The organism is Acidithiobacillus sp. 'AMD consortium' (assembly GCF_008926505.1).
GTDB lineage: Bacteria > Pseudomonadota > Gammaproteobacteria > Acidithiobacillales > Acidithiobacillaceae > Acidithiobacillus > Acidithiobacillus ferridurans.
In genome coordinates, this window is the sequence record NZ_CP044411.1 from 2,744,947 (window position 1) to 2,795,000 (window position 50,054).

At 60.1% G+C, this 50,054-nt stretch carries 56 protein-coding genes (1 of these 56 running past the window's edge); 23 read left to right on the forward strand and 33 right to left on the reverse strand.

The genetic code is table 11. From position 1 onward, the window contains the following. Window positions 1-20: 20 nt before the first annotated feature. From F6A13_RS14270 to F6A13_RS14340, 15 genes are all read right to left on the reverse strand, one after another. A complete protein-coding gene (locus F6A13_RS14270) occupies window positions 21-437 on the reverse strand; it encodes a PTS sugar transporter subunit IIA (protein ID WP_113527481.1) in 417 nt (138 codons plus the stop codon). Next, window positions 434-1,333, reverse strand: coding sequence for an RNase adapter RapZ (gene rapZ / locus F6A13_RS14275; RefSeq protein WP_113527480.1), 900 nt, complete (start codon window positions 1,331-1,333; stop codon window positions 434-436). Before rapZ ends, F6A13_RS14270 begins: the two co-directional genes overlap by 4 nt. Further along, a complete protein-coding gene (gene hprK / locus F6A13_RS14280) occupies window positions 1,333-2,265 on the reverse strand; it encodes an HPr(Ser) kinase/phosphatase (RefSeq protein ID WP_113527479.1) in 933 nt (310 codons plus the stop codon). The genes rapZ and hprK overlap by 1 nt, the downstream gene beginning before the upstream one ends. A gap of 54 nt (window positions 2,266-2,319) precedes the next feature. Next, entirely contained in the window at window positions 2,320-2,766 is a 447-nt protein-coding gene (locus tag F6A13_RS14285) for a PTS sugar transporter subunit IIA (protein ID WP_113527478.1), read from the reverse strand. Between the two features lie 6 nt (window positions 2,767-2,772). Continuing rightward, window positions 2,773-3,114: a ribosome hibernation-promoting factor, HPF/YfiA family gene (gene hpf / locus F6A13_RS14290; RefSeq protein WP_113527477.1), complete on the reverse strand. Its 342-nt coding sequence runs from the start codon at window positions 3,112-3,114 to the stop codon at window positions 2,773-2,775. Window positions 3,115-3,217: 103 nt separating this feature from the next. Beyond that, on the reverse strand, window positions 3,218-4,645 hold the full coding sequence (locus F6A13_RS14295; RefSeq protein ID WP_113527476.1) for an RNA polymerase factor sigma-54: 1,428 nt from the start codon (window positions 4,643-4,645) through the stop codon (window positions 3,218-3,220). Between the two features lie 12 nt (window positions 4,646-4,657). Beyond that, window positions 4,658-5,383, reverse strand: coding sequence for an LPS export ABC transporter ATP-binding protein (gene lptB / locus F6A13_RS14300; RefSeq protein ID WP_113527475.1), 726 nt, complete (start codon window positions 5,381-5,383; stop codon window positions 4,658-4,660). Beyond that, window positions 5,380-5,916: a lipopolysaccharide transport periplasmic protein LptA gene (lptA, locus tag F6A13_RS14305; protein ID WP_225981861.1), complete on the reverse strand. Its 537-nt coding sequence runs from the start codon at window positions 5,914-5,916 to the stop codon at window positions 5,380-5,382. Before lptA ends, lptB begins: the two co-directional genes overlap by 4 nt. After that, on the reverse strand, window positions 5,900-6,469 hold the full coding sequence (gene lptC, locus F6A13_RS14310; protein WP_113527473.1) for an LPS export ABC transporter periplasmic protein LptC: 570 nt from the start codon (window positions 6,467-6,469) through the stop codon (window positions 5,900-5,902). The genes lptA and lptC overlap by 17 nt, the downstream gene beginning before the upstream one ends. Before the next feature lie 25 nt (window positions 6,470-6,494). Next, window positions 6,495-7,049, reverse strand: coding sequence for a KdsC family phosphatase (locus tag F6A13_RS14315; protein WP_172959337.1), 555 nt, complete (start codon window positions 7,047-7,049; stop codon window positions 6,495-6,497). Then, window positions 7,046-8,032, reverse strand: a complete 987-nt coding sequence (locus F6A13_RS14320; RefSeq protein ID WP_113527472.1) for a KpsF/GutQ family sugar-phosphate isomerase — start codon at window positions 8,030-8,032, stop codon at window positions 7,046-7,048. The genes F6A13_RS14315 and F6A13_RS14320 overlap by 4 nt, the downstream gene beginning before the upstream one ends. Window positions 8,033-8,041: 9 nt before the next feature. Beyond that, window positions 8,042-8,320, reverse strand: coding sequence for a hypothetical protein (locus F6A13_RS14325; RefSeq protein ID WP_113527471.1), 279 nt, complete (start codon window positions 8,318-8,320; stop codon window positions 8,042-8,044). A gap of 31 nt (window positions 8,321-8,351) precedes the next feature. After that, window positions 8,352-8,786 (reverse strand): hypothetical protein, encoded by a 435-nt coding sequence (locus F6A13_RS14330; protein ID WP_113527470.1) that lies wholly within the window; start codon window positions 8,784-8,786, stop codon window positions 8,352-8,354. After that, window positions 8,776-9,465: an N-acetylmuramate alpha-1-phosphate uridylyltransferase MurU gene (gene murU / locus F6A13_RS14335; protein WP_126604498.1), complete on the reverse strand. Its 690-nt coding sequence runs from the start codon at window positions 9,463-9,465 to the stop codon at window positions 8,776-8,778. The genes F6A13_RS14330 and murU overlap by 11 nt, the downstream gene beginning before the upstream one ends. Next, the gene (locus F6A13_RS14340; RefSeq protein ID WP_126604499.1) at window positions 9,438-10,466 is read right to left on the reverse strand and encodes an aminoglycoside phosphotransferase family protein; all 1,029 of its coding nucleotides are present in this window, start codon (window positions 10,464-10,466) and stop codon (window positions 9,438-9,440) included. Before F6A13_RS14340 ends, murU begins: the two co-directional genes overlap by 28 nt. Window positions 10,467-10,573: 107 nt before the next feature. Between F6A13_RS14340 and F6A13_RS14345 the strand changes: the two genes are divergently transcribed. The 23 genes from F6A13_RS14345 (at window position 10,574) to F6A13_RS14455 (ending at window position 33,788) form a co-directional block, all read left to right on the forward strand. Then, window positions 10,574-12,679, forward strand: coding sequence for an LPS-assembly protein LptD (locus F6A13_RS14345; RefSeq protein ID WP_225981862.1), 2,106 nt, complete (start codon window positions 10,574-10,576; stop codon window positions 12,677-12,679). Next, window positions 12,679-14,112 carry a peptidylprolyl isomerase gene (locus tag F6A13_RS14350; protein WP_113527466.1) on the forward strand — a complete coding sequence of 478 codons (1,434 nt, stop codon included), beginning with the start codon at window positions 12,679-12,681 and terminating at the stop codon, window positions 14,110-14,112. The genes F6A13_RS14345 and F6A13_RS14350 overlap by 1 nt, the downstream gene beginning before the upstream one ends. Beyond that, a complete protein-coding gene (locus tag F6A13_RS14355; RefSeq protein ID WP_151528395.1) occupies window positions 14,105-14,911 on the forward strand; it encodes an ABC transporter permease in 807 nt (268 codons plus the stop codon). Before F6A13_RS14350 ends, F6A13_RS14355 begins: the two co-directional genes overlap by 8 nt. Before the next feature lie 6 nt (window positions 14,912-14,917). Next, the gene (locus tag F6A13_RS14360; RefSeq protein ID WP_126604500.1) at window positions 14,918-15,253 is read left to right on the forward strand and encodes a BolA family protein; all 336 of its coding nucleotides are present in this window, start codon (window positions 14,918-14,920) and stop codon (window positions 15,251-15,253) included. A gap of 32 nt (window positions 15,254-15,285) precedes the next feature. Beyond that, complete coding sequence (gene grxD / locus F6A13_RS14365) at window positions 15,286-15,618, forward strand: Grx4 family monothiol glutaredoxin (protein ID WP_113527463.1); 333 nt, start codon at window positions 15,286-15,288, stop codon at window positions 15,616-15,618. Between the two features lie 9 nt (window positions 15,619-15,627). Further along, on the forward strand, window positions 15,628-16,899 hold the full coding sequence (murA, locus tag F6A13_RS14370) for a UDP-N-acetylglucosamine 1-carboxyvinyltransferase (protein ID WP_113527462.1): 1,272 nt from the start codon (window positions 15,628-15,630) through the stop codon (window positions 16,897-16,899). Then, window positions 16,896-17,543, forward strand: a complete 648-nt coding sequence (hisG, locus tag F6A13_RS14375) for an ATP phosphoribosyltransferase (RefSeq protein ID WP_113527461.1) — start codon at window positions 16,896-16,898, stop codon at window positions 17,541-17,543. The genes murA and hisG overlap by 4 nt, the downstream gene beginning before the upstream one ends. After that, complete coding sequence (gene hisD / locus F6A13_RS14380) at window positions 17,540-18,841, forward strand: histidinol dehydrogenase (protein WP_126604501.1); 1,302 nt, start codon at window positions 17,540-17,542, stop codon at window positions 18,839-18,841. The genes hisG and hisD overlap by 4 nt, the downstream gene beginning before the upstream one ends. Beyond that, the gene (gene hisC / locus F6A13_RS14385; RefSeq protein ID WP_113527459.1) at window positions 18,838-19,917 is read left to right on the forward strand and encodes a histidinol-phosphate transaminase; all 1,080 of its coding nucleotides are present in this window, start codon (window positions 18,838-18,840) and stop codon (window positions 19,915-19,917) included. The genes hisD and hisC overlap by 4 nt, the downstream gene beginning before the upstream one ends. Continuing rightward, window positions 19,914-20,513 (forward strand): imidazoleglycerol-phosphate dehydratase HisB, encoded by a 600-nt coding sequence (gene hisB, locus F6A13_RS14390; RefSeq protein ID WP_126604502.1) that lies wholly within the window; start codon window positions 19,914-19,916, stop codon window positions 20,511-20,513. Before hisC ends, hisB begins: the two co-directional genes overlap by 4 nt. Beyond that, window positions 20,510-21,181 carry an imidazole glycerol phosphate synthase subunit HisH gene (gene hisH / locus F6A13_RS14395; RefSeq protein ID WP_113527457.1) on the forward strand — a complete coding sequence of 224 codons (672 nt, stop codon included), beginning with the start codon at window positions 20,510-20,512 and terminating at the stop codon, window positions 21,179-21,181. Before hisB ends, hisH begins: the two co-directional genes overlap by 4 nt. 39 nt (window positions 21,182-21,220) lie before the next feature. Then, window positions 21,221-21,949, forward strand: coding sequence for a 1-(5-phosphoribosyl)-5-[(5-phosphoribosylamino)methylideneamino]imidazole-4-carboxamide isomerase (hisA, locus tag F6A13_RS14400; protein ID WP_126604503.1), 729 nt, complete (start codon window positions 21,221-21,223; stop codon window positions 21,947-21,949). Next, window positions 21,900-22,715: an imidazole glycerol phosphate synthase subunit HisF gene (gene hisF, locus F6A13_RS14405; protein ID WP_204507242.1), complete on the forward strand. Its 816-nt coding sequence runs from the start codon at window positions 21,900-21,902 to the stop codon at window positions 22,713-22,715. The genes hisA and hisF overlap by 50 nt, the downstream gene beginning before the upstream one ends. Before the next feature lie 85 nt (window positions 22,716-22,800). Next, window positions 22,801-23,493, forward strand: a complete 693-nt coding sequence (gene hisIE / locus F6A13_RS14410; RefSeq protein WP_113527454.1) for a bifunctional phosphoribosyl-AMP cyclohydrolase/phosphoribosyl-ATP diphosphatase HisIE — start codon at window positions 22,801-22,803, stop codon at window positions 23,491-23,493. 78 nt (window positions 23,494-23,571) lie between these two features. After that, the gene (gene tatA, locus F6A13_RS14415; protein ID WP_126604504.1) at window positions 23,572-23,790 is read left to right on the forward strand and encodes a Sec-independent protein translocase subunit TatA; all 219 of its coding nucleotides are present in this window, start codon (window positions 23,572-23,574) and stop codon (window positions 23,788-23,790) included. A gap of 6 nt (window positions 23,791-23,796) precedes the next feature. Beyond that, on the forward strand, window positions 23,797-24,165 hold the full coding sequence (gene tatB, locus F6A13_RS14420) for a Sec-independent protein translocase protein TatB (RefSeq protein WP_113527453.1): 369 nt from the start codon (window positions 23,797-23,799) through the stop codon (window positions 24,163-24,165). Window positions 24,166-24,307: 142 nt separating this feature from the next. Next, on the forward strand, window positions 24,308-25,144 hold the full coding sequence (gene tatC, locus F6A13_RS14425; protein WP_126604505.1) for a twin-arginine translocase subunit TatC: 837 nt from the start codon (window positions 24,308-24,310) through the stop codon (window positions 25,142-25,144). A gap of 311 nt (window positions 25,145-25,455) precedes the next feature. Further along, window positions 25,456-26,877, forward strand: a complete 1,422-nt coding sequence (locus tag F6A13_RS14430; protein WP_113527451.1) for a form I ribulose bisphosphate carboxylase large subunit — start codon at window positions 25,456-25,458, stop codon at window positions 26,875-26,877. A 30-nt stretch (window positions 26,878-26,907) separates the two neighbouring features. Then, window positions 26,908-27,264, forward strand: coding sequence for a ribulose bisphosphate carboxylase small subunit (locus F6A13_RS14435; protein ID WP_113527450.1), 357 nt, complete (start codon window positions 26,908-26,910; stop codon window positions 27,262-27,264). 155 nt (window positions 27,265-27,419) lie between these two features. Beyond that, window positions 27,420-28,223, forward strand: a complete 804-nt coding sequence (locus tag F6A13_RS14440; protein WP_113527449.1) for a CbbQ/NirQ/NorQ/GpvN family protein — start codon at window positions 27,420-27,422, stop codon at window positions 28,221-28,223. Between the two features lie 51 nt (window positions 28,224-28,274). Beyond that, complete coding sequence (locus F6A13_RS14445; protein ID WP_126604506.1) at window positions 28,275-30,593, forward strand: nitric oxide reductase activation protein NorD; 2,319 nt, start codon at window positions 28,275-28,277, stop codon at window positions 30,591-30,593. A gap of 202 nt (window positions 30,594-30,795) precedes the next feature. Continuing rightward, complete coding sequence (locus F6A13_RS14450; RefSeq protein WP_126604507.1) at window positions 30,796-31,077, forward strand: HU family DNA-binding protein; 282 nt, start codon at window positions 30,796-30,798, stop codon at window positions 31,075-31,077. Continuing rightward, a complete protein-coding gene (locus F6A13_RS14455) occupies window positions 31,044-33,788 on the forward strand; it encodes an EAL domain-containing protein (protein ID WP_225981863.1) in 2,745 nt (914 codons plus the stop codon). Before F6A13_RS14450 ends, F6A13_RS14455 begins: the two co-directional genes overlap by 34 nt. Here the strand turns inward: F6A13_RS14455 and F6A13_RS14460 are convergent. The 18 genes from F6A13_RS14460 to F6A13_RS14545 all read right to left on the reverse strand — a co-directional run. Then, window positions 33,670-34,944, reverse strand: coding sequence for a dihydroorotase (locus F6A13_RS14460; protein ID WP_126604508.1), 1,275 nt, complete (start codon window positions 34,942-34,944; stop codon window positions 33,670-33,672). The two genes, F6A13_RS14455 and F6A13_RS14460, sit on opposite strands and share 119 nt — an antisense overlap. Before the next feature lie 5 nt (window positions 34,945-34,949). Then, entirely contained in the window at window positions 34,950-35,933 is a 984-nt protein-coding gene (locus F6A13_RS14465; protein ID WP_113526409.1) for an aspartate carbamoyltransferase catalytic subunit, read from the reverse strand. After that, the gene (pyrR, locus tag F6A13_RS14470) at window positions 35,930-36,436 is read right to left on the reverse strand and encodes a bifunctional pyr operon transcriptional regulator/uracil phosphoribosyltransferase PyrR (RefSeq protein WP_113526408.1); all 507 of its coding nucleotides are present in this window, start codon (window positions 36,434-36,436) and stop codon (window positions 35,930-35,932) included. The genes F6A13_RS14465 and pyrR overlap by 4 nt, the downstream gene beginning before the upstream one ends. Next, window positions 36,433-36,864, reverse strand: coding sequence for a Holliday junction resolvase RuvX (gene ruvX, locus F6A13_RS14475; RefSeq protein WP_113526407.1), 432 nt, complete (start codon window positions 36,862-36,864; stop codon window positions 36,433-36,435). Before ruvX ends, pyrR begins: the two co-directional genes overlap by 4 nt. Further along, entirely contained in the window at window positions 36,857-37,414 is a 558-nt protein-coding gene (locus F6A13_RS14480; protein WP_113526406.1) for a YqgE/AlgH family protein, read from the reverse strand. Before F6A13_RS14480 ends, ruvX begins: the two co-directional genes overlap by 8 nt. A 69-nt stretch (window positions 37,415-37,483) precedes the next feature. Continuing rightward, the gene (gene gshB / locus F6A13_RS14485) at window positions 37,484-38,422 is read right to left on the reverse strand and encodes a glutathione synthase (protein ID WP_126604509.1); all 939 of its coding nucleotides are present in this window, start codon (window positions 38,420-38,422) and stop codon (window positions 37,484-37,486) included. Then, window positions 38,419-39,729 (reverse strand): glutamate--cysteine ligase, encoded by a 1,311-nt coding sequence (gshA, locus tag F6A13_RS14490; RefSeq protein WP_113526404.1) that lies wholly within the window; start codon window positions 39,727-39,729, stop codon window positions 38,419-38,421. The genes gshB and gshA overlap by 4 nt, the downstream gene beginning before the upstream one ends. An 8-nt stretch (window positions 39,730-39,737) precedes the next feature. After that, window positions 39,738-40,898, reverse strand: coding sequence for a citrate synthase (locus F6A13_RS14495; RefSeq protein WP_113526403.1), 1,161 nt, complete (start codon window positions 40,896-40,898; stop codon window positions 39,738-39,740). Between the two features lie 194 nt (window positions 40,899-41,092). Continuing rightward, window positions 41,093-41,443 (reverse strand): iron-sulfur cluster insertion protein ErpA, encoded by a 351-nt coding sequence (gene erpA / locus F6A13_RS14500; protein WP_172959403.1) that lies wholly within the window; start codon window positions 41,441-41,443, stop codon window positions 41,093-41,095. Window positions 41,444-41,596: 153 nt separating this feature from the next. Continuing rightward, on the reverse strand, window positions 41,597-44,548 hold the full coding sequence (locus F6A13_RS14505; RefSeq protein WP_126604510.1) for an FAD-dependent oxidoreductase: 2,952 nt from the start codon (window positions 44,546-44,548) through the stop codon (window positions 41,597-41,599). A 56-nt stretch (window positions 44,549-44,604) separates the two neighbouring features. Then, entirely contained in the window at window positions 44,605-45,585 is a 981-nt protein-coding gene (locus F6A13_RS14510) for an alpha-ketoacid dehydrogenase subunit beta (RefSeq protein WP_126604511.1), read from the reverse strand. Next, entirely contained in the window at window positions 45,578-46,561 is a 984-nt protein-coding gene (gene pdhA / locus F6A13_RS14515; protein ID WP_113526400.1) for a pyruvate dehydrogenase (acetyl-transferring) E1 component subunit alpha, read from the reverse strand. The genes F6A13_RS14510 and pdhA overlap by 8 nt, the downstream gene beginning before the upstream one ends. 334 nt (window positions 46,562-46,895) lie before the next feature. Next, on the reverse strand, window positions 46,896-47,174 hold the full coding sequence (locus tag F6A13_RS14520; RefSeq protein WP_126604512.1) for a hypothetical protein: 279 nt from the start codon (window positions 47,172-47,174) through the stop codon (window positions 46,896-46,898). A gap of 64 nt (window positions 47,175-47,238) precedes the next feature. Then, on the reverse strand, window positions 47,239-47,586 hold the full coding sequence (locus tag F6A13_RS14525; RefSeq protein WP_113526398.1) for a hypothetical protein: 348 nt from the start codon (window positions 47,584-47,586) through the stop codon (window positions 47,239-47,241). 263 nt (window positions 47,587-47,849) lie between these two features. After that, window positions 47,850-48,884, reverse strand: coding sequence for an N-acetyl-gamma-glutamyl-phosphate reductase (gene argC, locus F6A13_RS14530; protein ID WP_126604513.1), 1,035 nt, complete (start codon window positions 48,882-48,884; stop codon window positions 47,850-47,852). A 76-nt stretch (window positions 48,885-48,960) separates the two neighbouring features. Further along, complete coding sequence (rpsI, locus tag F6A13_RS14535) at window positions 48,961-49,347, reverse strand: 30S ribosomal protein S9 (RefSeq protein ID WP_009567384.1); 387 nt, start codon at window positions 49,345-49,347, stop codon at window positions 48,961-48,963. A gap of 12 nt (window positions 49,348-49,359) precedes the next feature. Continuing rightward, on the reverse strand, window positions 49,360-49,788 hold the full coding sequence (gene rplM, locus F6A13_RS14540; protein ID WP_113526396.1) for a 50S ribosomal protein L13: 429 nt from the start codon (window positions 49,786-49,788) through the stop codon (window positions 49,360-49,362). Between the two features lie 231 nt (window positions 49,789-50,019). After that, a protein-coding gene (locus F6A13_RS14545) for a DUF2892 domain-containing protein (protein WP_113526395.1) crosses the window boundary here: on the reverse strand, window positions 50,020-50,054 show its 3' end. The gene runs 178 nt beyond the window's last position; the window shows 35 of its 213 coding nt (coding positions 179-213); its start codon lies off the right edge, out of view; the stop codon is at window positions 50,020-50,022.

A 50,054-nucleotide genomic window follows, 5' to 3' on the forward strand; every position in this document is an offset into this window, starting at 1 on the left:
CGGTTGCCGCGGATGGACACTCAGCCCTCCGGCAATTCTGGTGTATCCCGGCGCGCGAGGATATCGACGACACCGCAGACCCCACCCTCCAGGGCGCCCTGGCGCGCTGCCGCCAACCCTTCACTGCGCCGCGACAAGGCACGCAGAAGCATGGCGAGATTAAGACCGCTCACCGCCGCCACCCGATCTTCCGGGAGAATGGCTGGAATGAGGTTGGCGGGAGTGGCTCCGTAAAGGTCGTTCAAGATCAGCATGGCATCGCCCTCGGGCATTTTCTCCAGCAAGCTCCACAAGCGCCGCCGACCTTCCTCAGGCGGCTGATCAGACAGGATTTCCAGCACCTCCAGCGCCGGCGGCATGGTACCGAAAATGTGCCGAAGCGCGGTTGCAAAGGCCTCGCCTATACCGGTATGGGTCAGGAGCACGATGGTAATCATGTCAGCGTCTCCGTAATGCCCAGTTCCCGATGCTGGATCAGGACGCGCTGCCCTTCTCCGGCCAGCAGGCGGGCCAATGCCTCCACCATATATACGCTGCGGTGCTGTCCCCCGGTACAACCCAGAGAAACCGTCACATAGTTACGGTGCTCCTGTGCAAAAGGCGCCAGCCACGTCTGCAGGAAAGTGCGCAGGGAGACGAAGGAACGGGCCACTTCGGGAGATTTTTCCAGGAAATCCCGCACCGGTGCGTCACGACCGGTCAGGGCACGGAGTTCGGGATCGTAATGTGGATTGGGCAGCGCGCGCAGATCAAAAACAAAATCGGAATCCAGGGGAAGGCCTTTCTTGAAGGCAAAAGACTGCAACAGCAAAACCAGCCCGCTGTAATGGCGTGACGCCAGACTCCACGCCTGCACCCGCAAACGCAACTGGTGGGTGTTGATCTGGGAGGTATCGAGGCGCTTATCCGCCACATCGGCAAGGGGTTGGACCATCTCGCGTTCACGCCGCAACACCGTGAGCAGCGATTCGCCCAAGGCTGCCGCGAGATCATCGGTGAGAGGATGGCGACGGCGGGTTTCACTGAAACGGCGCAGCAACGTACCCTCATCCGCTTCCAGGAAAAGGATGCGCGGGCACAGAGCGTAACGCTCGCGCAGATCAGCCAATGCTTGTGGCAGAGCCGCGAGAAACTCGCGGTTACGCACGTCGATACTCACCGCTGCGAGCATGGAACTGGCATCCCGCCGCGCCAGTTGGGCTCCGAAATCCACCAGCAAGGTGGCTGGCAGATTATCGACGCAATAATAGCCCTGATCCTCCAGAGCCTGCAGAACCGTGGATTTTCCTGAGCCGGACAGGCCGCTGACGATGATAAAGTCCCGCTCCGCCATCATCCTTCTCCGACATTCTGCAGTACCTGCGCCTCGAAGTCCGCCAGCATATCGCCGCCGGACTCCTTCACGTACTGGCTGCGTGCCGCCGCTTCGACCAGCACCGCCAGATTGCGCACCGCAGAAACCGGCAGGCACAAACGCGGCAACTGAATTCCAAGAATATCCAGGTGATCCACCTTACCCTGCAGACGATCGATGTTCGCCATTTCCGTATCGCTCATATCCCGGATTTCGACAACCAGCCGGATACGTTTGGAGCGCACAATGGCGGCGGCACCGAAGAACTCACGAATATTGACAATGCCCAAACCACGCACTTCCAGGAAATTCTGCAGCGCCGCCGGACAGTGTCCCGTCAGGATATTCGGGGCTTCTCGGATACAAAGCACGCTATCGTCGGCCACCAGGCGATGACCGCGGCTCACCAGTTCCAGCGCCAGCTCGCTCTTGCCAATACCCACCTCGCCCTGCAGAAGCAGTCCGACCCCGAGCACATCGACCAGCACTCCGTGCACCTGCTGGCGGGGCGCCAACTCCTGGTGCAGGTAGTGTTGCACCCGTGCCAGCACCCCCGTGGCGGCCGCCGGCGTCGTCATCACCGCGATATGGTGGGCGTTCAGATCGCTATAAAAATGCCTATCCGGCGTCTGGCCCTCACAGATAATGAGCAGACGCAGCTTGGGGGACAAAAACTGCGCCATGGCCTGGGGATGAGCGCGCAGATAGGCCAGCTCGCAATCTCCGGCGATCTGCACCGGGTACGGTCGGATAAAATTGAAAAACCCGACCAGTGCCGCCCCACCCGCATCGTCTTCCGCCAGCAGATCGCCGCCGAGGTGATCCTCTTCACCCGGTTGACACAGACATTGCCATTGCAGTTCGCCGCGCAGATCCTCAAAGAGCCGACGCAGGCTGATTTTTCGTTCCATATCCCCGCCTTACCTGGCACTCACGGCTGCCCGCAGTCTGATTGGTGGTACCAATTACGCAGGATTGGTCAACAAGCGAAAAAACTCTGCGGAATTCCGGGCCTTCAGCAACCCCTCGCGCACGTCGTCCACGGCGAGGCGGGCGGCCAGCGCGGAAAGTGTCTCCAGATGTGCGGTCGCGGCCGCTTTGGGCACCACCACTGCGATAAAGAGATGTACGATGACCCCGTCCGGCGCCGAGAACGGGATACCCTGCGCCGTGCGCAACGCGGCGATGGCTGTCTGCTGCACGCCCTCTAGACGTGCATGGGGCAAAGCCACGCCGTGCCCGATACCGGTTGAGCCCTGCGCCTCGCGGTTCTGCAGGGCCTCGGCAATCGTTTCGGCCGATAACCCGGTAGACCCTGCCAGGATTCCCGCCAGCATCCGCAGCACATCACCGGCATCAGCCACGGGCGGATCCATGCAAATATTTGCCGGAGCAAGAGGCAGAGTCGTCATGACGGCTCAGTCGGCTTCAACAATGGCCGCCAAACCGGCGGGTTGGTCATTACGTCGATCCTGCAGTTTTTCCTTGTAACTGCGCACCTGCGCCTCCAGCTTGTCGGTCACCAGGTCTATGGCCGTGTACATATCGGCATCATGTACCTCCGCATGGAAGACGTGCCCCGGAGCATTGACCGTAATATCCACGACGTTGCTTAATTTTTCGTGGGGGAGATGCTTCAGCACCACCTGAGCGTCGCTGACGTGATCGAAGTAACGGCCGAGGCGCCCGATCTTTTCATCGGCATAGTTTTTGATGGAATCGGTCAAATCCAGGTGCTGCCCGGTAATGGTAATCTGCATGGCGTTCTCCTATCCAGGTGATGATACGCACCCGCGTCCCACGGTGCGCCCCGGCTTCAGTGTAACGCCAACGGCGCCGGCAAAAAACCCTGGCCCCACGTCCTCACAAACGACGGCGCTGGCTCGCCGGAGGGACATTGGCCGCTTCGCGGTATTTGGCCACCGTTCGCCGCGCGATCTGAATGCCCTGATCGGCCAGCACCCGGGCAATTTCCGCATCGCTGAGGGGGTGTTGTGCGTCTTCCGCCTGCGTCATCTTGATGAGCAACGCGCGAATGGCAGTGGCCGACGCAGAGCCCCCGCTGTCGGTACCAACATGACTGGAAAAAAAATATTTGAACTCGTAGAGGCCGCGGGGTGTGATCATGTATTTCTGGTTGGTGACCCGCGACACCGTAGACTCGTGCATATCCACAGCATCGGCGATGTGACGCAGAACCATGGGCCGCATGGATTCTGGCCCGTTGGCAAAAAAATCCTTCTGTCGTTCGACAATGGCGCGCGCCACCTTCAGGATGGTGTCTTGGCGGCTTTGCAGGCTTTTGATAAACCAGCGCGCTTCATTCAGCTGATCCTGGATGTATTTATGCGCCGCGTCTTTCCCACCCGCCATATCGGCATAGTGACGATTGATGCGTAATTTGGGCATGGCCTCGGGATTCAGATCGGTGCGCAGGCGGCTGCCGGACCAGCGCACGATCACATCGGGGATCACATACTCGGTGCTCTCGGTGCCCACATCTTCACCCGGCTTGGGGTTCAGTGCGGAAATCAGCGCCATCGCCGCGCGCAATGCCGCTTCATCCACGCCCAGCACCGCGCACAAACGCGGGTAATCATGACGGCCCAACGCTTGCAGATGGTCCTTCACAATCCGCTGGGCCAGCAACACGTGCGCGTCTTCTTTTTCCGCCATCTGCTTCAGTTGCAGCAGGAGGCACTCGCTGAGATCGCGCGCGCCGACACCCGGCGGGTCGAAGTCCTGCACACGGAGCAGCACGGCCAGCAGCGCATCCTCCTGCACATTCATATTGACGGCGAGGTCTTCCAGGCTGTCTGCCAGATAACCACGCTCATCAATGGCGTCGATGATCAACTCCGCCATGTTGCGTTCGTCAGCAGTGAAGTGCGTCAGGTCGGCCTGCCAGCGGAGGTAATCCTGCAGGCTCTGGGTGCGGCTGTTGCGCGATTCAAAATCCGGCAGCTCCTCGTCGGAACCATTACCGGAGCCCGGGGTTCCCATGTCGAAGATGTCGTCCCACTGGCTGTCTACCGGCAACTCGTCAGGCAGGACATTCTCAGCCGCCAGATCCAACTGGCGATCTTCGGAAGGAAGTTCAACGGTCTCCGGGATCGACCCGCCACCGCCTTCGTCTCCGGTCTCTTCGTCAAGCAGCGGGTTGCTCTCCAGCATGCCTTGAACCTCTTGCTGCAGATCGACCGTAGACAACTGCAGCAGACGAATCGCCTGTTGCAGTTGCGGCGTCATGGCCAGATGCTGGCCGAGCTTGAGTTCTAAGCCTTGTTTCATAATATCCCAAAATCAGATTTGAAACTGATCTCCCAGGTAAACCTGCCGCACCATGGGATCATCAACGATTTCCTGCGGGCTGCCCGCCGTCAGCACTTTACCATCATGCAGTATATAGGCGCGTTCGCAAATGCCTAACGTCTCGCGCACATTATGATCGGTTATCAGAACCCCGATGCCACGCGCGCGCAGGTCCCGAATCAGGCGTTGAATTTCCAGCACGGAAATAGGATCGATACCAGCAAATGGTTCATCGAGCAAGATAAAACGCGGGCTCATGGCCAGCGCCCGCGCAATTTCCACACGCCGCCGCTCACCACCGGAAAGGCTGTGTCCCTTCGTGTCACGCAATGCATGAAGATGTAACTCACTGAGCAGTTGTTCCTGACGCTCCTGTCGCTCGACGGGGCTCAGGGGCAGGGTTTCCAGCACCGCAAGGACGTTATCGGCGGCGCTCATCTGGCGGAAAACGGAGGGCTCCTGAGGGAGATAACCCAGCCCCATACGGGCGCGTTCATGCATGGGCAGCGTAGAAATATCGCGCTGCTGCAAAAAAATATGACCGCGATCGGGACGCACCAGCCCGACCATCATGTAAAAGGTCGTGGTCTTGCCTGCCCCGTTGGGGCCGAGCAGCCCCACCACTTCGCCAGTGGCCACCTGTACCGAGACATCGCGCACCACGACGCGCCGCCGGTACGACTTGAATAGCGATTGCGCCTGGAGCAGTTCGCTCATGGCCTCCCACCGCCAGCGGAGCGGCCCGCCGCAGCGGGATAAAAGATCGATTGCACACGCTTACCGGGTGCCGCGGTGACGGCGGTTTGCTGAGTCTGCAGGAAATAAGTGACCTGCTGCCCACTGATCTCGTTCTTTTTCTGCCAGAGATGGGCGTTACCCTTGAGCACGATTTCGCCACTGCCAGGCTTGTAGACCAGGGTGTCGCCATAGCCGTGACGCTGTGCTGCGGACATGGTGAAGGTTACCGGGCTCCCCACCGCCGTAGCCTGCTGCACCTTGCCGGCAATCGCGTCGACGGTGAGCTTGTCGGCATGTACGACCACATCGCCCTGGGTCATGACCACGTTCCCGGTATAGACGGCCTGCTGCTGTGGTTTATTTTCTCCATGCAGCGCATCGGCACTGATCTGAATCGGACCCTTGCCCAGTCCCTGCTCCGCAACCGGCGCGGCCAGGGCACTGGCCGAAAGGACTGCGAGCAGAAACGGCCAGCAGCGCTGGAAAGAAAGTCGCTTAAGGAATATACGCACCGCGTACCTCATGCAAGATATCCACCTCTTGGGTTTTTACCGAAGCCCAGAGCCCCACCCCGGTCATCCAGTCCCGCCCCCGCTCCAGGCGGAGCGGCTCCGGCGACGTAATAATGCCTGTCTGCGGATCATAGTACACCCTTTCGGTGAGCAGTCGGGTGTCCGGTTGCAAGGTACCGACCACATTCCCCCATAAGGTAATCCGCTGGCTGTGCCCATCGACCAGACCCTGGTCGGCACGCAGATGCGTCTGCTGTCCGGGTTTGAACCGCTCGACGGCGACCTGGCTCAGCACGGTCTGATCGACGCCCGGCACATGATAGGCCGTCTGGGCAGTGGCCAGCAAATCCAGCTTCCCGGCCGCCGTGTACTGGCGCATCACCACGTCTTCGGCGGCCTGGTCTCCCTTATGGATTTGTCCATGCCAGTCGATCGGCGGCAGAGATATGGGATGCTGCGGCCAGGACCACCACACCAGCGCCGTGAGAACCAGCAGCAGCAAAGAGATGCCCAGCCCCGGGGTATGGAGTCGCGACATCACCTTGCGCGGCATGGCGTGGCCTCCGGCCGCCCGATGATCAAGGCTCAGCTCCGGCAGATCTGGCGAGGATGGCTGGCCAATGCCCTTGCGCCTGCAGAATCAGTTCGCAGAGTTCGCGCACCGCGCCACGTCCACCGCGCTGTGCGCTCTGCCAGTGTACCCGGCAACCGACCTCCGGGTGTGCGTCGGCCGGGGCCGTCGCCAGGCCGACGCGGGTGAGAATGGGCAGATCGATCAGATCGTCCCCCATATAAGCCACTACGGCATCCTCCAGGCCAAGGGCGATTTTCAGTTCGGTGTAGGCCAGGTTTTTATCCGAACAGCCCTGGTAAATCCGCTTGATGCCCAGATCATGAGCGCGGTAGGCGGCCGTCGGAGAGTAGCGTGCCGTTATGACGGCAACCTCGATGTGCCATTCCTGCAAGAGTTTGATGCCGTAGCCATCCCGCACATGAAAGGCCTTGCTTTCCCTGCCGTCGTCGTCAAAAAACAGGCGGCCGTCCGTCAATACGCCATCCACATCGAGCATCAGCAGACGGACCTGTGCGGCGCGTTGCAACAATGCTGCATCTGGCAATATGCAGGTGTTCACACGATACCTGCGCGCAGCAAATCGTGCATATTCAGGGCACCGATCAGCCGTGCCCCACTATCAGTGACTAGCAGCGCGCCGATGCGATGATGCTCCATCAGCGCAAGGGCCTCGGCAGCAAGGGCTTCGGCGGCGATCGTGGCCGGTCGGGCATGAGCCAGCGCGGCCATGGGCTGTTCCCAAAGATTCTGACGCTGGGCAAAGGCACGACGCAAATCGCCATCGGTAAAAATTCCTACCACTCGGTCTTCGGCATCGACCACCGCTGTCATTCCCAGCCCCTTGCTGCTGATTTCCAGGACCGCATCCTGCAACGGTGTCTCCAGCCCCACACGAGGTATTGCGTCACCTCGGTGCATAACGTCCTGAACCCGCAGCAACAGGCGTTTGCCGAGGCTGCCACCAGGGTGGGACAGGGCAAAGTCGTCCGCCGAAAAGCCGCGGGCCTGCAGGATCGCCATGGCCAGGGCATCACCCATGGCCAGGCTTGCCGTGGTCGAGGCCGTCGGTGCCAGATTGAGGGGGCAGGCCTCTCGCGCCACACTGCAGTTGAGATGGACAGCAGCAGTTCGCGCCAGGGTAGACTGCGGATTGCCGGTCATGGCAAGCAGCGGCACCGCAAGGCGCTTGACTACCGGCAGAATGGCGAGGAGTTCGGCAGTCTCTCCGGAATTGGAGAGCGCGAGCAGACAATCCTGACGGGTCAGCATACCCAGATCACCATGGCTGCCTTCGGCGGGATGCAGGAAAAGAGCGGGGCTGCCGGTACTGGCCAGGGTCGCCGCGATTTTTTTGGCGATAATCCCGGACTTGCCCATGCCACTAACGACAATGCGGCCGGAGCAGTTCAGCAGAAGTTCGCATGCCCCCACGAAATCTGCGTCGAGGCGCTCCTCCAGTGCCGCCACTGCCGCGGCTTCCAGGCGCAGCACATCGCGACCGGTCATGAGCAGACTTTCCGGTGTCACGTTCAGGGCAGGCATGAGCAATCGTCAATCCACATGGGGCGGATCCTGGCTCTGGAGGGCTTCATAGACCGCATGGCAGTGAGGATGTGCCGCCATGACCCTGTCCACGTCTGCAAAAGAGCTGCCCTGCAGCAGTTTCCAGCATTTCTGGTTTTCGGCAGCCAACGCAGCAGGATGCCGGGCGTACCAGCCCGTACTGTCCTGGGGAGCGGCAGCGCCACCCACCTGGCCGCGCGCCCACCACAGAAGCAGGGCAAAGAGCGCAAGCGCACCGATAACTACTAACGCGTAAACAATCTTCATAAATATGCTGGCTAACCTGAATGAGGTTGGATCACACTTCTTCCTGATACTGCTGGTTCAATAACCGCACGAGCAGCTCTTCGCGAGCCACCATGTCCGCCATTACTGCAGCGCTCAAGGCCTCCCACACCGTCCGGAAGGCGGCAATATCTGCGCCATTACTGAACTGCCCCGCGATTTCGCTGACTTTTTCCAGGGACTCCCGAGTCTGCAGGCTGGTACTCAGGGCATTCTTGATCTGTTCGCGAGGATGCGGAATCCAGCTCCGGTCACTGCCGTACGAGCGCAGTCGTTCTCCGAATTCCAGCACTCGTTTACGCAGCTTGCCCGGCAAACCGATCTGGGTACTGCGCAGCTCCCCCCAGACCGCCAGATCCATGAGCAAACCCCACTCCCGGCGCCAGCGATGGCACAGCCCGGCATCCAGATGAACCGCAGCCTGCACTGCGTCCAGGTCAAAGTCCACTGGGGGCCTCTGCGCAATCACGCTCCGCTATCCGCAACCGCTCCGGCGTGCCGACATCCGTCCACTTGCCCTGATACAAACTCCCCTCCACCAGACCCGCTGCAATCCACCGCCGCAGCCAAGGCGCCAGAGAGGCCGGCTGCTCGGGAAACTCCCGAAACAGCTCTGGGTCGAGACGGGCGATACCCGCGTAAGTATGACGCTCTTCGCCCGCCAAAGCCACCACGCCGGCGGACAACGCAAAATCTCCCTGCGGGTGCTGGACCGGGTTGGGCACCAGCACCAGATGCGCACGCGCGGAAGAAGGCTGACAGAGACGGGTCCAGGGAAAGTCCGTGCAAATATCACCGTTCACCAGCAAAAAAGGCGCGTCCCCCAATAAAGGCAAGGCACGGACAATGGCACCCCCCGTGTCCAGACGGCACCCGCGCTCGTCGCTGTAATGGATCCGCAGCCCCTGCCAGTCCGCACCCAGAGCTTGCATGATGGCGTCGCCCAGATAACCGACGTTAATGATAACATCCTGAATGCCGGCCACAAGCAAGGACTCCAGGTGGCGCACGATGAGCGGTTTACCCGCAACTTCCAGCAGCGGCTTGGGGACATGATCGGTGAGAGGCCGGAGCCGCTCACCCCGACCCGCGGCCAGTATCATCGCACTGGTGACGGGGGCTGCCATGGGGCGAAAATCTCCTGATAAGACCGCAATTGTGGGTCGGCGTCCAAGGCATCCATGACATAGGCCCAGAATCGCGGCAGGAAATCGAGATAACCCGATTTCCCGTCGCGGTAAGCGAGGCGGCAGAAAATGCCGAGAATCTTCAGGTTGCGCTGGAGCGCCATGCGCCGGACACTGAGCAGAAAATCGGCCGGCGGTGGCAAGGCGGCGCCATGCCGACACATCGCCGCCAGAAAATCCAGTGACCAGGCATCCCGTCGCACCCGTCCCCAGTCCCAGTAGCGATCCCAGAGCAGGGAGGCCAGGTCGTATGTCCACGGCCCGCACACGGCATCCTGAAAATCGATCATGGCCAGCAACCCCGTGTCCTCCCGAACCATGAGATTGCGCGCGTGAAAATCCCGGTGGACCCAGACCTGTGGCTGCGCGGCTGCGCTCTCCCGCAACACGGCAAAAAGCGCCTGCAGAAAATCTGTCTGCGACCGCTCCAGAATCATGTCAAGATGCCTGCCCAGATACCAGTCCGTAAACAGGGTCGATTCGTCCTTCATACGGGCAGTCGAAAACGACGGCAGTGGGGGCAGCGCCACCCGTCCCTGCCCGGCCCGCTGCAAACGGAGAATCAGGGCCATCGCCCGCTGCATCCACAGGTCCGCATCCCCGCCCGCATCTAGCAGCGCCCTGAGATCGGTTTTGCCCAGATCCTCCAACAGGACAAAGCCAAGATCTGTCCGGGCGGCCAATACCCTGGGCACCGGTAGGTTCGCGCGGGAGAATCGATGCTGCACCCGCAAAAAAGGCAGGATATCTTCGGGTGGCGGGGCGTACATGAAGATCAGACCCCGCGGCAGACGCCAGTAACGCCGCCCGCTGGCGTCGCCGGGGATAGCACACGCGGACCCCGCCGCCCCCTGCCGGGCAAGCCAGTGTGCGGCGGCGGTGGGAAGGGTATCCCCGGTCACCGCGCGGTGAACATCCGATGCAAGGAAAGATTGCGACATAAAAGCATTCTGTGCGATTTTAAGCCCCTATGAAAAGAGCCCCGTACCATACCCAAAAATCCCGGCCCCACCCAAGGAGACGCCCCTGTCTACCGCCCGGCATGCGCATGGCGCTGCTGGGCGCCCTGCTGCTGCCAGGAATGGCCATGGCCGCAGCCGTGGAGAGCCCGGTCACGCTTTATGCGGATCAGGTGCAGGGGCTGGGTAGCGGCCATTGGACAGCCACCGGCCATGTCGAAGTGCTCTATGGCGATCGCCGGCTCTATGCCGATACCGTGCGCTATGACCAGACGCGCGATGAGATCACTGCTGACGGCCACGTGCGTATGATCAGTCCCGGTCTGGAAACCGACGCCCCCAAGGCCACGATTCACCTCCAGGCTAACGAGGGAGTGGTCGTCCATCCCCGCTATCTGCTCGAAGCACAGCAGGGTCACGGCCATGCCGAGAGCGGCAGGGAGTTGAGCAAAGACCACTATCAGCTCAACGAAGCCTGCTATACTACCTGCCATGGTCAAAAACCGGCTTGGCAGCTGCGGAGCAGTCAGATCAACCTGAACCAGAATGACAACTACGTCTCCACCCGCAACACCACCCTCGACGTCTTGGGACTGCCGGTATTCTGGATGCCCTACCTGAGTTTCCCGCTCAAGCGACACTCCGGATTCCTGGCCCCCAGCGTGGGCAGCTCTACCATCAATGGCTTTTATCTCGGCATCCCTTACTATTTCGATATCGCCCGCAACATGGATGACACGCTCACCGTCAACTATTTCACCAGGCGTGGCGTCATGCTGCAGAATGAATTCCGCTATCTGGAACCGAATTACAGCGGCAAGCTCTACCTGGATCTGCTCCCCTCCGATCAGTTGACCCACAGGAATGTCTGGGCGATCTCCTGGCAGCATAACCAGAATCTGGGCGACGGATTCAGCTTCAATGCCGATTACAACCGTGTCAGTTACAAAAATTTCCTTTCGGATTTTGGTGGCGCGGCAGGTTTCGGCAGCAGTTTCGTGGGCGGCATAGGCAACGCACCCTATATTTCCTCCTCGGGCGGACTCTACTACAACGACGCGCACATCAGCGCGGGCGCCACCCTACAAGGCTACCAGGAACTCGCGCCCGGCGGCGCTGCACCCTACTCCCAGCTCCCGCGTTTGTTTGCCGATGGCTATTGGCGCGTAGGACGCAATGGTTATTTCGACTGGCACAGCAGCTTCAATTATTTCTCGGCTTCTACGGGCCCCACAGGCCAACGCCTCGACCTCACCCCCACCCTTGGCTGGCGCTTCAGCCGTGGCTGGGGCTTCCTGGAACCACGGGCCCGGCTCTACTACAGTCACTATCAGATTCAGCACAATGCGCCCTACGCGCGCGCCGTCAACCGCACCCTGCCGGCGCTCAGCCTCAAGGGCGGCCTCAATTTTGTCCGTTACGGCAGCAACGGCAGTACGGCATTGCTGCAACCCCTGTTCAAATACACCTACATTCCCCTGCAGTCCCAGAGTAACATCCCCATTTTTGATGCCAGTCAGCCTTACCAGGACTTCCCGATGATTTTTGAGGATAACAGCCTCTACACCGGCGCCGACCGCATCAATGCCGCCAACCAGGTGGCGCTGGGACTACGCGGCACCTGGCTCACCCCCAGTGGCCGCCAGCTCTGGCAGGCCGCCGTCGGCCAGATCCGCTACTTCAACCATCGCCAGATCAACCTCGCCGGAGATATCGTCCCCCAGAATCAGCAGTCCAACTATTTTTTGGAGGGACAATACGCCCCCCTTCCAGACATCAACCTTATCGCCAGCTCCCAGACCAACGCCCTCTGGAACCAACTCGAGCGACTCAACCTGCGCGCCCAGTGGCTGCCCGGTCCGCAGCGCGTCATCAACCTCGACTATCGTTTCACCCGTGGTTTCGTGGATCAGACCGGCGTTTCCGGAGCCTGGCCCATCTATAAGCGCTGGCAGGCGCTCGCCAGTTATCAATACGATGTCACCGATCGCAAGCCTCTGGAGGAGCTCGTGGGGATCGGCTATGATGGCGGCTGCTGGGCGGCCCATATGATGGTTTATCATCAGATCCTTCTTGGCGGGCAGTCCAATAACGCGGTTTATCTGGAGATTGTGTTGCGTGGCCTGACCAGCCTCGGCAACGCCTCAAACGCTTTGCTCAGCCAGTATGTGCCGGGCGCCAGCATGGAGTTTTGATGTCCCTCAAACGCCGTCCTATTCTACTCGCCCTGGGTATCGCCCTGGGGGTCGCCCCGGTTCTGGCCTGGGCGGCCACGCCTTTTCTCAACCGCGACACGCTGCTGCCGACCACGCCCGCGATGGCGCCCCGCACGACAACCCATACCTATTCGGAACGCTCCGCGGAAGCACCGGCGGTGGCGCCGCTTCCCCAGAACACCCAGAATCTGGATAAGGTCGTTGCGGTGGTGAACGACAATATCATCACCTCCATGCAACTGGAGCAACGGATTGGCGCCGTACGGGCCCACCTGCAGACACAAGACCCCAACGCCATGCCCCCCGAAGACATCCTGCGCCGCCAGGTGCTGCAGCAGATGATCCTCCAGGACATCGAACTACAGATTGCGCACCGCGCCGGGCTCAAGGTGGACAAGGCCACGCTGGATCAGGCCATCAGCAACCTCGCCCAGGCCAACCACCTCACCCCTGACCAGTTACGCCAGGCGCTGACCAACCAGGGACAGTCGTGGGAGCACTTCACCCATGACCTCGAGGATCGCATTCTTGTAGATCGCCTCATGCAGCAGGAAGTGGAGAACCGGGTTCACATCGGACCCGATGAGGTGAAAACCTTCGCGCAACAGCTCAAGGAAATGGGTGGCGTGAGTTTCGACCTGCAGCAGATATTCATCCCCTTGCCGGACAACCCGACGCCGGACGCCGTCAGCGCGGTGCGGCGCGATGCCGAACAGGCGCGCGATCGCGTGCTGGCCGGGGAGAGATTTGGGCGCATTGCCACACAGGTCAGCAGCGGCCACGATGCCCTGCAAGGCGGCCGCCTCGGCTGGATAAAGGCGGGCGAGCTGCCTCCGGCAGTGGCCCAGACACTCCTCCAGTTGAAGGTGGGCGAAATCAGTCCCGTCATCCCCGGACCCACCGGCTTTCATATTTTCAAGTTGCTGGACGTCAAACACGGTCAGCCGACGGTCACCGAGGTCAAGACCGCCATGATCGTCCTACGTGCCGGCAACAGCCTGCAATTGCAGGAAGCCGAGGCGCGCGCTCAGGATATCCAGCAGGCATTGCAAAGCGGTAGCCGCTTCTCTGAACTCGCGCGTAGCTATAGCCAGGATCCGCGCACCGCCGCCAATGGCGGCGAAATGGGCTGGGTCGCTCCCGGGCAGTTGCCGGACAGTCTTGAACGCACCCTGCTCACCCTGCAACCCGGCGGCGTCAGCAGCCCCATCCGCGAAGGGAATGCGATTTATATTCTGCACTCCCAGGCTCAGCGCCAGCAGGCGGTTGAAGAGAAACAGATCATGGCGGCCGCGCGTATGCAACTCTACAACCGCATCGTCCACGAGCGCATGGACGAGTGGCAGCGCCGCATCCGCGACGGTGCCTACGTCGAGATACTCGAGCCCGGCCTACGCAGCAGCGATGCCTGAGCCTTTCGGCAAATTACAGCCGGCGGTGACGGGCTGCGCCCACTTCGCGCCGACCTGGACCCTGTTTTATAAGGAATCGTTGCGCTTCATCAAGGTCTGGCTGCAAACCATTGCCGCGCCCCTGATTACCACCGTCCTCTATCTGGTGGTTTTCGGGCACGCCCTGGGCGGTCGTGTTTCCGTCTATCCGGGGGTCAGCTACACGGCGTTCATCGTCCCCGGCCTGATGATGATGTCGGTCCTGCAAAATGCCTTCGCCAACAGTTCTTCCAGCCTGATCCAGTCCAAGGTGACGGGCAATATCGTTTTTCTGCTGCTCAGTCCGCTCAGCCCCACCGAGATTTTCGTGGCCATGGTTGCCGCATCGGTGCTGCGGGGGGCATTGGTGGGTCTGGCTATTTTGGCCCTGGCGTTGATCTTCCTGCACATCCCATTGCTGCACCCCTTGTGGGTCATCCTGTTTACTCTCCTGGGCGCTAGCGGTATGGGCGCGCTGGGTCTGGTCGCCGGGCTCTGGGCAGAAAAATTTGATCAGATTGCCGGTTTTCAGAATTTTGTCATCATGCCGCTGACCTTTCTCGCCGGGGTGTTTTACTCGGTACAGTCCCTGCCCGGCGCATGGCGGCAGCTATCCCTGTTCAACCCGTTTTTTTATATCATCGACGGGTTTCGCTATGGTTTTTTTGCAGATTCCGACGTGAGCGTCTGGGCCTGCCTGGGCGTCAGCATCGCCTTCGCGGGCGGGGCCGGTCTCCTTGCCTGGCACCTGCTGGCGCGTGGTTACAAATTGCGCCAGTAGGCGCCCTTGAAAGCTGTCCGCCCTGCGCGACGTGGCCGGGGAAGTGACCACATCACACGGCGGCTTTTTTACGTTACACTACACCTCATGAACCCCGATACGATCAAATCACTCATTCAGCAGCGGCTTCCCGATGCGCTTGTCGAAGTTCTGGGAGAGGACGGCACGCACTTCGAGGCGCTGATCGTTTCCCCGGCTTTTGTCGGGCTTTCCCTCATCAAACGGCATCAAATGGTTTATGATGCGCTGGGCGACCGTATGCGCGAAGAAATTCACGCCCTCTCGCTGCGCACCCTGACTCCCGAGCAGGCACAACAGATCCGTCACCCGGCAGTCCATTAGCCGCACTTCCCCCTAATTCAGCGAGGATAACCATGGCAACGATTCAGGAACTTATTCAGGAACAGGTCCAGAAACACCCGATAGTGCTTTACATGAAGGGCAACCCGCGAGCACCGCAATGCGGTTTCTCGGCCCGTGCCGTGCAACTGCTGCAGCAGTCAGGTGTCAAGGAGCTCTTTACGGTGGACGTGCTGGCCGACCCGCAGATTCGCGACGGCATCAAGCAGTATTCCAACTGGCCGACCATTCCCCAGCTCTACATCCAGGGTGAGTTTGTCGGTGGCTCGGACATCATGTCCGATCTCTATCAGCAGGGTGAATTGCAGAAACTGGTCGGCAGCGCCCAAGCTGCCAGCGCGAGCTGATTCTGCCCCATGGATAAGCTGCTGCTGCGTGGCAATGGTCCCCTGCGTGGTGAGTTGCGGATTTCCGGGGCCAAAAACGCGGCCTTGCCCTGCCTCGCTGCCACCCTGCTGGCGCGCGAGCCGGTGCGGTTGTGCAATATTCCGCATCTGCGGGACATCACCACGACCCTGGAGTTGTTGAGCACGCTCGGTGCGAGGGTGCTGGTGGACAGCCAGCTCGGGATTGAAGTCGATCCACGCCCGGTACATTCGGTCGTCGCGCCTTACGAACTGGTGAAGACCATGCGGGCCTCGATACTGGTGCTTGGGCCATTGCTGGCCCGCCACGGATCGGCAGAAGTGAGCCTGCCCGGTGGCTGCGCCATCGGCAGCCGCCCGGTGGGTGTCCATCTCAGCGGCCTGCAGGCGTTGGGTGCCGAAATCACCGTAGAGGATGGTTTCGTTAAAGCGCAGGCAGTACGCCTGCGCGGCGCCCGCATCGTTATGGAGATGGTCTCCGTCACCGGTACGGAAAACCTGCTCATGGCGGCCACCCTCGCCGAGGGACACACCATCCTGGAAAATGCCGCCCGCGAACCGGAAATCGTCGATCTCGCCCGTTGTCTGTCAGCCATGGGCGCGCGCATTTCCGGGGCGGGAACGTCGGTCATCGAGATCGAGGGAGTGGCAGAGCTGCATGGCGCGGAACACAGCATTGTGCCCGACCGCATCGAGACCGGTACGTACCTGGTGGCTGCGGCCATGACTGGCGGCGACGTCTGCCTCAAGCGCACCGACGCGGGCCTGCTGGAGAGCGTCCTCCTCAAACTGAAGGAAGCGGGGGCCGAAGTCACGACCGGGGCAGACACGATCCGCATCCGCATGAAACGACGGCCACAGGCAGTGGATGTCCGCACCGCGCCCTTTCCGGCCTTCCCCACGGACATGCAGGCGCAGTTCATGGCGATGAACTGCATTGCCGAAGGGAGCAGCGTCGTCACCGAAACCATCTTCGAGAATCGCTTCATGCACGTCTCCGAGTTGCAGCGGCTGGGCGCCGACATCAATGCCGATGGCAAAACCGCCGTAGTGCGGGGAGTACAGCGTTTGCGCGGCGCCCCCGTAATGGCAACCGATTTGCGGGCATCGGCGTCGCTGGTCCTGGCCGGGCTGGTGGCGGAGGGCGAAACCCTCATCGACCGCATCTATCATCTGGATCGTGGCTACGAGGTCATCGAAGAGAAGCTCAGCGCCCTCGGCGCAGATATCCGCCGGATCAGCAGCACCAGGAGTGTCGCATGAGTACAGGCATTACCATCGCACTGTCCAAGGGACGGATTCTGCAGGAAGCCATTCCCCTCTTTGCGGGCGCCGGCATCCATCTGGCGGAAGATCCTGAAGAATCCCGCAAGCTGATCATCCCCAGCACCGATCCCGCCGTGCGCTTTCTGGTGATCCGCGCCAGCGATGTGCCCACCTACGTGACCTGGGGCGCTGCCGACGTGGGTATCGCCGGTAAGGATGTGCTGCTGGAGCAGGAGGGCCTGGACCTTTACGAACCCCTGGACCTGCGCATAGGAATCTGCCACATGGCGGTGGCCGAACCAGCCGCAATAGCCGCCAATGACGCGCCGCAAAGCTGGGAGCGGGTGCGCATCGCCACCAAATATCCGCACATCACCCGCCATTATTTCCACAGTCGCGGCGTGCAGACGGAAATCATCAAGCTGTACGGCAGCATGGAACTGGCCCCTCTGGTCGGATTGGCGGATCGTATCGTAGACCTGGTATCCAGCGGCCGGACGCTCAAGGAAAACGGGCTGGTGGAAGTGGAAGAAATCATGCCTATTTCCAGCCGTCTGGTGGTCAATCGCGCCGCCATGAAACTCAAACGCCGCGCTATCGAAACCCTCATCCGCCAACTGGAGGCGCAAGTCACGCCATGAACCGTCTGGATACCAGCGACCCTGATTTTGCCCAACAGTTTCACGCGCTGCATGATTGGGATGCCAATCTCGATCCGCAGATCGAGGTGCGGGTACGAGATATCGTCGCCGCCGTCCGCGATCGGGGCGATGCGGCGCTGCGCGAGTACACCGAGCGCTTTGATGGGGTGACGACAGCTTCCGCCGCTGATCTGGAAATCCCCCGCAGCGCCTGGGATGCGGCGCTCCACGGTCTGGAGCCCACCCAGCGGGCCGCTCTGGAAGAGGCGGCGCAACGTATCCGCAGTTACCACGAGCACCAGCGCAGTGAAGGCTGGACCTTTACCGAGGCCGACGGCACGGTGCTCGGACAGCGCATCCTGCCTCTGGCCCGGGTGGGGATTTACGTACCCGGCGGCAAGGCGGCTTATCCCAGCTCCGTGCTGATGAATGCCATTCCCGCACACGTGGCGGGCGTGAAGGAAATCATCATGACCGTACCCACCCCGCAGGGGCAGGTGAATCCCTGGGTGCTGGCCGCAGCCGCCATTGCCGGGGTGGACCGGGTGTTCTGTATCGGCGGCGCGCAGGCAGTGGCGGCGCTGGCCTACGGTACGGAGAGCGTCCCCGCGGTAGACAAGATCGTCGGCCCCGGCAATATCTATGTGGCTACCGCCAAGCGCATGGTCTTTGGCCGGGTAGGCATCGATATGATTGCCGGACCCAGCGAAATTCTCGTGATCAGCGATGGCTCGGCACCGGCGGAATGGTTGGCCTGGGACCTGCTCTCACAGGCGGAGCATGATGAGATTGCCCAGAGTATTTTCATCAGTTGGGACAACGCCCACATCGAGTCGGTGGTGAACGCGGTGGATGCCGCCTTCGATAGGCTCGACCGCGCACCCATCGCCCGCAAGAGCTGGGCAGATCGAGGGGCGGTGATTCGTGTGCGGGACCGTGCCGAGGCCTGCGCCATTGCCGACCGTATCGCGCCGGAACATCTGGAACTAGCCGTGCAGAATCCCGAAGACTGGCTGGCGGACATTCACAATGCCGGGGCCATCTTCATGGGCATCCACAGTTGTGAGGCCCTCGGCGACTATGTGGCCGGCCCCAACCATGTGCTGCCCACGGGCGGCAGCGCACGCTTTTCCTCGCCCCTCGGCGTCTATGATTTCGTCAAGCGGAGCAGCCTCATTCACAGCAGCCCCGCCGGCGCCGCGCGACTGGGGCAGATCGCCGAACGTCTCGCCCTGGGCGAAGGCCTGACCGCCCATGCCCGTTCAGCAGCCTGCCGCATCCCCAAGGCCGGATCATGAGCGACGGCGCTACGACCGCCCTGATGCAGGGCCTGCTGCGCCCGGAGTTGCTGGCCAGCAAGGCCTATGCGGTGGCAGACGGTGAGGGGCTCATCAAGCTGGATGCCATGGAGAACCCCTATGGCTTACCGGCGGCCTTGCGTGAGCAATGGCTGGAGAGTCTGGCCGACGCACCCCTCAATCGCTATCCCGACGCACACCCGACCCTCCTCATGGAGGGGCTCAAGGCCCACATCGGCCTGCCTGCCGGAATAGAACTCATGCTCGGTAACGGCTCCGATGAGCTGATCCAGATTCTGGTGACCGCGGTAGCGGGCAGCCGGCGCCCCATCATGGCGGTAGACCCCAGTTTCGTCATGTACCGGTTGTTGGCGCAGCAGCTTGGTCTGCCTTTTGTGGGCATTCCCCTGGATGCGGACTTCCAGCTCGACCTTCCGGCCATGCTGGCGGCCATCGCCGCGCAACAACCCGCCGTCATTTTTCTCGACTGGCCCAACAATCCCAGTGGCAGCCTTTTCCCCGAGACCGATCTGGAAGCCATTGTCGCTGCAGCGCCGGGCCTGGTGGTGGTGGATGAGGCCTATCACGCCTTCAGTCAGAGGACCTTTGCCGACCACCTGGGACGCACTCCCAACCTCCTCTTGCTGCGCACCATGTCCAAGGAAGGTCTGGCGGGGATGCGGCTGGGGATGCTGGCGGGGCCCGCCGCGTGGATTCAGGAACTGGACAAGCTGCGTCTGCCTTACAATATCAATGTACTCACCCAGCGCAGCGCGTCCTTCTACCTGCGTCACACCGAAGTGCTGAATGCCCAGGCCGAAATTCTGCGTGTCGAGAGGGAGCGGCTCTTCCAGGCCATCAGTGCCTGCGGTCTTTCGGTCTGGCCCAGCGCCGCCAATTTCCTGCTCTTTCATGCCCCGGGGCAGGCAGCGGTGCTGTTCTCAGGCCTGCGCGCGGGTGGAGTGCTCATTAAAGCCTTTACAGGCCACCCCCGCCTCGGCGAATATCTACGGGTCAGTGTCGGCACACCCGCTGAAAATGACCGCTTTCTGGCCGTACTGGAGTCCTTACTGTGAATCCGCGCCAAGCCGAGGTAGAAAGAAACACCCTCGAAACCCAGATCCGTGTCACCCTGAATCTCGATGGTTCCGGGCAGGCCGACCTGCACACCGGATTACCCTTTCTTGACCACATGATCCACCAGATCGTCCGTCATGGTCTTTTCGACATGCACATTCAGGCTCAGGGCGATCTCGATATCGACGCTCACCACACGGTGGAAGATATCGGCATCACCCTCGGTCAGGCCTTTGCCCGCGCCGTGGGGGACAAGGCCGGCATCCAGCGCTATGGCCATGCCTACGCGCCCCTTGACGAGGCGTTGTCGCGGGTGGTGGTAGACCTTTCCGGTCGTCCCGGACTGATCTTCGCAGTCGCATTCCCTCGCGCCCAGGTCGGGGACTTTGATGTGGATCTCTTTCATGAGTTTTTCCAGGGCTTCGTCAACCATGCTCAGGTAACCCTGCATCTGGATACCCTGCGCGGCAGCAATACCCACCACATCGCCGAGACCCTCTTCAAGGCCTGTGGACGTGCCCTGCGCATGGCGGTCGCCCCTGACCCGCGCATGGCGGGCGCCGTGCCCAGCACCAAAGGCACCCTGACCCTATGAGTGCAGTGGCGACACGCGTCGGTATCGTCGACTACGGCATGGGCAACCTCTACTCGGTGGCCAAGGCCGTAGAGCATCTGGGGGGCAAGGCGATCGTCAGCGGCCGGAGCAGCGAACTGGCCGCCACGGACCGTATCATCTTCCCGGGCGTCGGCGCCTTCGGTGACTGCATGGCGGCGCTGGAGGCGCGGGAGCTCAGCGACTTCATCCGCAGCGCGGCGCGGACCCGGCCATTTCTCGGCATCTGCCTCGGGATGCAGATGCTCATGGACAGCAGTACGGAGCATGGCGAGCATGCCGGACTCGGTCTGCTACCGGGGCGGGTGATTGCTTTCCCGGAAGAGGCTCTGCGAACGGCCGACGGCCGACGCCTGAAGATCCCACACATGGGCTGGAATGAACTGCAGCAACAGATGGAACACCCGCTGTTTGCCGGCGTTCCCCAGAACGCCTGGTTTTATTTCGTCCACTCCTTCTATGTGGAGCCCTCTGCCCCCGGCATACTTGCGGCCTCCAGCGATTATGTCCTTCCTTTCTGTGCGGCGGTCGCTGCGGATAACCTTTTCGCCCTGCAATGCCATCCAGAAAAGAGTGGCATGGCGGGTCTGCGCCTGATCGGGAATTTTCTCGACTGGGATGGCGATCGCGGAGCCGACCATGCCGTTTAAACCCGTTTTCTGGAATATCTCTTTGTGGAGGAAGCTGTCATGCTGTTGATTCCGGCCATCGATCTCAAGGGCGGGAACTGTGTGCGTTTACGGCAAGGCCGGATGGAGGACGACACGGTATTCTCGGATGATCCGGTCGCCACGGCGCAGCGCTGGGTAGAGGCGGGCGCCAAACGGCTGCACATCGTCGATCTCGACGGCGCTGTCCAAGGAGAACCGGTCAATGCGCACGCCATAGCCGCCATCTGTGCGGGTTTCCCTGACCTTGAAATTCAGGTCGGCGGCGGTATCCGCAGCGAAGAACAGATTGAAACCTATATCCAGGCTGGGGTTCGCTACGTGATCATCGGCACCCAGGCAGTCAAGGCCCCCGGTTTCGTCGCCGATGCCGCCGTAAGTTTTCCTGGCCATATCATGGTGGGTATCGACGCCCGTGACGGCAAAGTGGCTACCGAAGGCTGGTCCAAGCTATCCCGTCACGACCCCATTGATCTCGCACAACGCTTCGCCGCCGACGGCATAGAAGCCATCATCTACACCGACATCAGCCGCGACGGCATGCTCAGCGGCCCCAATATTTCTGCGACGGTTGCGCTGGCTCAGGCGGTGCCCGTGCCGGTCATCGCCTCGGGCGGTATTGCCAATCTGGAACAGGTGCTGGCGCTCAAGGCCCATGAGGGTGACGGTATCATCGGCGCCATTACCGGGCGCGCCATTTATGAAGGGGCCCTGGACTTTTCACAGGCCCGCGCCCAGGCCGAGGCCTGAGCAGGTGCTCGCCAGTCGCGTCATACCCTGCCTCGATATCGACCAGGGGCGCGTGGTGAAAGGCGTTCAGTTTGTTGCCCTGCGCGATGCCGGCGATCCGGTGGAAGTCGCCAAACGCTACAACGATGAGGGCGCCGACGAAATCACCTTTCTGGACATCTCCGCCAGTTATGAAGAGCGCGGCACCTTGGCCGATGTAGTGTCTGCCGTGGCGGCGCAGGTCTTTATCCCACTGACCGTAGGTGGTGGCGTGCGTTGCGTCGAAGATATCCGCACCCTGCTCCTCGCCGGGGCCGACAAGGTCAGCATCAACAGCGCCGCCGTGAATGATCCGGAACTGGTACGCGCCGCCGCCCGGCGTTTCGGCAACTCCTGCATCGTCGTCGCCATCGACGCCAAGCAGGTAGACGACCACTGGGAGGTCTTCACCCACGGCGGCCGGCGCAGTACCGGTCTGGACGCGGTGACCTGGGCGCAGCGCATGGCAACATATGGTGCCGGCGAAATCCTGCTGACCAGCATGGACCGCGACGGAACGGGCATCGGTTTCGACCTCGCCCTCACCCGCGCCATCAGCGACGCCGTGCCAGTACCCGTGATCGCCTCCGGTGGCGTGGGAGAGATCCGGCACTTTGTCGAAGGTATCCAGCAGGGGCGTGCGGATGCGGTATTGGCCGCCAGCGTCTTCCACTTCGGCCAGTTTCGCATCTCCGAGGTCAAGGCACAGATGGCTGCCGCGGGGATTCCGGTGCGCACCACCCGCTAAAGCACGCAGGCCATCCGTCGGGCGCTATCTGCGTATTATTCGTATTATTGAGTAGAAAGACTTCAACGAGGGGGTTCTGACCATCATGAATGAACCGGAAGCGCAGCACGCCGCCATACTCGCCGCCGTGCGCTGGAATGCAGACGGCCTGGTGCCTGCCATCGCCCAGGATGCTCGCAGCGGCAGGGTGCTCATGCTGGCCTGGATGAACGCCGACGCATTGCTGGCGACACTCCGTGACGGCCTTGGCACTTACTGGTCACGCTCCCGGCAGGCACTCTGGCGTAAAGGCGAAACCTCCGGCCATATTCAACATCTGGTGGATCTGCGCCTGGATTGCGATGGCGATACACTCCTCCTGCGAGTCATTCAGGAAGGTCCTGCCTGCCATACCGGGGAGCAAACCTGCTTCTTCCTCGGCCAACCCGGCGAGCAGGGCTGGCAGCATCAGGCTCCGCCTCCTGGAAGCATCCTCGACAGCCTGCAAGGCACCCTGCACAGTCGGCGAACGGCTGATCCCGGCCAGTCCTATGTGGCGCAACTGCTCCGCGGCGGTCAGGACCGGATCCTGAAAAAAGTAGGGGAGGAAGCTACCGAGTTTGTCATCGCTTGCAAGAATCATGAGTCGAAGCATATCGTTGCAGAGGCGGCGGACCTCGTATTCCATTTGATGGTGGCCCTGGAGGATAGGGATTTACATATTGATGACGTCCTCGGAGAACTGGCGCGACGGGAAGGAATGTCCGGCCTGGAAGAAAAAGCGGCAAGGCGTCCATAAGCTTGACGCAACCACTTTATTTTCTTATGGTCCAAGTGAGTTGTAGCGCGTAACCCCTACGGGGGAAGGAGAGCTGTCATGGGCGCTTTTAGTATCTGGCATTTGGTCATCATTCTGCTCATCGTGGTTGCCCTGTTTGGTACCACGAAGCTACGCAACGTGGGTTCCGACCTCGGTTCCGCCATCAAGAGCTTCCGGTCCGCCGTCAAGGAGGAGGAGGAAAAGAAGGAAAGCATCGGCCGCACTATTGACGCCGAGGTCCAGCCCAGCAAAGAACACGAAACCGTCAACCGCTGACCGCTTATGTTCGACTTCAGCTTTGGCGAACTCGCGCTGCTCGGAATCATCGCGCTGCTCGTGGTCGGGCCGGAGAAAATGCCCCAAATCGCGCGTACCGCGGGGAAGTGGTACGGCGCCATGCGGCGTACCATGACGAGTCTGCGCTCCGAGGTTGAGCAGCAGTTGTTGCTGGATGATCTGCGCGAGGAAGCCAACAAACTGCGTGACTATGCCCACGAGGAGTTGCTGCCTGCCGACATCACCGCTTCAGACACCCCGAAAACGACCGGTGAGAAGCCCGAAATGAAGGACGCTCACCAGCAGGGTGAACTCGATATCATGCCGGCAACGCAACATGCAGGACTGCCGGGACCGGAAGACCGCGTACATTGATTCCGATGCCCACCTGATGCTCCCACCGAGGTTCGTCATTATTATGGATGCGCGGCGGCACCGCTTGCGCATCCAGAGGATTTGCCGCCTGCTCGTCACCAGATTCGCGCGCTTCGACACCGCCTAAGGATATTTTTTAAGCATGGACAAATTGGCGGAAAACACCTTTATCGGCCATTTGCTGGAATTGCGCCGCCGCGTATTATTTTCAGTGATCGCTATTTTCGTTGGCTTTCTGATCTCCTATCCTTTCTCCAAAACGATTTATAACATTCTTGCGGCTCCGCTCATTGATATATTACCAAAAGGCAGTCATTTAATTTATACCAGTTTACCCGAAGTATTTTTGACCTACGTGCAGCTTTCTTTGTTGTCCGGATTTATTCTGGCGCTACCTGTCGTGCTCTATCAATTCTGGGCCTTCATAGCGCCCGGCCTCTATGAGCATGAGCGCAAGGCCTTTTTTCCGCTGATCTTTGCCTCCATTTTTCTGTTCATCGGCGGCATGCTCTTTGCCTACTTTATCGTATTTCCTAATGCCTTCCGGTTTTTCGTGAGCTTTTCTGGCGGTGATATCACCGCCATGCCCAAAGTGGATAGCTACCTCTCGCTCATCGTAAAGTTCTCCCTGGCCTTCGGTCTGGCCTTCCAGATCCCCATTCTCATTATTGTACTGGTACGCGTCGGAGTGCTGCAGGTGGCCACGCTGCAGCACGGTCGCCGCTATGCCTTCCTGATTTGCGCCATCGCCTCTGCATTGCTCAGTCCTCCCGACGTGTTATCCATGATCATGCTCCTCATCCCCATGTATATGCTTTTTGAACTCGGATTATTTTTCGCCGCAAGATTGCCCGGACCTCGGTCTGCGGAGGAAGACACAGGGGATCATGATATTGCTCAGTCATCCCACAGCATTGACGAGATGGATGTCGCCGGTGAACGCTCCGGAAATAAGGATAGCGATACACCAGGAAGCTGAGCAAGCGAAAATGGATGCCAACCATACCATGACTAGCAGGCCTGTTTATTGGGTCAGTCCGACTCGTCTTTATGGAGCCCACGCCCCACGATAGTGCGGTCATGGCTTCTGCCCGACGGCGGTAAACACTGCCAACCTCCGAACATCAGACATGTAGTCACAAGCCACTATAGCATCAGCTATGCGTTATGGAAAAAATAATAACTACTTATTAGCGCTTATGCGTCACCCGCACTATAGTTCGATCATCGCTGCAGACGCAGCGATTGCGCCGGGGGCACCGGCGTCGGGCAACTGCATGGAGGTGGCATATGGCCGTCAAGACCTATAACGCGGGTGTGAAGGATTACCGGAACACCTATTGGGAACCGGATTACAGCGTCAAGGATACCGATATCCTTGCCGTGTTCAAGATTACTCCCCAGGCGGGCGTGGATCGTGAGGAGGCCGCTGCTGCGGTTGCCGCCGAATCCTCTACCGGCACCTGGACCACGGTGTGGACGGATCTTCTCACCGACCTTGACTACTACAAGGGGCGCGCATACAGGATTGAAGACGTTCCTGGCGATGATACCTGTTTCTATGCGTTCATTGCTTACCCCATCGATCTCTTCGAAGAAGGTTCCGTGGTCAACGTCTTCACCTCGCTGGTGGGTAACGTCTTCGGCTTCAAGGCGGTACGTGCCCTGCGCCTGGAAGACGTCCGTTTCCCCATCGCCTACGTCAAGACCTGCGGTGGGCCACCCCACGGGATTCAGGTCGAACGCGACATCATGAACAAGTATGGTCGCCCATTGCTGGGCTGCACCATCAAACCCAAGCTGGGTTTGTCGGCCAAGAACTATGGTCGCGCCTGCTATGAAGGTCTGCGTGGTGGACTCGACTTCACTAAAGATGACGAAAACGTCAATAGCCAGCCTTTCATGCGCTGGAGGCAGCGTTTCGACTTCGTCATGGAGGCCATCCAGAAGGCCGAGGCCGAGACCGGAGAGCGTAAGGGGCACTACCTGAACGTTACCGCCCCGACTCCAGAGGAAATGTACAAGCGTGCGGAGTACGCCAAGGAAATCGGCGCACCCATCATCATGCACGACTACATCACCGGCGGCTTCTGCGCCAACACGGGTCTGGCCAACTGGTGCCGCGACAACGGCATGCTCCTGCACATTCACCGCGCCATGCATGCGGTGCTGGACCGCAACCCCCACCACGGCATCCACTTCCGTGTGCTGACCAAGATTCTCCGTCTGTCCGGCGGCGATCATCTGCACTCGGGTACCGTGGTCGGCAAACTCGAGGGCGACCGTGAGGCGACCCTGGGCTGGATCGACATCATGCGTGATAGATTCATCAAGGAAGATCGCAGCCGAGGTATCTTCTTCGACCAGGACTGGGGCTCCATGCCGGGCGTGATGCCGGTCGCTTCCGGTGGTATCCACGTTTGGCACATGCCGGCGCTGGTCACCATCTTTGGTGATGACTCGGTGTTGCAGTTCGGCGGTGGCACCCTCGGTCATCCATGGGGCAATGCCGCAGGTGCTGCGGCCAACCGCGTCGCGCTGGAAGCCTGTGTGGAAGCCCGTAACCGCGGTGTGGCCATCGAGAAGGAAGGCAAGGCTGTTCTCACTGAGGCGGCCAAGCACTCCCCCGAACTCAAGATTGCCATGGAAACGTGGAAAGAGATCAAGTTCGAATTCGATACGGTCGACAAGCTGGACGTTTCCCATAAATGAGCACGTTTATCACCTGCCCAGGAGTCTTTTATGAGTGAAGTACAGGATTACCAATCCCGGCTCTCCGATCCCGCGAGCCGGAAGTTCGAGACACTGTCTTACCTGCCCGCCCTGACCGCGGAGCAGATCCGTCAACAGGTTGCGTACATTGTTTCCAAGGGCTGGAATCCGGCGGTAGAACATACCGAACCGGAAAACGCCTTCGGCAACTACTGGTATATGTGGAAGTTGCCCATGTTCGGCGAAACCGACGTGGACACCATCCTGAAAGAAGCGGAAGCCTGCCATAAGGCGAATCCCCATAACCACGTCCGTATCGTCGGCTATGATAACTTCAAGCAGTCCCAGGGTACTTCCCTGGTAGTCTATCGGGGCAAGACCGTATAAGTCCCGTGCCGTACCGCCCAGCCTTTTTGCGCTGAGCCGGTGCGGCGCTTGTCGAGAGCATTTCTGATGTTGTGCAGGGCCGTTTTCGCCCGAAATGTTCCCGTCAAGTGCCGTGTTTCCCTGTCCAGGAACGTTTTCCCGAGGAGCAGCATTCCATGAACGACCAGTTGACTGAATACCGCATCAAGAAAGCGCCTTACTACCGTGCCACCGGTGATGAAACAGAACTTTACGAAGCCGCTTACAGCGTACGCATGCCGATGATGCTCAAAGGTCCCACCGGCTGTGGCAAGACCCGTTTCGTAGAGTATATGGCCTACAAACTGGGCAAACCGTTGATTACGGTAGCTTGCAATGAAGACATGACGGCCTCTGACCTGGTCGGACGTTTCCTGCTCGACCCCCAGGGCACCCGCTGGCAGGATGGCCCATTGACCCTGGCCGCGCGTCTGGGCGCCATCTGCTATCTGGACGAGGTGGTGGAAGCCCGTCAGGATACCACGGTGGTTATCCATCCGCTGACCGACAACCGCCGGGTACTGCCCCTGGAGAAGAAGGGCGAACTGGTGCAAGCGCATCCCGATTTCCAGTTGGTGATTTCTTACAACCCAGGCTATCAGAGCCTCATGAAGGATCTGAAGCAGTCCACCAAGCAGCGTTTCGGGGCCCTGGATTTCAACTACCCCGATCACGAAATCGAGGCAGAAATTGTCTCTCACGAAACCGGGGTCAACAAGGAAGTCGCCGGTAAGCTGGTGTCCATCGCCGAGCGCGCCCGTAATCTGAAGGGCCACGGTCTGGATGAAGGTATTTCCACCCGTATGCTGGTCTACGCAGGTTCCTTGATCAACAAGGGTGTTGAGGCGAAGGCCGCCTGCCGGGTAACCCTGGTACGTCCAATCACCGATGATCCCGATATGCGTGATGCTCTGGACGCCGCAGTCACCACGTACTTCTGAGTCCTCACGTTCGCCTTGCCGTACAGAGGATCTAGCGATCACGGAGGACGTATGAAACATCTCGAAGAATACGCGGAACTGCTGCAGGCTTTTGGCGAGGGAAGCCAGGCCGTCCTGCAGAGCAAATGGCAGGAGGCCACCCGAGTCTTCAGTCCGTCAGGCCTGGATCAGTACCTGGACGGCGCCATGGGATTGCGATCTCTAGGCAAGGGCGATGGCTTGGTGAGCAGTTATCTGGATGCGGCCCCCCACATCGCCCGCGAAGTGGGAGAGGATGCCGTCTGGGAACTGGTGGGTGCCGTCATGAAAATGGCGTCCAAAACCAGCGGTGCGGTACTGGAAGCGGTGGTGTCCACCAGTCCGACAGCCGCCAACCGCCTGGCCGATCTGGAGCTCTTCAAAAGCTATCTCGGCATGCTGGACCGCCTGCTCGCGCAAGTGCCGCGCGCGCTGCGGCCCATGCTGGAAAATATCGACCAGCTCTTCGGCTATTTGACGCTGGGCGGCTTGCGCCGCTGGGCACTCTGGGGCGCACACGCCCATCGTACGGATTTCGAAGCTCAAATTGCCTACTTTTCCCTGAAAAGCCCGGAAGCCCTGGCCATGCTGCAACAGGAGCGCAAGGGCACGTTATTTGTGGATATTCAGCGACGTCTGCGGATGTATCTACGCGCGCTCTGGGGGCGGGATTTTTTCCTGCGCCCCACCAGCGGTGACTTTGAAGATCGCGAAGGGTATCGGTCTTATATCGAAGGGATTTTCATCCACCTTCCCGATGCCTACGACGACTGGGAAGATGTCGATGGGATGACCCGCTATCGCGCCGTGGCGGCTCACGCCGCCGCGCATGTGGCCTACATGCAGAAGGCGATCTCGGCTGAGGCGCTTAACCCCGAGCAGATGGCGGTGATCGGTCTGTTTGAAGATGCCCGGGTGGAAGCCCTGGCGATGCGGGCTTTTCCCGGCATCCGCGCCATCTGGCTGCCTTTTCATACGGCGGTGGCGGGGCCGGTGGCCAGCATGGGACATCTGTTCTCCCGTCTGGCACGGGCCATCATCGATCCCGACTATGTGGACGACAACGCCTGGGTACAGGAAGGCCGAAGGGTATTCATGGAGGCCGAAGCCCGCTGGGACGACCCGCAACTCTCCTGGGATCTGGGGGTACGCCTTGCGGACCGTCTTCGAAATCAGAGAGTCAGTTACCACGCTCGCACCGACATTCCCGACATCCTCTACCGCGACGACAACCGTTACATCTGGGAGTTTGAGGAAATCGACTGGGAGCATGAAACGACCGTCCTGCCCGGTACCCAGGTGCGCAAGTACGTAAACGTCATGGAAATGGTCAATGAGGTGGATACCGAGCTGGCCGGGGATGATGCACAGGAAGTCTGGGTACTGCAATCAGAGTTGTTTCCCTATGAAGATATGGGACTGAGCTATAACCAGATGGAAGGCAAAGAGCCAGTCTCCGATCCCTTTCATTACCCGGAATGGGATTACCAGATTCAGGCCAGTCGTCCGCACTGGGCGACGGTACTGGAGCGTCGCCCACGTCTGGGCGACGCCAGGGTGGTGCAGGAAGTGCTTGAGAAATACAAGCCGGTCTCCAGCCGCCTCAGATACCTGATAGAGGCCTTGCAGCCTCAGGGTGTGCAACGTTTGCGCAAGCAGGAGGACGGCGACGAAATCGATATGGAGGCGGCGGTGCGTGCACTGGTGGATATTCGCATGGGTCTGGCGCCGGATACCCGTATCCACATGCGTAACTTGCGCAAGGTGCGCGACCTGGGCGTGCTGGTATTGATGGATCTGTCCGAGTCGACCAACGACAAGGTTCGCGGTTCGGAAGACAGCATTCTGCAACTCACCCGTGACGCCACCTCCCTGCTGGCCGATGCCATGAACCGCATTGGTGATCCCTTTGCGATTCACGGTTTCCATTCCGATGGTCGTCATGATGTGGCTTATTATCGCTTCAAGGATTTTGACGAGGCCTACAGCAAGGAGGCCATGGGGCGCATTGCCGGCATGACGGGCCAATTCTCGACGCGCATGGGTGCGGCACTAAGACACGCGGGGCATCATCTGCGCCACCAGCGGCAAAGCAGAAAACTGCTCCTGGTGATTACCGATGGTGAACCGGCGGACATCGACGTGCGGGATCCTCAGTATTTGCGCCATGATGCCAGGCGGGCTGTGGAAGACCTGGGAAGAGATGGCGTGATCACCTATTGCCTCAGCCTGGATCCTCATGCCGATGAGTACGTGTCGCGGATTTTCGGGGCACGGAACTATCAGGTCATCGACCATGTGGAACGCCTGCCGGAGCGCCTGCCTATATTATACGCTGGGCTGACCCGATAAGCTGCCTACCCTTTACCACGGCGATCATGGCCCTGGCGCGGGGCGTCCGGCATTGACGTACCCTCACCGCCCAAATAACATCCCTACCAACGAAATCATCGGCCGCAAACCGGATGACCTCGCCGCAGGGATTGCCTTTTCCTGCCATCCCCGCATGGTTTTAAGAGTGACCCGGCCCTTGCCATAATCCATAGAGGAAACCATGACAAAAACCGAATTTGTGGCCGCTGTAGCAGGTACACATGGTATCAGCAAGAAAGACGCCCATGAGGCCGTGGACAGCGTCGTCAGCGCACTGGCTCAGGCGCTGATCGATGGCGAGTCCCTGAACCTTCCGGGATTTGGTACCTTTTCCCTGAAGGAACGGGCTGCCCGCCCCGGACACCATCCCGCTACCGGTGAAAGAATCCAGATATCCGCCAAGCGTAGTGTCCATTTCAAGGCGGCCGGATGCCTGCAAAGAAAAATCCCTCAGCCTCAATGAAGGGGTATTCTTCATGGCACCCCTCCCGCAGGGCGGCAACACAGGCCACTCTGCAGAATAGTGTTGGGCGCTTGCAGCGGGTCACCGATTTTAGCGTGCTTCTTTCCGGTGCCAATGAAGTCATCGCCTATACGGAAAACGAAACGGATCTGCTGCGATCCCTCTGCGAATTGGCCGTCCGGCACGCCCATCTGCGGCTGGCGTGGATTGGCCGGCCCGATAGTGATGGCATCTTCCAAAACCTCGCCGCCGCCGGGGCGGTGCGCTACCTGGAAGGTATCCGCATATCCACATCTGCAGAACTTCCCGAGGGACAGGGCTCCGCAGGCCAATCCTGGCGCGCTCAAAAACCGGTTTACAATGCTTCCTTCCCCAAAAATGTCCGCATGAACCTCTGGGCGCAACGCGCCAAAACCTTTGGGTTCGGGGCAAGCGCATCGCTGCCTATTTATCGGGGCAACACACTGTGGGCCATCTTGATGGTCTATCACGGCAAGAAAAACGTCTTCGATGCCGACCTCCGGAGAATAATGACGGATCTGGCCAAAAACGTCAGTTATGGCCTGGATCGTTTGGATATCCGGCGAAAGGAGCGGGAATCAAACGCCTTCAACGAAGTGCTGCTGAACGATCAGGCATCCGGCATCAGCGTCGTGCGTTTTCCGGAACGGATCGTCGAGCGAGTCAACACGCGGATGCTGACGATCCTCGGTGCATCTTCCGCGGATGATCTGGTCGGACATCCCGTATGGGGGATCATTCACCATGAGGAAGTCGGTGAGCAGGTTGGCCAGTTTGCCCTGGAGGTTCTCCGCGAAGGCTACGCAACACGCAGGGATGTGCCCTATCGCCGCCTGGATGGAGAAATGGTTTTCACGGATATTTCAGGGCAGCGGCTGGACGGATCGGATGGTGTGCAACGTATCCTCTGGACTCATGTGGATGTGACGGAGCGCCATCGGCTGATGGATGAAGTCACGCAGTTATCGCTTTCCGACCCACTCACCGGCCTGCCCAATCGCCGCGCTCTGGATACAGAACTGAGCAAAGCCATGGCCCGCGCTGATCGTCATGAACACCTTTTGAGCGTCGTCATGATCGATCTCGACGGCTTCAAACCAGTCAACGACACCTGTGGCCACGAAGCCGGGGATATGGTGTTGCGGACCATCGGCCAGCGTTTACGGAAGGGGCTGCGCGGCACGGACTTCCTGGCCCGCCTGGGTGGCGACGAGTTCGTTCTGCTTCTGGAGAACTGCACCTCCCTGGAGGAGATCGAAGTCGCCATGAGGAAGGTCGGGGAAATGATCCGGCAACCCATCGAACTCCCCGACAAAAGCAGGGCGGAGATCGATCTTAGTGCCGGCATATGCCTCTATCCTTTCGGCGATTCCCACAATCCTGATGCGCTGCTCCGCTATGCCGATCAAGCGCTTTACGAGAGCAAAAACCACAAGGCGGATCGCGTGCATTTCTGGACCCTCTTCGGAGAATCGGTGCCAGTGCGGCAGAACGTCATCCAGACCCAGTTGCGGGAAGGTGGGTTGCTGGTCCATTACCAGCCCATACTCGACAATCGCTCCCACAAGATCGTGGGTGTGGAGGCTTTGGCCCGGCTGTGGGACAAGGACGGGCGGATACTCTATCCGGCGGAGTTTCTGCCTTTGATCAATACCGAGGACACCACCTATCTCAGCAGGATGGTGCTTACCCAGGCGCTGGCAGATCTGGCCGAGCTGGATACCTTGGGATGCTCGCTCTGGGTGTCCGTGAACGTGGCTCCGGAGTCCTTCGATGACCACTTCGTTCCATGCATGGCAGGCGTTATTGGGGCCAGTGACATCGCGCCTTCCCGGATCACGCTGGAGATCCTGGAGGGCAGCAATTTCCTGGAGCATAACGCCGCGTTGTCCGTTCTGCACGGCGTCAAAGAACTGGGCGTTCGTCTCGCTCTGGATGATGTGGGCAGCGCGTATTCCTCACTGCTGCGCATCAAGGACTTGCCCATTGATGAGATCAAGCTGGATCAGGGATTTATCCGCTCCCTGGAGGATCGGCCCCAGGATTTGTATTTTCTTGCTTCCGTTCGGGATTTGGCCATCGGCCTGGGAGTGGATCTGGTGGTGGAGGGAGTCGAAACAGAGGACATTGCAGATGCAGTCTCGGTCATGGATATCAAATTACTGCAAGGCTATGGTATCGCCAGGCCCATGCCTATGGCGCAGTTACGGGATTTTCTAACCCGCCGTCCGTCCTATCATCGACAGCATCCGACCAGCTTGTTCGGACTTTATGCCAAACAGATCTGCGACCAGGGAACCTTGAAAAAAATGATCCTCAGCAATCCGAGCCTGATCAATGGCAACGAGTTGGCGGATGCCGCCCGTTGCGACATGCATAACCATATGCAGCGCCTGGGTCTTACTGAAGACTCTCCCTTATTTGGGCTTCATCGGGAGGTCCATGGTGCTATCGCATCGTTGTTAAAGGCTCCGGTCGCGGAAGGCTGGGAGCAAGTTCGGCAGGTGCAAAAAGCATTTGAGGATGGCTTGCTGGAAGCTTTCCAGAAAGCAAAGAGAGGCGCCAGCCCCCTCAACTGCGAAAAATTACCCGCCCTGCCACCAGGGTGTAGCGCACCTGCCCGCGCAACTCCCATTGCCCATACGGAAGATTCCGGCCCCGGCTCCACCCCTGCGTTGGCTCCACCATAAAACGGGACTCCGGGTCGAAAATGCAGAGGTCGGCGGTGGCACCGACCGCCAGGGACGGCGGAGTCAAATCAAGAGCCTGGGCCGGGCCGATACTGAGCAGGCGCAGGATTGTCATCAAGTTGACCACTCCTTCATCTACCAGTCGCAGCGCCAGAGGCAGGAGCCATTCCACCGCGGCGATGCCGAAGGGCGCCTGGATAAAGGTCCTGCCTTCGCGGTCCACCCCCCAGGGGCAGTGATCACTACTGATGGCGGTTATCGCGCCCGCAGCCAGGGCGTGGCGCAAGGCATCACGATCTGCGGCAGTGCGCAGAGGCGGCAGGATCTTGGCGTGCAGGTTGAAAAACCCGACGTCCTGTTCGGTGAGCAGCAGGTGGTGGATACTCACCCCGCAGGTCACCGGCTCGCCCCGTTGCCGGGCGGCAGCTACTTCGGCAACCGCCGCGGCAGTACTGAGATGCGGAAAATGGATGGGGCAGCCACTGAGCGCCGCAATGGCGATATCACGCTGGACGCCGATCAGCTCCGCCGCCACCGGGCGTCCAATCAGGCCCAGGCGGATACTCAGGCGGCCTTCGTGCATCACGCCATGAGCCGCCAGTTCCGGTTCTTCGCCATGGAGCAAAACGGGTCGGCCCAAATCCGCCGCGTAACTCAGCGCCAGCCGCAACAAGGCCGCACTGGCTACAGGCTTTTTCGCCTGGCTGAAGACGATGGCGCCCGATTCCACCAGGCCCGCCATCTCCGTCAGCGCCACGCCCTGAAGCTGGGTAGTAAGGGCGCCAGCGAGATGTACCCTGGCCAAGGCCAGGTGCTCTGCCACCGCATGCTGCTCCTGCAAAACGGCGGGCGTATCAGCGACAGGCAGGGTATCCGGGCGCAGTAGAACCTGCGTCACGCCTCCCGCTACCGCCGCACGCAATTCGCTGGCCAAGTCGCCATCCCGACCATGACCGGGCGTGTGTCCCTGAAAAGAAGTCTCGACAAGTCCGGGGCAGGCGATCAAGCCCGTGCCATCCAACGCTTCTTCGGCCTGGAAGTCCGCAGGCAGCGGCCCCCGCGCGACAATTCGGCCGTCGGCAATGGCCAGATCGGTGACCGCATCAAATCCGTCGCCGGGGTCCATGACCCGAATATTGCGGATGATTCTGTGCATCGTCCTCACGCTCCGCCCGCCGCGCCGGCGAGGATGGTGAGCACCGCCATCCGCACCGCCAGACCATGGGCAACCTGTTGGAGAATCACCGCCTGGGCCCCGTCGGCCACTTCCGAGGCAATTTCCACCCCCCGGTTCATGGGGCCCGGATGCAGCACCAGCGCGCCGGGTTCCGCCCACTGCAAGCGCTCCGGCGTCAGTCCGAACCGGCGGTGAAACTCATCCAGACTGGGAAGCCGGTGCGACTCCATGCGCTCCCGCTGCAGGCGCAGGGCGCAAATCACATCCACTCCGCGCAAACCGGCCTGCAGATCGTGGTAGACATGCACCCCCAGCGCCGAAAGTTCTTCGGGTACCAGAGTGCGCGGGCCGATGACACGAATTTCCGGGCAGCCGAGGACGGACAGGGCATGTATCTGCGAACGCGCCACCCGCGAATGGAACACATCCCCGACAATGGCCACCACCCGGTCCTCGATCGGACCTCCCAGACGGCGGATCGTGAACACGTCCAGCAAAGCCTGTGTCGGATGCGCATGCTGACCGTCACCGGCATTCACCACCAGCGCCGAATCACCCAGATGACGAGCCACTAGATGAGCCGCACCCGCCTCCGGGTGGCGGATGACGAAGCCATCCACCTGCATGGCCATGAGATTATCAATCATATCGGTGAGGGATTCGCCCTTGCTGGCGCTGCTGGTGCTGACAGCGATATTCAGCACATCCGCCGAGAGGCGCTTGGCAGCCAGCTCAAAAGTGCTGCGGGTCCGGGTGCTGTTCTCAAAAAAAAGGTTGGCGATGGTGCGACCGCGCAGGGTGGGGGTCTTTTTGACGCTGCGGTTCGCAATACTGAGGAAGGATTCCGCCGTATCGAGAATCTGCAGTAATTCCCGCTCCCGAAGCCCTTCGGTACTGAGCAGATGCCGCAAGCGGCCCTGCGCATCGTATTGCAGGTTGCCCTCACCAAAACGCAGGGTAGCGCTCATGGCTGCGGCTCCCGCTGCTCCAGTTCCAGACGCAACGGATCGGGGCCGCGCAACTTGATGTGTTCACCCGCGGTCGCGATCAGACGCAGCGCCGCCACATCGGCCGCCACCGGCAACTCATGCCCGCCGCGGTCCACCAGCACTGCCAGAAGGATGCGGGCCGGACGCCCATAGTCGAAGATTTCATTCATGGCGGCGCGCACGGTGCGTCCGGTGTAGAGGACATCGTCCACCAGAATGATATCGCGGCCATCCACAGCAAAGGGGATATCCGAGGCGCGCACCTGCGGGTGCAGGCCGATCTGGCTGAAGTCATCGCGATAAAAAGAGATGTCCACCCGCCCCAGTGGCTGCTGCAAACCGAGTGCGGCGTGAAGGGCACGTGCCAGCCAGACGCCGCCGGTAAAAATACCGATCATCGCCGCCTGCTCCGGATCGATGAGGGGGCGCAGATCACGCGCCATAACTTCCATCAGCGCGCCCACATCCCAGTCGGTCGTCATGCGTCGCCTCCCGCATTATGAAAGGTCCACAAAATTTCGCAGGCTGCGGCCTGATCCAGCAGGCGACCGCGCTTCTTGTGGGAAAGCTCGCGCTCCTTCAGGACCAGATCAGCGGCATGGCTGCTCAGTCGTTCATCCACCCAATGGATGGGTAGGGGGAAACGGCGCTGCAAACTTTCCGCAAAGTTGCGCACCCGGCCAACCATGAACCCCTCACTGCCATCCATGTGCAAGGGCAGACCCAGAACCAGGGCGCGGGGCTGCCATTCTTTGAGAATACGGGCGAAGCCCTCCCAGTCCGGCCCCCCCTCGCCATTGCGCAGGGTAACGACCCCCTGCGGCGCCAGGCCCGACTCCCCCAGAACCGCAATCCCGATCCGGCGCGCCCCGAAGTCTATTCCGAGCAGCGGCCCACTGCGCTCAGGCATGGCCCGCCGCACCGCTGAGCAGACGCATATCCACCCCCAGCAAACGCGCCGCAGCCTGCCAGCGCTCCCCAGCGGGCAGTTCAAAAATCACCGCCATGTCGAGGGGGCCGTGTAACCATGCGTTATCCTGCAACTCCGCTTCCAGTTGCTGCGCGCCCCAGCCGGCATAACCCAGGGCCAGGAGGTAACGCTGCGGCTCTTCGTGCTGGGCGATGGCCTGCAGAATATCCGGTGAACTGGTCAGCGCCAGATCGTCGTTGACCTCCAGACTGGAAAGCCATTCGCCCCGCGGCGAATGCAGAATAAATCCGTGCTGCGGCTGGATCGGCCCGCCCCAGTATACCGGGCGATGGATCATTTCTTCAGAGGGCTGGATGTCCACTGCACGCAGGGCATCGGACATATTGATGTCCACCAGCCGGTTGATAACCACGCCCATGGCGCCTTCGGCATTGTGTTCGCAGACCACGATTACCGTACGGTCGAAAACGCCGTCGTGCAGCGCGGGCATGGCAATCAGCAGATGATTTTTGAGAGAAGAAAAGGTCATAGGCCCTATGATACGTCTTTCCTACCAAAAACGGCAGGCACCCGTGACCACCGGCACGGGTGGGCCGCATTATCGCCCCCGCTCCAGACGCTGCCAGAGCAGATCTGCGGCATCGACCCCAAAAAAACGCTTGATCTCCCGCGCCCCGGTGGGGCTGGTGACATTGATCTCCGTCACATACCCGCCGATCACATCCAACCCGACAAAAAGCAGGCCTGCGGCGCGCAAGGCCGGGCCTATCGCCGCACAGATGTCTCGATCACGGTCATTGATCTTCGCTGCCACCCCCGTTGCACCTGCCACCAGATTACCGCGGAAATCCGCCGCCGAAGGCACCCGCAGCAGGGCGCCTGGCACCGGGACGCCATCCACCAGGAGGATCCGTTTATCGCCCTCGCGAATCGCGGGCAGGTAGCGCTGCGCCATCACATAATGCTGGCCCCAGCCCGTCACCGTCTCCAGAATACTGCCGACATTGCGGTCCTGCAGGTGCAGATAGAACACCCCTTCGCCACCACGCGCCGAGAGCGGTTTGACGACGATTTCGCCGTGTTCGGCGAGAAAGGCCCGCAAATCCCCGAGATCACGGCTGACCAGCAAGGGCGGCAGAAATTCCGGGAAATGCAGGGCATAGAGCTTTTCATTGGCATTGCGCAGACTGACCGGATCGTTGACCACCCAGGTTCCGGCGTGCTCCAGCAGATAGCAGGCGGTGAGATATTCCAGGCCTACAGGCGGGTCCTTACGCATGAGGACCACATCCATCTCGTCGAGAGGGCGTTCTTCTGTCTCACCCAGCGTAAAATAATCTTCCACATCATCACGTACAACGATGGTACGGAGCCGTCCCCAGGAACGCCCTTCCCGAAAAAACAGGTCCGGCAGACCAAACACCCGGCATTGATGCCCACGCGCCTGCGCCGCCAGCAGCATGGCGAACGTCGTATCTTTGGCCGGTTTGATCCCGGTAATGGGATCCATAAGGATAGCGGCCTTGAGCGCACTCACTGGCCTGTCTCCGGTGTACCTTGCCGCCGCCAGTCCGCCATTTCCCGGGCCGCCGCCACCAGGGTGAGGCGCGCGATGACGCCATAGGCATAGTAACGATTGACCGGCGCATCCGGTGGTGATTTCCGGCAAGGGAGCACACAGGTCTGGCCAAAGGACATAGGCTCAAAATGCGCCCCCGGAGCGTTGAGATTCTCATCCCGTCCACGCTCCGTATGTACCCGGTAAAACCCTCCCAGCACCTGCTGGCCGATCATATAGACCACCGGCTCTGCGACTGCCTCCTGCGCGGTCTGTTCGAAGGTATATACACCCTCCTGAATAAAGACATCACTGACTGGCAGCCCCTCTTTACTCTTCGCCATCCGGGTGCGCTCCTTACGGTTGAGGTCAAGGAATTCGTCACCCGAATAGGCGGTCATAATGCCCATACCGTAAGTACCCGCATCCGCTTTGACGATCACAAAAGGACGCTGATGAATACCATAGTGGGCATAACGCTCGCGAGTAATCTCCAGTACGGCATCCACGTTCGCAACCAGGCACTCGCGGCCTTCGGAGCGCATGAAGTCAATGCCCTGACAACGCCGAAAAACGGGGTCAATCAGCCAGGGATCGATGCCGATCACTTCCGCCAGTTCCTGCGCCACAGCACGGTAATGGGTGAAGTGCTGAGATTTACGTCGGTTACGCCAACCTGCCGCGAGAGGAGGCAGAATAGGTTGCTCCAGGCCTACCAATATTTCCGGCACACCACCAGATAAATCATTATTCAGTAAAATCACTTGTGCATCAAAACCCGTCGTCGACAGGCGCCCGCCGTCGCGACACAATGGTTCCAGCAGCAACTGGCCACCTGAAGGCAGATCATAGACCGTACGATCTTCCACAATCAGGGAACCCACCCGCACGTCCAATCCGGCGAGTTCCAACAACTCACGCAACCGTGCCACGCTCTCCAGATAAAAGAGGTTACGCGTGTGATTTTCGGGAACCAGCAGCACCCGCTCCAGACCTGGATAGTACTGGTTCAGATAATGCTGAATAGCCGAAACATAGAGCGCCGAAAACTCCGGATTGAGGTTATTAAAGCCCGCCGAAAACAGATTGGTATCCACGGGCGCCAACTTGAAACCGGCATTGCGCAGGTCCACAGAGGCATAGAAAGGCGGCGGCGTCCGCTGCCATTGTCCCCGAAACCAGCGTTCGATCGTGGATTGCTCGGCGATCAGATGGCGCTCGATATCCAGCAGAGCCTCCACCCGATCCGTGGCCAGGAAAGGAATATCCCGTATTACTTCCGTCATGTGTTTTCCTAAATACGTTGCGCCACAGGAACATAGCGTCGATTCTGTTCCCCTGTATAGACCTGCGTAGGCCGGAAGATCCGGTTATCCGCCAGTTGCTCCCGCCAATGGGCCAGCCAGCCCGCAGAGCGAGCCATGGCAAAAATAGGCGTAAAAAGGTCCGCTTTGATGCCCATCTCGTGATACAGCACGCCCGAGTAGAAATCCACATTTGCGTGAATCCCCTTGGGACCGAGCCGCTCCGTAGCCTGGCGTTCCACTTCAATGGCAATTTCAAAGAGGCCGCTATGACGCAGATTTCCATGACTGGCCATATCCTCCATCATCTCCTTGAGAATCACTGCACGCGGATCGCGGGTTTTGTAGATGCGATGCCCGAAACCCCAGATTTTCTCCTTGTTGGCCATCTTCCTGTCGAGATAGGCACCCACCTGCCGGACGGAACTGATTTCTTCCAGCATTTCCACCACCTTCTGATTAGCACCACCATGCAACGGGCCAGCCAGGGTTCCGATCGCCCCCCCGATGACATGGTAAGGATTGGTCAGGGTGGATCCGGTCACCAGTACCGAGAAGGTACTGGCATTGATGGTGTGCTCGGCATGCAGAATCAGGCAGGAGTCGAGGATTTTGGTATAGGTCGGATCAGGTTCGCGACCCGACAGCATATACAGAAAGTTGGCTGCATGGCTGAGATCGGGGCGAGGTGAAATAGGATCATTGCCAAAACGCATCTGCTCCCACATCGCGACAATGGTGGGCATGCGCGCAATAATCCGCATCGCCATGGCATCCAAATGGAGCGTATTTCCGCGTTCGGCGTCGGAAAGCTCCTGCTGCGGGTAGAACATGCCCAGACTGGCCACGGCACAGTGCAGCATATCCATGGGGTGTCCGGTCACGGGCATGAACTTCATGATTTCCCGGACATTATATTTAACTTGGCGGTGCGCACGCAGACCGTGGTCGAAGCGTTTCAGATCTGCAGCGCTGGGCAGGACACCATCCAGCAGCAAGAACGCCACCTCCTCGAAGCTGCTGTACGCGGCAAGATCCGCAATGGCAAAACCACGGTAACTCAGCAGGCCGGCAGCGCCATCGATGTTGGAAATGCTGGACTGGGTTGCAGCCACACCCTCCAGACCGGGCGCAAAGTTCGGTTCCGCCATACAGAACTCCTTTTATCATTCTGATACTTGACTGCCCGGACCTGCGGCGGTCGCCGCCAGTCGGGGCACGGCTCACGGGCAGCATCCTGCACGAAGGTTTTCGGACGACAAGCCGCCGGATCATCATAACCTGCCCGTAAAAGAAAAGGGAGGCCGTCAGCCTCCCCTTGGGGCACTTCCGCACCAACCGGCGATCAGGCCGAAAAGGAAGATCCGCAACCGCAGGTGGTCGTTGCGTTGGGATTTTTGATGACGAATTGCGCACCTTCCAATCCCTCGCTGTAGTCAATCTCCGCGCCAACCAAGTACTGGTAACTCATAGGATCAATCAGCAGACTCACACCCAGCTGATGCACTTCCGTATCGCCTTCATTCATATTCTCATCGAAAGTGAAGCCATACTGAAAACCGGAACAACCGCCCCCCGTCACAAAGACGCGCAACTTCAGATCGTCAGAACCTTCCTCTTCAATGAGTGACGCGATTTTGTCCGCTGCATTTTGTGTCAAGGTCATGACTGGGGGGATGGAATCCAAATCCGTCATCGTTTCCGTTGCTGTGCTCATTATTCATCGCTCCATGCGCCGCAGCGCTTCATCCAGTGGATACCCGAGTATTTTGCTCGCTTTTGCGCGCAGGCGTCAAGCCACGACAGCACCCAACTGGAGACTCGCGTCGTGCTGGAATGGCAAGGACCATCAGCTCGCCGCCCGGGCACTGCGCCGCAGGCGGGATAGCAGACGTCGTGCCATTTCGCCGAACAGTTCGGTCTGAGTCGGATGGGGATGGATGGCGCCAGCCACCTGCTCCAGGGTCAAACCGGCGCTGACCATCATCACGGCCTCGCCCACCAGGGTATCCGCATGATCGGCGAGGAAATGCACACCGACGATACGGTGGCTGATCTTGTCGGCGACGATCTTGATCAGTCCGTCGGTCTCGCCGGTCATCATGGCCTTGGCATCGATGCTCAGGGGCACTTTGACTTCGACGGCGTCGATCCCTCCCGCCTTGGCCTGCTCCAGGGAAAGGCCGACAAACGCGCACTGCGGCCGGGTGAAGGTCACCCCGCAGTCTTTAGCCGCTTCATAACGGGCGCTGTGGCCAAGCAAGCTGGCAGCCGCCACCCGTCCCTGCTGACCGGCGGTGTGGGCCAACATGTAACCGCCGATGACATCACCGACCGCATAGATATGGGGCACATTGGTGCGCCCGGAGGCATCGACGGCGATGACGGCGCGATCGCCCAAAGCCACACCGACCGCGGCCAGATTCAGCCCGCTGGTATCCGGGCGCTTACCCGTCGCTACCAGCAGCAGATCACAGGCATAATTCGCCACCTCGTCGCCTGACTGGTAACGCACCGCCAACTGGCCGGGTTGCCCCGCGACATCCATCACTTTGACCCCGGTCAGCACCTGCAAACGCGGGCTGTTATGGGCGATGGCCTTCATCAACTGTTCGGCGACTTCCTTCTCCATCTCGGCCACCGGCCGTGGCAGGGCTTCCAGTACCCGCACCTCAGCGCCGAAGTCGTGGAACATCTGCGCCATTTCCATACCGATGGCACCGGCGCCGATGACGCAGAGGCGCGCGGGCGGTTGTTTCAGGTTCCAGACTGTGTCGGAAGTCACCGCCGCGCCACTCTTCAACGCGTCCTGAATGCCGGGAATCGGCGGCACAAAGGCGGGTGCGCCCGTAGCAATGACACAGGCTCCGAAGGTCAATGTCCGCGCATCCTTGCCGCTGATCTCGACGCTGTGGTCACCGGTAAAACGGGCATAGCCTTCCAGAACCTGAATTTTCACACCCTGATCGGTTTTCAGGGCCATTTCTCCGCGGGTCTGGAGAATACCGCGCCGATGCTGTTCCAGTTGTGCCCAATCCAGTCTGGGCGTGCCCAGGGCAATGCCCATTGCCGCGTCGTGCTCGCGGTCGCGGATGCGATCCGCAGCAGCGCGCCAGGCCTTGGAGGGAATACAGCCCCGCCACAGACATTCGCCGCCCGGCAGGGGCGCATCGTTGACCATGGCCACCCTGATGCCGTTCTCTGCGAGCTCGCGGGCGCAGTCTTCGCCGCCGGGGCCTGCGCCGATGACCAGCACTTGCACGTCGTAATCCCCTTCTGGAATCACCTGGCCGCCACTACCCAGCCAGTTCTCTGGGTGCTCAATGGCCTGTTTCAAGTCATTGAGGAACAGCGCCGCCTCGGCGCCGTTGACCACCCGGTGATCTGCCGTGATGGTGATGGGCATGCCTTCGGGTCCATTCCCGGCGATAGCAATGATGGCCGCCGTCCCCGGGGTGACGATGGCATCGAACTGGGCAATGCCGTACATCCCCATGTTCGAGATAGTAAAGGTAGGGTTGGTATATTCAGGCGGACTGAGACGACGTTTGCGCGCCTTCTCCAGCAATGAGGTCCACTCCGTCTGCAACTGTTCCGGCTTCTTGCCTTCGACACCGCGCAGGACAGGCACAACCAGACCACCGTCTTCCGTAGTCGCGGCAATGCCGATATCATGCTGACTGCGTTCGACAATCTTATCCACAGGCTGATAAGCGGCGTTCACCAGGGGGTGTCTGTGCAACGCCTGCGAAGCGGCCTTGGCAATCGCCACCGTGACGGAAAGCTTGTGTGCCTTGGCGGCGCGGATCAGCGCCTCGGGCCTGACCTGCACGGTGACATGAAAAACCGGGATACTCAGGGATGCGGCCATCGCTTGGCTGATCGCTCTTTCGATGGCCGTCATGGCGCGGCCGTTACCTGGCACCGCGGGCTCGGCAGTACCGTCCGACGCGACCGGGGCGGCACGGCCACCAGCAGCACCGAGAACATCTGCGGCGACAATCACGCCCGCAGGCCCCGTACCGCGCAGCCCGTTGATATCCACACCCCGCTGGCCCGCCAACTGCCGGGCAAAGGGACTGGCGGTCCCCTGCCGCGGACGCGGCGCCGGATATGCACCAGGTACTGGGCCAGACATGGCGGCGGCAGGCACGGGAGTCGCTACCGGCGCCGATGTAGCATCGGGCTGGCGCCGCCCTCCGTCATGGACAGCGTTTTCGTGGCTTACCTGCTCCGGCGACTCCACTAGCCAGGCGATGGCCTCCCCTACGGGCACCACCGCATCCACCACCGCCAAAGGCCCCGACAGGTACCCCTCACGGAACACTTCCACGTCCATGATGGCCTTGTCCGTTTCCACCGTCGCCACCACGTCGCCACGCTCTACCCGCGCGCCCGCAGGCTTCTCCCAGGATACCAGGACACCTTCGGTCATGGTGTCGGAGAGTTGCGGCATCTTCACCGCATAGCCTTCAGAGGCGGGTGGCGTAGCGGATGCAGGCCCCGTCGGCACGACCGCAGGCGCTGCAGGAACAGGCGCTGCCGCCGTTTCCACCGCGCTATCGGTGATATAGCCGATAGTCCCGCCCACCGGAATGACGCTGTTGGCCTCGGCCAGGGGTCCCGCCAAGTAACCGGAACGAAACACCTCGACATCCATGATGGCCTTGTCCGTTTCCACCGTCGCCACCACGTCGCCACGCTCTACCCGCGCGCCCGCGGGCTTCTCCCAGGATACCAGGACACCTTCCGTCATGGTGTCGGAAAGTTGCGGCATTTTGATGACGTAAGGTTCAGCCATATTTCACCATTGTTGAGTCAAACCGAGGGTAAGGAGGGGGACGGATTGCCGGAATCTTACCGGCCCAGCATCTTCCGCACAGCGGCGACCACTTCTCCGGCATTGGGGATAGCCGCCTTTTCCAGGTGGCGATTATACGGAATAGGCACATCCAGCGCATGCACCCGTACCGGCGCCGCATCGAGATCAAAAAAGCATTCCTCGTTGAGGATCGCCATCACCTCGGAACCCACGCCCACCGGCGCCTCGTCTTCTTCGACAACGACGGCGCGATGGGTCTTGCGCACGCTGGCCGCGATACCGGCCCGATCCATGGGTTTGAGCGCCCGCAAATCCACCACTTCGGCGTCGATGCCGTAGTCCTGAGCCAACTTCTGCGCCGCATCCAACGCCCAATGAACGCTGATGTTATAGGCAAAAATACTGACGTCCTTACCCGGCCGCATCACTTCGACGCCTTCCAGCGGCGTAAAAAATTCTTCGTCCGGGATCTCGCCCTTGAGGTTATACATACTCTCGTGCTCAATGATCACTACCGGATCATCACAGCGCACGGCGCTTTTCAGCAGTCCGTAGGCGTCGCGCGGCGTTGCCGGGGTCACCACCCGCAGGCCGGAAATACCCATGAACACTTTCTCCATGCGCGCCGAGTGCTGGGCACCCAATTGGTGCGCAGTGCCGCCCGGTACCCGCATCACGAAGGGACAACGGATACGACCACCGGACATGTAATGGATTTTCGCGGCGTTGTTCATGAGCTGATCCATCGCCAACCAGGCGAAATTAACGCTCATGATTTCGACGATGGGACGGGCCCCGATCATGGCGGCGCCCACCCCGATACCGGTGTAGCTGTTTTCGGAAATGGGGGTATCGATTACCCGCTGCTCGCCGTACTTGGCGAAGAGGCCGCTGGTCGCCTTGTAGGTACCGCCGGCGACGCCGATATCCTCACCCATGGCAAAAACCAGGGGGTCCCGCGCCATCTCTTCATCGTGGGCGCGCAGGATACCCTGCCAATACATCATTTCAGCCATGGCTGCCTGCCTCCTTTTCTGTGTATACGTAACGGGCGATATCTTCCAGACGCGGCTCCGGGCTCTCGGCGGCAAAGCGCACGATTTCATTTTCGATTTCGTCCAGTATGGCCTTGTCCATGGCGTGGAACTCGTCCTCGCTGACCACCCCGGCTTCCAGCAGACGGTGCTTGTAGATGCCGATGGGATCGCGCTGCGCCCATTCCTCCACCTCTTCCTTGGAACGGTAGGCGCCCGAGTCGGACATGGAATGGCCCCGCAGACGATAGGTCATCAACTCCAGGAAGTAGGGTTTACGCTTTTCCCGCACGTACTGCACCGCCTTTTCGGCGTGGTCCATGACCACATCGATATCCTGGCCGTCGCACTGCGCCGCCTCGATTCTGTAAGGTGCCACCCGCTTGTACTGGTTGATCTCCACCGTCGAACGTTCAATGGCAGTGCCGATACCATACAGGTTGTTTTCGCAGATAAAGAGCACCGGCAGATTCCACAGGCTCGCCATGTTCATGGTTTCGTGGAAAGTGCCCTGATTGTTGGCGCCGTCGCCCAAAAAACAGATCGAGATTTCGTCACTACCGCGCAACTGGATCGCCTTGGCGAAACCGGCCGCCAGCGGGAAGGGGCCGCCGACCAGCGCGTAGCCGCCCATGAAGTGCACATCGGGATCAAAGAGGTGCATGGAACCACCACGGCCCTTGGAACAGCCTGTCTCTTTGCCGAAGAGCTCCGCCATCAGCACCTTGGGATCCATACCTGACTTCAGGGCGTGGATATGATCGCGATAACCAGTCACCACGTAGTCCGAACCGGTGCGGGCCTTCTCCAGCACACCGATGGCACAGGCTTCCTCACCAGGATAAAGGTGCAAAAAACCGCCGATCTGGCGTTCGTGGTAGGCCTCCGCGCAGCGTTCCTCGAAACGGCGGGCAAACAGCATTTCACGCAACAGGCGCTTCTGGTCCGTGGCGTCCATGGTCCTCCTAGACAAAAAACATTGGACCTGTGTCACTAGGGACACAGGCCTCAGGTGAATGAGTGAAAGCAAAGTCTTGGGAATGATGGCCCAGGCTGCGGCAAAGCGTCAAGAGCGAGCGAACTGAGCGCCCGCCTATAAGCCCCGACTTGCCAGCACAGGGGGGGCAGCAAACAAGACGGGCACCGAGGCAGATTTGCGCTGCTGTGAAAACCCTTTGCATAACTCAGGAGGCACAAAACCCGCCTTATAATTCGGCGGGTTAGGCTACGACATCAGATAAAGAAGAAACCACCATCCTGACGTGTGGGAGTCAGCGTAGCGGGTGTTGTCTTCAGTTGCCGTTCAGAGTGCGCTCGATATTGGGGAGTGCCGCGCCTATACCGGCACCAACCGCACCGCCGACCGCAGCCCCTACAGCGGGATTGCCTGCAGCGACAGTACCCAGAACCGCTCCACCGGCCGCGCCAATGGCGCCGCCGCTCAGGGCACGCTGACCAGTAGGGCTCATATTGGCACAGCCGCCGAGCGCCACAACGCAAAAAGCCAGCACGAGAGGAGACAACCAGCGCCGCCGGTCTGCAACAGCGCTTACGAAGTTTCCTGATATCATTGTCCTGCTCCTGTGTTTTCCGTACTTACCATCAATTCGATAGACCGGACATTCGTCACTTCATTCAATGATGCCAGTCATCATCGTGCCGCCAGCGCCCGGCCCAAGGCGGAGGTCCGCGATGCTCCCAGCGACGGCGCTCATAAATCCGGGCACGCATAGGTGCCACATAATAGCCAGGGGGTGGTGGGGGCGCATAGTAAATGGGGCGAGGAGGCGGGGCGTAATAAACCGGTGGGGGCGGGGCGTAGTAACCCAGACCGTTGCCAAGAAATACGCTCAACCCCGGAATAGCGAGCCCGAGGGACATGTCATCGTCTGCCCGAACCGCGGTGCTGGTCAAACCGCACAGCAGCGCCAGGGTGGCGACAAGTACCAAATGGCGGACGCCATAAGCTGACGACTTGATCATAATCAAACTCCTTGTGTCAGGTAATGATTCGCCCGGCTCCAACATCGGCAGATCATCGTGTACCACGACTTTGTCCGAACATCTACCGATACTGATAACAGAGCGTAGCAGACAAACTTTGCAAAATTGGTGCCATATTCATTAGCCTTATTTTTCGGCAGCTTACGTTGCAGCATTGTAGGGAAATGGCTACAGATCCGGAACCATATATAATAATATGTATGCTTTCATCGGGTTATATTGTCGCTGATTACCATGGGCGCTTACGGCAGCAGGGCAATTTGCATCAGGCCCGCGTCCTCCGCCAGAGAGAACAGTCGGTTCATATTCTGTATTGCCTGTCCCGCCGCCCCTTTGACCAGATTGTCGATGACCGACAGGACGACTACTTGCCCCGGCCGGGGCTGATGTACGGCGATATGGCACATGTTGGCACCCCGCACTGAACGGGTAGCCGGGTGACAGCCGAAGGGCAGGACATCCACAAAAGGCTCGCCGGCGTAACGAGTGGCGAACAGATCCTGTAGCGCCGCATCGCTCATCGGCTGCGCCAGGCGCCCGTAGAGGGTGGCATGTATGCCGCGGATCATCGGCATCAGGTGCGGTGTGAACTGCAACTCCAGCGGAGTCCCACTGATATCAGAGAGCACGGCCTCGATTTCCGGCCGGTGCCGGTGGCCGCTGACGCCATAGGCGCTGACACTATCCGCCGTCTCGGGGAGAATCAAGCCGACCTTGGCGCTACGACCCGCTCCGCTGACGCCGGACTTGCAATCCGCGATCAGCGTATCCTCGCGCAGCAAGCCCTCGGCCAACAGAGGCGCAAAGCCGAGGATGACTGCCGTCGGATAACAGCCTGGATTGGCAATCAGCCGCGCCTCACTGACCTTAGTCCGATAGTATTCGGGCAAGCCATAACAGGCTTCGGCCAGCACCTCGGGTGCGCGGTGGGCCATGCCGTACCACCGGGCAAAAACTTCTGCATCGCGCAATCGGAAATCGGCACCCAGGTCGATGATTCGCACGCCTTTGGCCAGCAGTTGCGGAGCGCTGTCCATGGCCACTCCATGGGGTGTCGCAAAAAAAACGACGTCCAGGGTGCCAAGTATGGCGGGATCTGGGGCGGTATAAGACAGGTGGCAGTGGCCACGCAAATTGGGGAAGTGCTCGTCCACCCGCTGCCCGGCCTCAGCGCGGGAAGTGATGGCCACTAACTCGACTTCCGGATGCGGCAGCAGCAAACGGAGCAACTCCACCCCGGTGTAACCCGTACCCCCAACGATACCTGCGCGAATCATGTTCCCCCCTGATGCTAATCCGTAATAGAAAAAGCCGCCCGAAGGCGGCTTGTTTCGCAGTTCGAAGCGTCGGTAATTAACGCTTGGAAAACTGGTGACTACGCCGAGCCTTATGTTTACCCACCTTCTTCCGCTCCACTTCGCGAGCGTCACGGGTGACAAAACCAGCGCTGCGCAAGGGGCGTCGCAAGGTTTCGTCGTAGACCATGAGGGCGCGCGTGATGCCATGGCGGATCGCCCCGGCCTGACCACTGGCGCCACCACCGTTGACATTCACCAGAATATCGAACTGGCCGCCATGACCGGTCAACTCCAAGGGCTGCATGACCACCATGCGTGAGGTCTCACGGCCAAAGTAGTCTTCCAGGGTGCGCTTGTTGATGACGATCTTGCCAGAGCCACGGCGCAAATACACGCGGGCAGTTGCACTCTTACGCCGACCGGTACCGTAATATTGTTCCATAAAGTCTTCGCCTTAAACGTTCAGGGGCTGCGGCTGCTGTGCCGAATGGGGATGCTCGGAGCCGGGATAGACCTTGAGCTTCTTGAACATCGCCCGACCCAGCGGATTCTTGGGCAGCATGCCCTTGACCGCAAGTTCGATGATCCGCTCCGGGTGCGTCTCCTTCATCTTCTCGAAGGAAGCACTCTTCAGGTTGCCGACATAGCCGGTGTGATGGTAATAAATTTTATCTTTGGCCTTGTTGCCGGTAACCGCGATCTTGTCGGCATTGATGACGACGATGTAATCGCCGGTATCAGCATGGGGCGTATACTCGGGCTTATGCTTGCCACGCAAACGTTTAGCCAGCTCTACAGAGAGGCGGCCCAGGACTTTATCGGTGGCATCCACCACGAACCAGTCCCCTTGTACTTCATGAGACTTGGCAGAATAGGTCTTCATCACAAACTCCGGCTTCGGATTTTTCACTGAGGGGCGGGAGATTAGCGACGATAGGGGCAGATGTCAAGGTATTTGCGCGCTCTGGGGACGGCTATCCAATGAATTTCGTCAGAGTCGACACCCTGCATCCATGCGGGAATATCGCGTTGTCCGTGCAAAGCACATCAAACGTCGGCACGACCAGGGTGCTCTGGATAAAATATTACGTGCCGTGAAAGGGCACTCAGAGGATCAGGATTTTGCGCGCGGCTTCATCGGGCAGGTCT

Excerpts from the sequence above, each read along its gene's own strand:
- F6A13_RS14270 (WP_113527481.1), bottom strand. The coding sequence starts at position 437 with ATGATTACCATCGTGCTCCTGACCCATACCGGTATAGGCGAGGCCTTT.
- rapZ (WP_113527480.1), bottom strand. The coding sequence starts at position 1,333 with ATGGCGGAGCGGGACTTTATCATCGTCAGCGGCCTGTCCGGCTCAGGA.
- hprK (WP_113527479.1), bottom strand. The coding sequence starts at position 2,265 with ATGGAACGAAAAATCAGCCTGCGTCGGCTCTTTGAGGATCTGCGCGGC.
- F6A13_RS14285 (WP_113527478.1), bottom strand. The coding sequence starts at position 2,766 with ATGACGACTCTGCCTCTTGCTCCGGCAAATATTTGCATGGATCCGCCC.
- hpf (WP_113527477.1), bottom strand. The coding sequence starts at position 3,114 with ATGCAGATTACCATTACCGGGCAGCACCTGGATTTGACCGATTCCATC.
- F6A13_RS14295 (WP_113527476.1), bottom strand. The coding sequence starts at position 4,645 with ATGAAACAAGGCTTAGAACTCAAGCTCGGCCAGCATCTGGCCATGACG.
- lptB (WP_113527475.1), bottom strand. The coding sequence starts at position 5,383 with ATGAGCGAACTGCTCCAGGCGCAATCGCTATTCAAGTCGTACCGGCGG.
- lptC (WP_113527473.1), bottom strand. The coding sequence starts at position 6,469 with ATGCCGCGCAAGGTGATGTCGCGACTCCATACCCCGGGGCTGGGCATC.
- F6A13_RS14320 (WP_113527472.1), bottom strand. The coding sequence starts at position 8,032 with ATGCCTGCCCTGAACGTGACACCGGAAAGTCTGCTCATGACCGGTCGC.
- F6A13_RS14325 (WP_113527471.1), bottom strand. The coding sequence starts at position 8,320 with ATGAAGATTGTTTACGCGTTAGTAGTTATCGGTGCGCTTGCGCTCTTT.
- murU (WP_126604498.1), bottom strand. The coding sequence starts at position 9,465 with ATGGCAGCCCCCGTCACCAGTGCGATGATACTGGCCGCGGGTCGGGGT.
- F6A13_RS14340 (WP_126604499.1), bottom strand. The coding sequence starts at position 10,466 with ATGTCGCAATCTTTCCTTGCATCGGATGTTCACCGCGCGGTGACCGGG.
- F6A13_RS14345 (WP_225981862.1), top strand. The coding sequence starts at position 10,574 with ATGGCGCTGCTGGGCGCCCTGCTGCTGCCAGGAATGGCCATGGCCGCA.
- F6A13_RS14350 (WP_113527466.1), top strand. The coding sequence starts at position 12,679 with ATGTCCCTCAAACGCCGTCCTATTCTACTCGCCCTGGGTATCGCCCTG.
- F6A13_RS14355 (WP_151528395.1), top strand. The coding sequence starts at position 14,105 with ATGCCTGAGCCTTTCGGCAAATTACAGCCGGCGGTGACGGGCTGCGCC.
- grxD (WP_113527463.1), top strand. The coding sequence starts at position 15,286 with ATGGCAACGATTCAGGAACTTATTCAGGAACAGGTCCAGAAACACCCG.
- murA (WP_113527462.1), top strand. The coding sequence starts at position 15,628 with ATGGATAAGCTGCTGCTGCGTGGCAATGGTCCCCTGCGTGGTGAGTTG.
- hisG (WP_113527461.1), top strand. The coding sequence starts at position 16,896 with ATGAGTACAGGCATTACCATCGCACTGTCCAAGGGACGGATTCTGCAG.
- hisD (WP_126604501.1), top strand. The coding sequence starts at position 17,540 with ATGAACCGTCTGGATACCAGCGACCCTGATTTTGCCCAACAGTTTCAC.
- hisC (WP_113527459.1), top strand. The coding sequence starts at position 18,838 with ATGAGCGACGGCGCTACGACCGCCCTGATGCAGGGCCTGCTGCGCCCG.
- hisH (WP_113527457.1), top strand. The coding sequence starts at position 20,510 with ATGAGTGCAGTGGCGACACGCGTCGGTATCGTCGACTACGGCATGGGC.
- hisA (WP_126604503.1), top strand. The coding sequence starts at position 21,221 with ATGCTGTTGATTCCGGCCATCGATCTCAAGGGCGGGAACTGTGTGCGT.
- hisF (WP_204507242.1), top strand. The coding sequence starts at position 21,900 with ATGAAGGGGCCCTGGACTTTTCACAGGCCCGCGCCCAGGCCGAGGCCT.
- hisIE (WP_113527454.1), top strand. The coding sequence starts at position 22,801 with ATGAATGAACCGGAAGCGCAGCACGCCGCCATACTCGCCGCCGTGCGC.
- tatA (WP_126604504.1), top strand. The coding sequence starts at position 23,572 with ATGGGCGCTTTTAGTATCTGGCATTTGGTCATCATTCTGCTCATCGTG.
- tatB (WP_113527453.1), top strand. The coding sequence starts at position 23,797 with ATGTTCGACTTCAGCTTTGGCGAACTCGCGCTGCTCGGAATCATCGCG.
- tatC (WP_126604505.1), top strand. The coding sequence starts at position 24,308 with ATGGACAAATTGGCGGAAAACACCTTTATCGGCCATTTGCTGGAATTG.
- F6A13_RS14430 (WP_113527451.1), top strand. The coding sequence starts at position 25,456 with ATGGCCGTCAAGACCTATAACGCGGGTGTGAAGGATTACCGGAACACC.
- F6A13_RS14435 (WP_113527450.1), top strand. The coding sequence starts at position 26,908 with ATGAGTGAAGTACAGGATTACCAATCCCGGCTCTCCGATCCCGCGAGC.
- F6A13_RS14440 (WP_113527449.1), top strand. The coding sequence starts at position 27,420 with ATGAACGACCAGTTGACTGAATACCGCATCAAGAAAGCGCCTTACTAC.
- F6A13_RS14445 (WP_126604506.1), top strand. The coding sequence starts at position 28,275 with ATGAAACATCTCGAAGAATACGCGGAACTGCTGCAGGCTTTTGGCGAG.
- F6A13_RS14450 (WP_126604507.1), top strand. The coding sequence starts at position 30,796 with ATGACAAAAACCGAATTTGTGGCCGCTGTAGCAGGTACACATGGTATC.
- F6A13_RS14455 (WP_225981863.1), top strand. The coding sequence starts at position 31,044 with ATGCCTGCAAAGAAAAATCCCTCAGCCTCAATGAAGGGGTATTCTTCA.
- F6A13_RS14460 (WP_126604508.1), bottom strand. The coding sequence starts at position 34,944 with ATGCACAGAATCATCCGCAATATTCGGGTCATGGACCCCGGCGACGGA.
- F6A13_RS14465 (WP_113526409.1), bottom strand. The coding sequence starts at position 35,933 with ATGAGCGCTACCCTGCGTTTTGGTGAGGGCAACCTGCAATACGATGCG.
- pyrR (WP_113526408.1), bottom strand. The coding sequence starts at position 36,436 with ATGACGACCGACTGGGATGTGGGCGCGCTGATGGAAGTTATGGCGCGT.
- ruvX (WP_113526407.1), bottom strand. The coding sequence starts at position 36,864 with ATGCCTGAGCGCAGTGGGCCGCTGCTCGGAATAGACTTCGGGGCGCGC.
- F6A13_RS14480 (WP_113526406.1), bottom strand. The coding sequence starts at position 37,414 with ATGACCTTTTCTTCTCTCAAAAATCATCTGCTGATTGCCATGCCCGCG.
- gshA (WP_113526404.1), bottom strand. The coding sequence starts at position 39,729 with ATGACGGAAGTAATACGGGATATTCCTTTCCTGGCCACGGATCGGGTG.
- F6A13_RS14495 (WP_113526403.1), bottom strand. The coding sequence starts at position 40,898 with ATGGCGGAACCGAACTTTGCGCCCGGTCTGGAGGGTGTGGCTGCAACC.
- erpA (WP_172959403.1), bottom strand. The coding sequence starts at position 41,443 with ATGACGGATTTGGATTCCATCCCCCCAGTCATGACCTTGACACAAAAT.
- F6A13_RS14505 (WP_126604510.1), bottom strand. The coding sequence starts at position 44,548 with ATGGCTGAACCTTACGTCATCAAAATGCCGCAACTTTCCGACACCATG.
- F6A13_RS14510 (WP_126604511.1), bottom strand. The coding sequence starts at position 45,585 with ATGGCTGAAATGATGTATTGGCAGGGTATCCTGCGCGCCCACGATGAA.
- pdhA (WP_113526400.1), bottom strand. The coding sequence starts at position 46,561 with ATGGACGCCACGGACCAGAAGCGCCTGTTGCGTGAAATGCTGTTTGCC.
- F6A13_RS14520 (WP_126604512.1), bottom strand. The coding sequence starts at position 47,174 with ATGATATCAGGAAACTTCGTAAGCGCTGTTGCAGACCGGCGGCGCTGG.
- F6A13_RS14525 (WP_113526398.1), bottom strand. The coding sequence starts at position 47,586 with ATGATCAAGTCGTCAGCTTATGGCGTCCGCCATTTGGTACTTGTCGCC.
- argC (WP_126604513.1), bottom strand. The coding sequence starts at position 48,884 with ATGATTCGCGCAGGTATCGTTGGGGGTACGGGTTACACCGGGGTGGAG.
- rpsI (WP_009567384.1), bottom strand. The coding sequence starts at position 49,347 with ATGGAACAATATTACGGTACCGGTCGGCGTAAGAGTGCAACTGCCCGC.
- rplM (WP_113526396.1), bottom strand. The coding sequence starts at position 49,788 with ATGAAGACCTATTCTGCCAAGTCTCATGAAGTACAAGGGGACTGGTTC.